Source organism: Thermoactinospora rubra (genome assembly GCF_002093975.1).
Taxonomy (GTDB): Bacteria; Actinomycetota; Actinomycetes; order Streptosporangiales; family Streptosporangiaceae; genus Nonomuraea; species Nonomuraea rubra_A.
In genome coordinates this window covers 54347-110895 of the sequence record NZ_KZ084331.1, presented here as the reverse complement: position 1 = coordinate 110895, position 56549 = coordinate 54347, and the positions used below count along the sequence as shown (strand labels likewise).

Annotated in this window: 53 protein-coding genes (2 of these 53 running past the window's edge); 27 read left to right on the top strand and 26 right to left on the bottom strand. The window is 72.7% G+C overall.

The features are described 5' to 3' along the window. The 6 genes from BSB02_RS11590 to BSB02_RS11565 form a co-directional block, all read left to right on the top strand. Nucleotides 1-324, top strand: partial view of a class I SAM-dependent methyltransferase gene (locus BSB02_RS11590; protein WP_084958749.1) — the 3' portion only. It extends 489 nt beyond the left edge of the window; the window shows 324 of its 813 coding nt (coding positions 490-813); its start codon lies beyond the left edge, outside the window; the stop codon is at nt 322-324. Further along, a complete protein-coding gene (locus tag BSB02_RS11585) occupies nt 321-911 on the top strand; it encodes a TetR/AcrR family transcriptional regulator (RefSeq protein ID WP_084958748.1) in 591 nt (196 codons plus the stop codon). The genes BSB02_RS11590 and BSB02_RS11585 overlap by 4 nt, the downstream gene beginning before the upstream one ends. 107 nt (nt 912-1018) lie before the next feature. Beyond that, nucleotides 1019-3112, top strand: coding sequence for a (Fe-S)-binding protein (locus BSB02_RS11580; RefSeq protein ID WP_084958747.1), 2094 nt, complete (start codon nt 1019-1021; stop codon nt 3110-3112). A 100-nt stretch (nt 3113-3212) separates the two neighbouring features. Continuing rightward, a complete protein-coding gene (locus tag BSB02_RS11575; protein WP_084958746.1) occupies nt 3213-3986 on the top strand; it encodes a hypothetical protein in 774 nt (257 codons plus the stop codon). Then, entirely contained in the window at nt 3983-5050 is a 1068-nt protein-coding gene (locus tag BSB02_RS11570; protein ID WP_084958745.1) for a glycosyltransferase, read from the top strand. The genes BSB02_RS11575 and BSB02_RS11570 overlap by 4 nt, the downstream gene beginning before the upstream one ends. A 28-nt stretch (nt 5051-5078) precedes the next feature. After that, a complete protein-coding gene (locus BSB02_RS11565) occupies nt 5079-5360 on the top strand; it encodes a metal-sensitive transcriptional regulator (protein WP_084958744.1) in 282 nt (93 codons plus the stop codon). A gap of 443 nt (nt 5361-5803) precedes the next feature. On the opposite strand, the gene BSB02_RS11560 is transcribed toward BSB02_RS11565, so the two are convergent. Together BSB02_RS11560 and BSB02_RS11555 are read right to left on the bottom strand one after the other, a co-directional pair. Beyond that, nucleotides 5804-7234, bottom strand: coding sequence for a hypothetical protein (locus BSB02_RS11560; RefSeq protein WP_143590504.1), 1431 nt, complete (start codon nt 7232-7234; stop codon nt 5804-5806). A 150-nt stretch (nt 7235-7384) separates the two neighbouring features. Next, on the bottom strand, nt 7385-7906 hold the full coding sequence (locus BSB02_RS11555; protein WP_420855844.1) for a gamma carbonic anhydrase family protein: 522 nt from the start codon (nt 7904-7906) through the stop codon (nt 7385-7387). A 169-nt stretch (nt 7907-8075) separates the two neighbouring features. Here BSB02_RS11555 and BSB02_RS11550 point away from each other — a divergent pair, with 169 nt between their 5' ends. Beyond that, nucleotides 8076-9122 carry an ATP synthase F0 subunit B gene (locus BSB02_RS11550; protein ID WP_143590502.1) on the top strand — a complete coding sequence of 349 codons (1047 nt, stop codon included), beginning with the start codon at nt 8076-8078 and terminating at the stop codon, nt 9120-9122. Nucleotides 9123-9530: 408 nt separating this feature from the next. Here the strand turns inward: BSB02_RS11550 and BSB02_RS11545 are convergent, their stop codons facing one another. The 3 genes from BSB02_RS11545 to BSB02_RS11535 form a co-directional block, all read right to left on the bottom strand. Next, the gene (locus BSB02_RS11545; protein WP_084958741.1) at nt 9531-9749 is read right to left on the bottom strand and encodes a hypothetical protein; all 219 of its coding nucleotides are present in this window, start codon (nt 9747-9749) and stop codon (nt 9531-9533) included. A 161-nt stretch (nt 9750-9910) separates the two neighbouring features. Continuing rightward, a complete protein-coding gene (locus BSB02_RS11540) occupies nt 9911-10663 on the bottom strand; it encodes a GntR family transcriptional regulator (protein WP_084958740.1) in 753 nt (250 codons plus the stop codon). Between the two features lie 173 nt (nt 10664-10836). Continuing rightward, nucleotides 10837-11355 carry a VanZ family protein gene (locus BSB02_RS11535; RefSeq protein ID WP_169729382.1) on the bottom strand — a complete coding sequence of 173 codons (519 nt, stop codon included), beginning with the start codon at nt 11353-11355 and terminating at the stop codon, nt 10837-10839. Between the two features lie 202 nt (nt 11356-11557). Here BSB02_RS11535 and BSB02_RS11530 point away from each other — a divergent pair, with 202 nt between their 5' ends. The 6 genes from BSB02_RS11530 to BSB02_RS11505 all read left to right on the top strand — a co-directional run bounded on the left by BSB02_RS11530 (nt 11558) and on the right by BSB02_RS11505 (nt 17327). Continuing rightward, nucleotides 11558-12949 (top strand): aldehyde dehydrogenase family protein, encoded by a 1392-nt coding sequence (locus BSB02_RS11530; protein WP_240506364.1) that lies wholly within the window; start codon nt 11558-11560, stop codon nt 12947-12949. Continuing rightward, entirely contained in the window at nt 12946-13362 is a 417-nt protein-coding gene (locus BSB02_RS11525) for a RidA family protein (RefSeq protein WP_084958739.1), read from the top strand. The genes BSB02_RS11530 and BSB02_RS11525 overlap by 4 nt, the downstream gene beginning before the upstream one ends. Further along, nucleotides 13359-13871, top strand: coding sequence for a 3-hydroxyanthranilate 3,4-dioxygenase (locus tag BSB02_RS11520; RefSeq protein WP_084958738.1), 513 nt, complete (start codon nt 13359-13361; stop codon nt 13869-13871). The genes BSB02_RS11525 and BSB02_RS11520 overlap by 4 nt, the downstream gene beginning before the upstream one ends. Then, a complete protein-coding gene (locus tag BSB02_RS11515) occupies nt 13872-14852 on the top strand; it encodes an amidohydrolase family protein (protein WP_084958737.1) in 981 nt (326 codons plus the stop codon). Then, nucleotides 14852-15985 (top strand): ABC transporter substrate-binding protein, encoded by a 1134-nt coding sequence (locus BSB02_RS11510; RefSeq protein WP_084958736.1) that lies wholly within the window; start codon nt 14852-14854, stop codon nt 15983-15985. Before BSB02_RS11515 ends, BSB02_RS11510 begins: the two co-directional genes overlap by 1 nt. 190 nt (nt 15986-16175) lie before the next feature. Continuing rightward, a complete protein-coding gene (locus BSB02_RS11505) occupies nt 16176-17327 on the top strand; it encodes a kynureninase (RefSeq protein WP_084958735.1) in 1152 nt (383 codons plus the stop codon). Between the two features lie 53 nt (nt 17328-17380). Here the strand turns inward: BSB02_RS11505 and BSB02_RS11500 are convergent, their stop codons facing one another. From BSB02_RS11500 to BSB02_RS11490, 3 genes are all read right to left on the bottom strand, one after another. Continuing rightward, nucleotides 17381-17746 carry an MmcQ/YjbR family DNA-binding protein gene (locus BSB02_RS11500; protein ID WP_084958734.1) on the bottom strand — a complete coding sequence of 122 codons (366 nt, stop codon included), beginning with the start codon at nt 17744-17746 and terminating at the stop codon, nt 17381-17383. Between the two features lie 9 nt (nt 17747-17755). After that, on the bottom strand, nt 17756-18784 hold the full coding sequence (locus tag BSB02_RS11495; RefSeq protein ID WP_420855843.1) for a DUF2293 domain-containing protein: 1029 nt from the start codon (nt 18782-18784) through the stop codon (nt 17756-17758). A gap of 143 nt (nt 18785-18927) precedes the next feature. Next, complete coding sequence (locus BSB02_RS11490) at nt 18928-19830, bottom strand: M23 family metallopeptidase (RefSeq protein WP_084958732.1); 903 nt, start codon at nt 19828-19830, stop codon at nt 18928-18930. A gap of 106 nt (nt 19831-19936) precedes the next feature. Between BSB02_RS11490 and BSB02_RS11485 the strand changes: the two genes are divergently transcribed. Then, on the top strand, nt 19937-22828 hold the full coding sequence (locus BSB02_RS11485; RefSeq protein ID WP_158088606.1) for an AfsR/SARP family transcriptional regulator: 2892 nt from the start codon (nt 19937-19939) through the stop codon (nt 22826-22828). Here BSB02_RS11485 and BSB02_RS11480 read toward each other — a convergent pair. Then, the gene (locus tag BSB02_RS11480) at nt 22758-23216 is read right to left on the bottom strand and encodes a gamma-glutamylcyclotransferase family protein (RefSeq protein ID WP_158088605.1); all 459 of its coding nucleotides are present in this window, start codon (nt 23214-23216) and stop codon (nt 22758-22760) included. The genes BSB02_RS11485 and BSB02_RS11480 overlap by 71 nt on opposite strands. A 166-nt stretch (nt 23217-23382) precedes the next feature. Then, nucleotides 23383-24675, bottom strand: a complete 1293-nt coding sequence (locus BSB02_RS11475) for an NERD domain-containing protein kinase family protein (RefSeq protein ID WP_084958729.1) — start codon at nt 24673-24675, stop codon at nt 23383-23385. A 60-nt stretch (nt 24676-24735) separates the two neighbouring features. Between BSB02_RS11475 and BSB02_RS11470 the strand changes: the two genes are divergently transcribed. Both BSB02_RS11470 and BSB02_RS11465 read left to right on the top strand, forming a co-directional pair. Then, nucleotides 24736-25356: a type 1 glutamine amidotransferase family protein gene (locus BSB02_RS11470; protein ID WP_084958728.1), complete on the top strand. Its 621-nt coding sequence runs from the start codon at nt 24736-24738 to the stop codon at nt 25354-25356. Further along, nucleotides 25353-25787, top strand: a complete 435-nt coding sequence (locus tag BSB02_RS11465; protein ID WP_084958727.1) for a MarR family winged helix-turn-helix transcriptional regulator — start codon at nt 25353-25355, stop codon at nt 25785-25787. Before BSB02_RS11470 ends, BSB02_RS11465 begins: the two co-directional genes overlap by 4 nt. Here BSB02_RS11465 and BSB02_RS11460 read toward each other — a convergent pair. After that, nucleotides 25747-26004 carry a PASTA domain-containing protein gene (locus BSB02_RS11460; RefSeq protein WP_084958726.1) on the bottom strand — a complete coding sequence of 86 codons (258 nt, stop codon included), beginning with the start codon at nt 26002-26004 and terminating at the stop codon, nt 25747-25749. The two genes, BSB02_RS11465 and BSB02_RS11460, sit on opposite strands and share 41 nt — an antisense overlap. Nucleotides 26005-26111: 107 nt before the next feature. Here BSB02_RS11460 and BSB02_RS11455 point away from each other — a divergent pair, with 107 nt between their 5' ends. Together BSB02_RS11455 and BSB02_RS11450 are read left to right on the top strand one after the other, a co-directional pair. After that, on the top strand, nt 26112-26723 hold the full coding sequence (locus tag BSB02_RS11455; RefSeq protein WP_206184631.1) for a TetR/AcrR family transcriptional regulator: 612 nt from the start codon (nt 26112-26114) through the stop codon (nt 26721-26723). Continuing rightward, nucleotides 26717-28384, top strand: a complete 1668-nt coding sequence (locus BSB02_RS11450; protein ID WP_206184643.1) for an FAD-binding dehydrogenase — start codon at nt 26717-26719, stop codon at nt 28382-28384. The genes BSB02_RS11455 and BSB02_RS11450 overlap by 7 nt, the downstream gene beginning before the upstream one ends. Before the next feature lie 15 nt (nt 28385-28399). Here BSB02_RS11450 and BSB02_RS11445 read toward each other — a convergent pair whose 3' ends face one another. Beyond that, the gene (locus BSB02_RS11445; RefSeq protein WP_158088604.1) at nt 28400-30010 is read right to left on the bottom strand and encodes a hypothetical protein; all 1611 of its coding nucleotides are present in this window, start codon (nt 30008-30010) and stop codon (nt 28400-28402) included. A 106-nt stretch (nt 30011-30116) separates the two neighbouring features. Here BSB02_RS11445 and BSB02_RS40540 point away from each other — a divergent pair, with 106 nt between their 5' ends. Beyond that, nucleotides 30117-30281: a hypothetical protein gene (locus BSB02_RS40540; protein WP_158088603.1), complete on the top strand. Its 165-nt coding sequence runs from the start codon at nt 30117-30119 to the stop codon at nt 30279-30281. Nucleotides 30282-30391: 110 nt separating this feature from the next. Here the strand turns inward: BSB02_RS40540 and BSB02_RS11440 are convergent, their stop codons facing one another. Further along, nucleotides 30392-30907 carry a DinB family protein gene (locus BSB02_RS11440; protein WP_084958850.1) on the bottom strand — a complete coding sequence of 172 codons (516 nt, stop codon included), beginning with the start codon at nt 30905-30907 and terminating at the stop codon, nt 30392-30394. A gap of 153 nt (nt 30908-31060) precedes the next feature. Here BSB02_RS11440 and BSB02_RS11435 point away from each other — a divergent pair, with 153 nt between their 5' ends. Continuing rightward, nucleotides 31061-31624, top strand: a complete 564-nt coding sequence (locus tag BSB02_RS11435) for a TIGR03086 family metal-binding protein (protein WP_084958722.1) — start codon at nt 31061-31063, stop codon at nt 31622-31624. A gap of 27 nt (nt 31625-31651) precedes the next feature. Here the strand turns inward: BSB02_RS11435 and BSB02_RS11430 are convergent, their stop codons facing one another. From BSB02_RS11430 to BSB02_RS11405, 6 genes are all read right to left on the bottom strand, one after another. Beyond that, complete coding sequence (locus BSB02_RS11430; RefSeq protein WP_084958721.1) at nt 31652-31900, bottom strand: SCO4226 family nickel-binding protein; 249 nt, start codon at nt 31898-31900, stop codon at nt 31652-31654. Between the two features lie 119 nt (nt 31901-32019). Next, nucleotides 32020-32814, bottom strand: coding sequence for a glycosyltransferase family 2 protein (locus tag BSB02_RS11425; RefSeq protein ID WP_158088602.1), 795 nt, complete (start codon nt 32812-32814; stop codon nt 32020-32022). Between the two features lie 9 nt (nt 32815-32823). Further along, nucleotides 32824-33672: an NAD-dependent protein deacetylase gene (locus BSB02_RS11420; RefSeq protein ID WP_084958719.1), complete on the bottom strand. Its 849-nt coding sequence runs from the start codon at nt 33670-33672 to the stop codon at nt 32824-32826. A gap of 38 nt (nt 33673-33710) precedes the next feature. Further along, complete coding sequence (locus BSB02_RS11415) at nt 33711-33911, bottom strand: CsbD family protein (RefSeq protein ID WP_084958718.1); 201 nt, start codon at nt 33909-33911, stop codon at nt 33711-33713. Between the two features lie 122 nt (nt 33912-34033). Next, nucleotides 34034-34360, bottom strand: coding sequence for a hypothetical protein (locus BSB02_RS11410; protein ID WP_084958717.1), 327 nt, complete (start codon nt 34358-34360; stop codon nt 34034-34036). 179 nt (nt 34361-34539) lie between these two features. Further along, nucleotides 34540-35934 (bottom strand): aminotransferase-like domain-containing protein, encoded by a 1395-nt coding sequence (locus BSB02_RS11405; protein ID WP_084958716.1) that lies wholly within the window; start codon nt 35932-35934, stop codon nt 34540-34542. Between BSB02_RS11405 and BSB02_RS11400 the strand changes: the two genes are divergently transcribed. Then, a complete protein-coding gene (locus tag BSB02_RS11400) occupies nt 35933-37162 on the top strand; it encodes an aminotransferase class V-fold PLP-dependent enzyme (RefSeq protein WP_084958715.1) in 1230 nt (409 codons plus the stop codon). The two genes, BSB02_RS11405 and BSB02_RS11400, sit on opposite strands and share 2 nt — an antisense overlap. A 30-nt stretch (nt 37163-37192) precedes the next feature. Continuing rightward, nucleotides 37193-38011 carry an SDR family oxidoreductase gene (locus BSB02_RS11395; RefSeq protein ID WP_084958714.1) on the top strand — a complete coding sequence of 273 codons (819 nt, stop codon included), beginning with the start codon at nt 37193-37195 and terminating at the stop codon, nt 38009-38011. On the opposite strand, the gene BSB02_RS11390 is transcribed toward BSB02_RS11395, so the two are convergent. Next, on the bottom strand, nt 38012-39178 hold the full coding sequence (locus BSB02_RS11390) for a PP2C family protein-serine/threonine phosphatase (RefSeq protein WP_084958713.1): 1167 nt from the start codon (nt 39176-39178) through the stop codon (nt 38012-38014). Between the two features lie 245 nt (nt 39179-39423). On the opposite strand from BSB02_RS11390, the gene BSB02_RS11385 reads away from it, so the two are divergent. Then, the gene (locus BSB02_RS11385) at nt 39424-41877 is read left to right on the top strand and encodes a glycoside hydrolase family 3 N-terminal domain-containing protein (RefSeq protein ID WP_143590494.1); all 2454 of its coding nucleotides are present in this window, start codon (nt 39424-39426) and stop codon (nt 41875-41877) included. A 985-nt stretch (nt 41878-42862) separates the two neighbouring features. Continuing rightward, the gene (locus tag BSB02_RS11375; protein ID WP_169729385.1) at nt 42863-45388 is read left to right on the top strand and encodes an ATP-dependent Clp protease ATP-binding subunit; all 2526 of its coding nucleotides are present in this window, start codon (nt 42863-42865) and stop codon (nt 45386-45388) included. Here the strand turns inward: BSB02_RS11375 and BSB02_RS11370 are convergent. Further along, the gene (locus BSB02_RS11370) at nt 45385-46206 is read right to left on the bottom strand and encodes an MOSC domain-containing protein (protein WP_084958711.1); all 822 of its coding nucleotides are present in this window, start codon (nt 46204-46206) and stop codon (nt 45385-45387) included. The two genes, BSB02_RS11375 and BSB02_RS11370, sit on opposite strands and share 4 nt — an antisense overlap. Nucleotides 46207-46312: 106 nt before the next feature. Beyond that, nucleotides 46313-46681 (bottom strand): hypothetical protein, encoded by a 369-nt coding sequence (locus BSB02_RS11365; RefSeq protein WP_084958710.1) that lies wholly within the window; start codon nt 46679-46681, stop codon nt 46313-46315. A 62-nt stretch (nt 46682-46743) separates the two neighbouring features. Between BSB02_RS11365 and BSB02_RS11360 the strand changes: the two genes are divergently transcribed. Then, nucleotides 46744-47148, top strand: a complete 405-nt coding sequence (locus tag BSB02_RS11360) for a helix-turn-helix transcriptional regulator (protein WP_240506363.1) — start codon at nt 46744-46746, stop codon at nt 47146-47148. A 14-nt stretch (nt 47149-47162) separates the two neighbouring features. On the opposite strand, the gene BSB02_RS11355 is transcribed toward BSB02_RS11360, so the two are convergent. Together BSB02_RS11355 and BSB02_RS11350 are read right to left on the bottom strand one after the other, a co-directional pair. Beyond that, nucleotides 47163-47735 carry a dienelactone hydrolase family protein gene (locus tag BSB02_RS11355; RefSeq protein WP_084958709.1) on the bottom strand — a complete coding sequence of 191 codons (573 nt, stop codon included), beginning with the start codon at nt 47733-47735 and terminating at the stop codon, nt 47163-47165. Nucleotides 47736-47785: 50 nt separating this feature from the next. Then, complete coding sequence (locus BSB02_RS11350) at nt 47786-48382, bottom strand: TetR/AcrR family transcriptional regulator (RefSeq protein ID WP_084958708.1); 597 nt, start codon at nt 48380-48382, stop codon at nt 47786-47788. A gap of 72 nt (nt 48383-48454) precedes the next feature. Between BSB02_RS11350 and abc-f the strand changes: the two genes are divergently transcribed. Together abc-f and BSB02_RS11340 are read left to right on the top strand one after the other, a co-directional pair. Continuing rightward, the gene (abc-f, locus tag BSB02_RS11345) at nt 48455-49975 is read left to right on the top strand and encodes a ribosomal protection-like ABC-F family protein (protein ID WP_084958707.1); all 1521 of its coding nucleotides are present in this window, start codon (nt 48455-48457) and stop codon (nt 49973-49975) included. Continuing rightward, a complete protein-coding gene (locus tag BSB02_RS11340; protein WP_084958846.1) occupies nt 49965-50789 on the top strand; it encodes a Vgb family protein in 825 nt (274 codons plus the stop codon). Before abc-f ends, BSB02_RS11340 begins: the two co-directional genes overlap by 11 nt. A gap of 43 nt (nt 50790-50832) precedes the next feature. Here BSB02_RS11340 and BSB02_RS11335 read toward each other — a convergent pair whose 3' ends face one another. Together BSB02_RS11335 and BSB02_RS11330 are read right to left on the bottom strand one after the other, a co-directional pair. Further along, entirely contained in the window at nt 50833-52491 is a 1659-nt protein-coding gene (locus tag BSB02_RS11335; RefSeq protein ID WP_084958706.1) for a catalase, read from the bottom strand. Nucleotides 52492-52606: 115 nt separating this feature from the next. After that, on the bottom strand, nt 52607-56549 hold the 3' portion of the coding sequence (locus tag BSB02_RS11330) for a cation-translocating P-type ATPase (RefSeq protein WP_084958705.1). 338 nt of this gene lie beyond the right edge of the window; only the last 3943 of its 4281 coding nucleotides appear in the window; its start codon lies beyond the right edge, outside the window; its stop codon occupies nt 52607-52609.

The window sequence follows — 56549 nt, the reverse complement described above, 5'->3', positions numbered from 1 at the left end:
GACACCGGGCGGGCGGAGTGGCTGGCGGCCTACGAGGCGCGGCTGGCCGAGCAGTGTCCCTCGTACTGGGGGCCGGGGCATCCGGCGTGGCGGGTGCCGGCCATCAACGCCGTGCTGGACGTGAGCGAGCGCTGGGTGCCGTGGACGCGGCTGGTGGGAATCGAGGAGTTCCTGCTGGGCCTGCGCTCGCACTCCTACATGGCGGCCCTGGATCCGGCGGCGGCCGACGAGCTGGTGGAGGGCCAGCGCGAGCTGCTGCGGCGGGAGTTCCCCGACGGGATGCTCAGCGTGCCCATGCGGGTGTACCTGGCGGTGGGCCGATGACCGAGCCCGTCAAGGCCAGGGGGCGCAGGCCGGGCACGTCGGACACGCGGGCGGAGATCCTCAGCGCCGCGCGCCGGGTCTTCGCGGAGAAGGGGTTCGACAAGGCGACCGTCCGCGGCATCGCGCGCGAGGCGTCGGTCGACCCCGCGCTCGTGCACCATTACTTCTCCTCCAAGGAGGGCATCTTCGCGGCGGCGATGCGGCTGCCGGTCGATCCGGGCACGCTGCTGCCGCAGGTCCTGGAGGGGCCGCGGGAGGAGATCGGGCAGCGGCTGGTCAGGACGCTGCTGACGGTCGTCGCCGATCCGCAGGCCAGGGAGCCGGTGATCGCGCTGCTGCGCTCGGCGGTGACGAACGACCAGGCCATGGCGATGCTCAGGGAGTTCTTCACCAACGCGATCCTCTACCGCGTGGCCGTCGCGCTGGACGTGCCGCGGCTGCGGGTGGAGGCGGCCTTCTCGCAGATGTTCGGCCTGATCATGGTCCGCTACGTCATCCGGATGGAGCCGCTGGCCTCGGCGGACGTCGAAGAGCTCGTGGAATTGGTGGCTCCGACGATCCAGCGCTACCTTGTCCCCCAACAGTAGAGCATTGTTCTGGGATGCTAATGTTACTGGCTAGTAGCGTCCTGGACGTCGAAGTGGATGACCAGCGGTCGTAGGCTGGCAGCCAACGCAGTCTGTGGGAGGACCCCGTGCTCTGGGTAGCGATCGTCGCCCTGGTGATGACCGTCACGGCGGTCGCCGTCGCGGCTCGCCGCGCGCTGTTCCTGTACAAGCTGGCCACCGTGGGACCGCCCGCGCCCGAGCGGATCGAGTACGCCAAGACCCATCTGCCCGAGGAGCTCAAGGCCCAGCTCGTCGAGGTCTTCGGCCAGCGCAAGCTGCTGAAGTGGACGCCCTCGGGCGTGGCCCACTTCTTCGTGATGTGGGCGTTCTTCATCCTGCTCACGGTCTACATCGAGGCCTACGGCGCGATCATCCAGGGCGCGATCACCGGCCGGCCGAACTTCCACATCCCGCTCATCGGCAGATGGCCGGTGCTGGGCTTCCTGCAGGACTTCATCGCGGTGGCGTGCGTGCTGGGCCTGGTCGCCTTCGCCGTCATCCGCGTCATGAACTCGCCCAAGACCCACGGGCGCAAGTCGCGCTTCTCGGGCTCCCACCTGGGCGGCGCGTGGCTCGTCCTGTTCATGATCTTCAACATCATCTGGACGCTGTTCCTGGCCCGGGGCGCCGCGGCGGCCAACGGCAACCTGCCGTACTCCTCGGGCGCGTTCGTCTCCATCGCGCTCGGCGACGTGCTGCCCGCCGGCTCGCTGCTGGAGGAGATCGCGCTCCTGCTGCACATCGGCTTCATGCTGGTGTTCCTCATCATCGTGGTGAACTCCAAGCACCTGCACATCTTCACCGCGCCGATGAACGTGCTGTTCTCCCGCCGCCCCGACGCCCTGGGCGCGGCTCCCCAGATGCGCGTGGACGGCAAGCCGGTGGACTTCGAGGACGAGGACCTCGACCCCGAGAAGCTGGGCCGCGGCAAGATCGCCGACACCACGTGGAAGGGCTTCCTCGACTTCTACTCCTGCACCGAGTGCGGCCGCTGCCAGTCGCAGTGCCCGGCGTGGAACACCGACAAGCCGCTGTCGCCCAAGATGCTCATCCTCGACCAGCGCGACCACGCCTTCAAGGTCGCGCCGTACCTGCTGGGCGGCGACACCGGCCACGCCGGGCAGGACGTGCTGGCGCTGCTGGAGAAGCCCCTGGTCGGCGAGGACGGCGTCATCCACCCGGACGTGCTGTGGTCGTGCACCAACTGCGGCGCCTGCGTGGAGCAGTGCCCGGTCGACATCGAGCACATCGACCACATCATCGACATGCGCCGCTACCAGGTCATGGTCGAGTCGTCGTTCCCGTCCGAGGCGGGAGTGATGATCAAGAATCTGGAGAACAAGGCCAACCCGTGGGGCATGTCGGAGATGAAGCGGGCCGACTGGATCGAGGAGCTCGACTTCGAGGTCCCGCTGGTCGACGACAAGCTGCCCGAGGACACCGAGTACCTGTTCTGGGTGGGCTGCGCCGGGGCTCTCGAAGACCGCGCCAAGAAGACCACCAAGGCCGTCGCCGAGCTGCTCCACATCGCGGGCGTGAAGTTCGCCGTGCTGGGCCCGATGGAGGCCTGCACCGGCGACCCGGCCCGGCGCCTGGGCATGGAGTTCATCTTCGACATGCTCGCCAAGCAGAACATCGAGACGCTCAACGAGGTCGGCGCCAAGAAGATCGTGGCCACCTGCCCGCACTGCTTCAACACGCTCGCCAACGAGTACCCCCAGCTGGGCGGCCGCTTCGAGGTCGTGCACCACACGCAGCTGCTGGCCAAGCTGGTCGACGAGGGCAGGCTGGTGCCGGTCACGCCGATCGAGGAGAAGATCACCTACCACGACCCGTGCTTCCTCGGCCGCCACAACAAGGTCTACAGCCAGCCGCGCGACATCATGTCCAAGGTGCCCGGCGTGCAGGCCCAGGAGATGCACCGCCACAAGGACCGCGGCTTCTGCTGCGGCGCGGGCGGCGCGCGCATGTGGATGGAGGAGCGCATCGGCAAGCGCATCAACACCGAGCGCGTGGACGAGGCGCTGCTCACCGAGCCCGACACCGTCTCCACCGCCTGCCCGTTCTGCCTGGTGATGCTCGGCGACGCCATCAACGAGAAGAAGAACAACGGCGAGGCCAAGCAGTCGCTGGAAGTGGTGGACGTGGCCCAGCTTCTCATCCGGTCTGTCAAATCCTGACACAAAAGGATGTCAAGGACGAAACCCGGCATCCACATAACGGGAAAATCACGGTAACCTCAACGTCGCATAGCTTCAGTCGACGGGGAGGGAGCGTGGGATGCGCGTCGTCGTCACGGACGCGGAAGTCACCCTCGCCGATGTGCTCTCCCTGAGACTCTCGATGGACCAGCCCCTCCCGCACGGGACGGGGCTGGTGCTGAGGCACCGCACCACGGGCGTCGAGCGCGAGGTCACGCTGGGCCCGGTCGACACCGGCACGCTGGCGGTGTCGCTGGCGCCGCTGGAGCTCAGCGCCGGGCGGTGGGACGCCTACCTGCACCACGACGGCCGCCGCGTCCGGCTCAGGAGCGTCGACCCCGGCTTCTCGCTGGACCACCTCGACGCCTACGCGCTGTGCAGGCGCACCATGGCCTACCGCTCCTACCGCACGCGCAACGGCTACCTGGCCCTGAAGATCGCCGACGCCAGGCCGGCCGCCGAGGTCAGGGCCGTGTGGTTCCGCGAGGGCCGGTTCGAGGTCACCGGCCTGCTGGCCTACACCGGCCTGGCCGACGACGACTGCCGCCACGAGGCCAGGCTGGCCCTGCGCCGCAGGCAGGACGGCGCCGCGACGATCCGCACGCCCGCCACCGTGCAGGGCGTGCGCTTCCACGCCGCGGTCTCGCTGGTCGACATGGTCACCGAGGCCGGCACGTGGGAGCCGGCGCTGGAGGTGGAGGGCGTGGCCGCGCCGCTGCCGCTCAGCTCGCGCCTCGACGACGTCGACGGCAAGCGCCGCCGGCTGCACTATCCGGCCACCGAGGTGGACGGGGTGCCCGTCCGGCCCCGCTACACCGCCGACGACGAGCTGAGGATCGAGGTGGGCGGGTGAGGATCTCCTTGCTCCTTCCTTCCGCGTACGGCATGCGCGGCGACGTACGGGCCACGCTCAACCTGGCCAGCGCGCTGGCCGAGCGGCACGAGGTGGAGGTCGTCAGCGTCCGGCGGCACAAGGACAAGCCGTTCTTTCCGGTCGGTCCCGACATTGCGATGCGGTCGCTCATCGACGCCCGGCCGGGGGTGCGGCACCTCCTGCCACGGGGACAGCTGCGCGCCGAGATGGCGCTGTGGCGCATGCTGCGTGGCACCAAGAGTGACATTTTGCTGGCCATGCGGCCGGCCATCGCTGTCCAGATGGCCAGGTACGCTCCCCGCGGCACGCTCAAGATCGCCCGGGAGTGGGGGCGCCCCGCCGTACCGGGACCGGTGCGCAAGCACTACCCGCGGCTGGACGCGGTGGTGACGGCGACGGAGTCGGCCGGGGCCGAGTGGGAGCGGCTGCTGCCGCGCGGGCCCGGCGTGCACGTGGTGACCGACGCCCTGCCGCCCGGGCCGTGGCCGCGCTCCCGCATGGACAACCGGATCGTCGCGGCGGGCGGCCGGTGGGTGCCCGCCAAGGCCTACGACCGGCTGATCAGGGCGTTCGCCATCGTCGCCGACAAGCGTCCCGACTGGCGGCTGCGGCTGTACGGCTCGGGCCCCGAGGAGAACCGCCTGCGCGCCCTGGTCGCCGAGCTGGACCTGCACAACCACGTCTACTTCATGGGCACCACGCCCGACCTGGCGGGGGAGTTCGCCAAGGCGTCCATCGTGGCCACCACCGCGCGCTCGGACGACCTGGGCATGACCGTGCTGGAGGCCATGGGCTGCGGGGTGCCGGTGGTCGCCTACGAGGACGCCCGCGGGCCGGCGGAGTTCGTCGCCACCGGCTACAACGGCGTGCTGGTGCCCTCGGGCGACGGCGAGCCGGAACGCTTCGCCATGGCCCTGCTGGCGCTCATCGACGACGACCGGCGGCGGCGCTCGCTCGCGGCCGGGGCGAGGGAGACGGCCATGCGCCACTCGGCCGCCGACGTGTGCGAACAGTGGGACAAGCTGATCTCTTCGCTGCGCTGACGATACGGGTTACGGGTACTTTGGAACCATGCATGGGTACACCGGGGACAAGCAGGCGTATCTGACGCGGCTCAGGCGGATCGAAGGCCAGATCAGGGGCCTGCAGCGCATGGTGGAGGAGGACTCCTACTGCATCGACGTCCTCACCCAGATCTCGGCGGCGACCAGGGCGCTCCAGGCGGTCGCGCTCGGACTGCTGGAGGATCACATCTCGCACTGCGTCGCCGACGCCGTCAACGTGGGCGGCCCGGAGGCCGAGGCCAAGGTGAAGGAGGCCTCGGCGGCCATCGCGCGTCTCGTGCGGTCCTAGGGCCATAGGACTAGTCATGTCGGGCAACCGCTGTCCCGGACCCATGGGAGTCCGGGACTAGACATGCCCGGCCGGTCAATGACTGGCCGAAGTCCGCAATCCGAGCGCGTCGTCGAGCTCGTCCAAGGTCAGCCGTCGCTCGCTGACAGCGACGGCGGAGAGCACCTCGGCGTAGAGCTTAATCTCGTCCAACGCGACACGGTCATGGACCCGAGAGTCCAAGTCGTCGTGCCCCACCGCGTCGTCCTTCCTTCCGCAGCCCACACCCTCTTCGAGGTTACGGCGGGGGACCTTGCGGCGACATGGCCCATCGGGGTCATTCCTTTCCGCGCCGCCCTACCCCCACATGGATCATTTCCCGTTTCCGAGATCACAATTCGGCCAATTACCCGTTGTTTAGCGTGCAACAACGATAGAGGGGGAGTTAGGGAGAAATATCGTGATTAGTGGTTGACGCGGGGATCGTCGCGCTCATGGGCGATCTTCTCAGCGATCGCCGCCGGCCCCGCGAACCCGTTACCCGGCGTGTCGCACCCGGTGAGCGCGCACCACGCCAGCGCCGCCGCGTAGGCGGCCCCCAGCACCGCTGCCGCCGTCTCCCTGTCGGGCGGGTGCAGGTCGTGCAGCGCCGGATGCGGCTGCCGTACGGCATGCGCGGCGGTGTGGTGCTCGCCCGTCGGGCGCTCCGCGGCCCGGGGCTCGTCGTCCAGCGTCCAGGCGCCGGTGGGCAGCTCCCAGGAGGCGGTGTGGGCCGCCGTGTGGGCCGCTCCGGGGAGGTCGAGGGTGGCGGTAGCCGTACCGGCCTGGGGAGCCGGGAGGTGCGGGCGCGCGGCGGCCACGGCGACGCGGAGGCGGTGGTCCAGCCACGCGGGCATCCGGTCGTCGGGGTCGGGCAGCTCGGACAGGAAGGCGGCGGCGAAACGCAGCCGCTCCGGGTGGAAGGACAGCGCCTCCACCAGGTCGTAGACGGCGTGGCGGAACGCCTCCCCCGGCAGGCGCTCGGCCATGACGGCACGGTCGTACCGCGCCGGGCACCGGGCCAGCCATGCGTGCCGTACGGCGTCGTCGCCGTGCAGGGCCGCGCGGTCGTCGAGGTCGGGCCGGCGCAGCAGCGGCTCCAGCATGGCGGTCAGGGCCTCCGCTCGGGGCGAGAAGCGCGGGTCGGCGGCCAGGACGTGCGCGGTGTCGGCCATCAACGCGACCAGGCGGAGGGCGGCGCGGTGCTGCTCGGCCCGCACGCGCTCGGCGAACAGCGTCACCAGCGAGGACAGCGGCGGCGAGGGCAGCCAGCGGACCCAGTCGTCGCCCGGGAGCGGCCGGCCCAGGAACTCCCCGAAGATCGTCAGCAGCCGTTCGTTGCCGTCGAAGGCGGGCGCGTAGGCGCACCACACGATGGCGCCCCAGACGGCGGCCACGGTGCCGGGCACGTCGGAGGCGAACACGTCGGCGAAGGCGGTGAGCGGGTAGGTCTCGACCGGGCGGCGGCAGTTGGCGCGCAGCAGCAGGCGGACCTGCTCGGTGAGCGAGTCGGCGACGTCCGGGCCGACGAACGCCTGCGTCGAGGAGGGGACGGCCACGCAGTCCTGGCCGGAGGGGATCAGCGGCGCCGGCACCACGGTCGAGGCGTGCGGGATGCGGGCCGCGGGACGGCCCCGCGGCGGGGCGGCCAGGTGCCAGCGGCCGTCGGAGGGGTCCTGGAGGTACCAGCGGCCGTGCGCGCCGAACAGCCACCGGTCGCCGTCGTCGGTGAGCAGGATCCTGGCGGCCAGCGCCCTCGCGCGGTCCGCGGGCGCGAGCCCGGCCCAGCGGGGATCCAGGATCATGGCCCTCGCCTCGGCCTCGGCCTCGGCGAAGGGGTCCCAGCGATCCGGCATGGCGGCCATGGTACTTGCCGCCGCCGGGCGAGTTCCGGGCGAACTCCTCACGACAGCGGATTCTCCGCATTCCTCGCGGAGGCGGCGGAGTCCTTCGCGGAGGCGGCAGAATCGAAAGGTGCCGATCAGAAAGGTCCAGAAAGGTGCCGATCAGAGTGCCGACGCCTGCCGATGCCGCCGCGCCTTGGCGATGTAGTTGTCCGGCGTGCGGGCGAAGATCGCCCGGTCCTCGTCGGTCAGCTCGCGCACGATCCGGCCCGGCGTCCCGGCCACCAGCACTCCGGCCGGGATCTTCTTCCCCGGCCCCACCAGGGCTCCGGCGGCCACGAGCGTCCCCGCACCGATTCTCGCGCCCCCCAGGACGATCGCCCCGATGCCGATGAGGGCGCCCGACTCCACATACGCGCCGTGGACCATGGCCTTGTGGCCGAGGCTCACGCGAGGCTCCAGGACGGCCGGCTCGCCGGGGTCGGCGTGCAGGCAGCACAGGTCCTGGACGTTGCACTCCTCGCCGACCTCGACCGCCTCGTCGTCCCCGCGGAGCACCGAGCCGTACCAGACGCTCGCGTCCCGGCCGATCCGGACCTTTCCCACGACGGTCGCCCCCGGCGCTATGTACGCCTCGGGGTGGATGTCTGGGACGGCTCCGTTGTCCAGCGCTGCGATGTACACCCGCGACATGGTATTTCCTGACTCAGGTTATGGCGTTCCGGTTGCGGACTCGGGCAGATGGCAGGAAAGTCGTTTCCTGACGTCACGCAGTGACAACCCGCAGTGATCCTCCCGCCTCACGCTTTTAGGTACCCCTATGACGAACCAGCACGACAGCCTTCCAGAACTCATGCAAGAAGACCTGTTCGAAGTGGCCATCCGCGGCTACAACCGGCGTCAGGTCCACGACTACATGGTGCGGACGCGCAACCAGATCAGGGATCTGGAGGAGCGCCTGGCGCGGGCACTCGACCAGGCCGAGCAGAGCCGGCTGGAGCTGGCCGAGGCCCGCCGGCGCATGGTCGAGACCCCGCAGAGCTACGACGACCTGAGCCCCAGGCTCGCCCAGATCCTCAAGCTGGGCGAGGAGGAGGCGGCCGCCAAGCGGGCGGACGCCGAGGCGGAGGCGAACCGGCGGCTGGAGGCCGCCTCGGCCGAGGCGGAGCGCCTGGTCGGGTCGGCGCGGGAGACCGCGGACAGGATCCTCACCTCCGCGCAGGCGGAGGCCGAGCGCCGCGTGGGCGAGGCGACCGAGGCGGCGGAGCGCATGCTGGCCCAGGCGGGCGCCGACGCCGAGGAGACCCTCACCACGGCGCGCGCCGAGGCAGAGGAGGGGCTGCGTGAGGCCAGGGCCGAGGCGGACAGGGTGCTGACGGCGGCCCGGCTGGAGGCCGAGCAGCTGGTCGAGCGCGCCCGCGCCGAGGCCGAGACGGCGCTGGGCAACGCGCGCGCGGAGGCGGAGGCGACGCTGTCGTCGGCCCAGCAGCGGGCCAGCGCCCTGGACGAGCACACGGGGCGCCGGGTGTCGTTCCTGACCGAGACGCACGGCGAGGTCGTGCGCAGGCTAGGCGAGATCAGCACGGTGCTGGCCGACCTGATGGACAAGGAGGCCATGGCGGGACCGCTCGTGCCCAACCAGCCGCCGCTCGTGCCCAACCAGCCGCCGGTCGCGCCCGTGTCCGTCGAGGCGCCGCCCGCGCCGGTGCCCGCCGCGCCGCCCGGGCCGGAGGACGTGCGGGTCATCGTCGAGGACACCGAGCAGGACCCGGACGCCGCCGAGACGACCGCGGTGGTGGAGCGGGAGCGGGCCGAGGGCGATCGGGAGCCGTCCCGGGAGTCCGGGGACAACGGGGACGACACGGACGTCCACCTGGGGCGCTTGTCGCACACGTCGTAGGGTCCGGGTGTCGCCGGGGGCTTCGCCGTACACGCCCCCGGTTTCCCGCCCTGTAACGGCGCCTCCCGGACCTCCCTCGTTCCGCACCCGTGCGGGACGAGGGCCACGACGGTCGGGACCTGGTCGCCGGAGACGCCTCGTTCCGCACCCGTGCGGGACGAGGGTTCCGTACGGCGGGGCGGGCTCGTCCTCCCCTCATTCCCGCATCAGTACGGCGGTGAGGGTCCCGCACGGCGGGGTAGACCTACGGCGGACCCGAAGACAGCGAAGACAGCACAGAAAGGGCGGAAGCCCCCGCCCCCGATAGGGTCGGAGACTTCCGCGTGGGAGCCCGGTGCCGGAGCCGCCGAGACACTGGACCCGGCACCGGGCGTCTGTGGGCGGGCGGTGGAGCGGTCCACCGCCCGCTCAGGGCTCCGGGGCGCGTGCCCGCCTCTCCTGGTCGACGAGCTGCTCCCGCAGCGCGTCGGGATCGTCCGCGTCGATGGTCATCGCGCACCCCGCCTCGCGTTGCGCGGCGCTGAGCGGGTGATGCCTGGTCGCCCACCAGCGCCCCGCGTCGCTCCGCCAGATGGTCCAATGCGGGAACTCCCGGGCGATCTCCGCAAGATGCCGATCGAAGGACATCTCTCACCCTTCCGGGACCCGCCTCATGTCTGTCCTGCTCCCAGGAGACGGCACATCTCTAGAGAATTCAATGATCGCAAGGGACAGGTCAACCTATCGCTTGACATCCGGCCTTGAAGTAGGCGAGACCAAATGCCACTTATAGGTGTCCCGATACGGGGTCAGGCGTCGAAGTCGTACTGGAGGACGTAGGCGGCGGCGTCGAGGATCATCTCGTTCAGCTCCACGGGGATGCCGCGCGCGGTGTAGGCGGTTCGCAGGACGACGATGACGGGGGTGCCGCCGGGGAGGGAAAGGTCGTGCGCCTCGCGGGGCCGGGGCATCCGCGCCCGCACCTCCTCCGTGAAGTGCGCCGGGGCCTGGCCGAGATCGCCGAGTCTGGCGTAGACGCCGCCGGGTCCGGTGTCCTCCAGGGTGATCGCGCTGCCCTCGACGAGCTCGGCCGGGAAATAGGACGTGGCCAGCTGGACGGGCCGGTCGTCGACGGAGTACCGGCGCCGCCTGACCCACACGTCATGGGTGTCGAGCACGACGGCCGCCTCCCGGGGGGCGCGCTCGCGTGCCACCTCCACCCGGTCCACGATGAAGGGGCGGCCCCTGGTGTCGGCCTCCCAGATGGATCGTCCCTGGCCCCACTGTTCGCGGGACAGGCGGCGCGAGCCGTGCCGCCGGATGGGTTTGAACAGTCGCACGTAGACCCCCGAGCCTCGTTTCGGTACGGCCAGCCCTTCGTTGATCAACACCGAGAGCGCCTGCCGGGCGGTGGCTCGGGCGATCCCGTACTCGGACATGAGCGAGTTCTCTCCCGGCAGCCTGTCCCCGTCCCGCAGTTCGCCGGAGAGGATCTTGTCTCGGAGTTGGTCGGCGATTTGGCGGTAGATGGGGGGCTCGTGAGGTACCGGGGATTCAGACACGTTCGATCACCCTCTGTCACCAACCGGGTTTGGCGTCTCCAGAGAACTTGCCCCGTCTTGTCCACGATCGCACAGATACGCAGGTTGGTCCCGTGCTTCTTTTGAGTGGATCGTGCCCGTGTGGCGAGCTCCGGGGGTTTTCGCGGGCCGTTACCGTGGAACGGTCCGGACCGCTATCGGGAGGCCCACCAGCGCCGAGTAATCATCGCCGCGAGTACGGCTCCCGCCGCGTTGACGATCACGTCGTCGATCGAGGCGTGCCGGCCCAGGCGCATGCCGTACTGCAGGGCCTCGACGGAGGCCGACGCGAGGGCGGCGGCGAGGGCGACGCGCGCCGGGGAGGCGAAGCGCGGGGAGCGCACGGGGAGGAGCGCGCCGAGCGCGGCGAAGACCAGGAGATTGCCTCCGACCTGGGTCGACACCGTGGGCCACGAGGCCGTGGCGACCTGGCTCAGGTCCTGGAGGGGGACGAGGTTGGCGCTCGTCGGGCCGCCGCGGGGCGTGAGGATCATCCAGATCCAGGGGACGGTGCCGGTCAGGATGCCGATGTCGGCGACGGCCGTACGCATCGGGGCGGGATGGGATAGGCGGGCGCGGGCTCGGGCGAGCAGAACGGTCGCGACGGCGGCCAGCGGAAGGGACAGCAAGGCCGCGATGACGACATGTCCCCATAGGTCGAAAGTCCGTCCCACGCGGACATCCTGGGGTACGGGAAGGTGGCCCGCCAGACAGGGTGTGGGGAGAGCGTGTGCGGCTTTTGTGCAGCGCCCGCCGCCGGGTTGTCCACAGGAGGTGCGGGGCCAGGACCGGTTTTCCACAGCCGGGCCTCCGGGTGGTGCATCGAGGCCGTGCAGGAGAGAGGATGCTGCCAGGCGCTGCGAAGGAGGAGCGACGGTGTTGGAGCGGGTGCCCCACTTCATCGAGGGCGAGCAGGTCTTTGAGGGACCCACGTTCCCGGCCTACGATCCCGCCACCGGGGCCGAGATCCGCCGGGTGCACGAGGCCGACGCGGCCGTCGTCGACCGGGCGGTGCGCGCGGCGCGGCGGGCGGCTCCGGCCTGGGCCGCGCTGCCGGTCGCCGAGCGCGCCCGGTGGATGCGGCGGCTGGCCGACCGGATCGAGGAGAGGTTCGACGACCTGGTGGCCGTCGAGATCGCCGACACCGGCAAGCCGCTGGAGCAGACCCGCACGCTCGACATCCCGCGCGGCGCGGCCAACTTCCGCTCCTTCGCCGAGATCGCCGCGCAGCGCCCGGCCGAGGCCTTCCACCTGCCGGGCGTGCTGAGCTACACGATCCGCCGTCCCCTGGGCGTGGTCGCGGTCATCGTCCCGTGGAACCTGCCGTTCCTGCTCATGACGTGGAAGCTCGGCCCCGCCCTGGTCGCGGGCAACACCGTGGTGGTCAAACCGTCGGAGAACACTCCGGGCTCGGCCGCCCTGTTCGGCGAGATCTGCGCCGAGGTCGGGCTGCCGCCGGGCGTGGTCAACATCGTCCACGGGTACGGCAGGACCGGCCAGCTCCTGGTCGAGCACAGGGGCGTCGACGGGGTCACCTTCACCGGCTCCACCAGGACCGGATCGACGATCATGAAGTCGGTGGCCGACCGGGTCAAGCCGATCTCCTTCGAGCTGGGCGGCAAGAACGCCGGGCTGGTCTTCGCCGACGCCGACCTCGACCGCGCGGTGGCCGGGTCGGTCCGCTCGGTGTTCACCAACGGCGGCCAGGTGTGCCTGTGTACCGAGCGGCTCTACGTCGAGCGGCCGGTCTTCGAGGAGTTCGCGGCACGGCTGGCCCAGCGCGCCGCCGAGGTGACGCCACAGCCGATGATCAGCGCGCAGCACCGGGAGAAGGTGCTGTCCTACTACCGGCTCGCCCGCAAGGAGGGCGCGAAGGTCCTCACCGGCGGCGACGCCCTGCCCGGGCCCGGCTACTTCGTCGAGCCCACCGTCGTCACCGGCCTGCCCGAGGACTCCCGCTTCAACACCGAGGAGATCTTCGGCCCGGTGTGCCACATCGCCCCGTTCGACACCGAGGAGGAGGCGCTGGAGCTGGCCAACTCCAGCGAGTACGGCCTGGCCGCGACCCTGTGGACCACCAACCTCGACCGCGCCCACCGGGTCGCCCAGCGCCTGGAAGCCGGCCTGGTGTGGGTCAACACCTGGTACCTTCGCGATCTACGCACCCCGTTCGGCGGCGTCAAGCTCTCCGGCATCGGCCGCGAGGGCGGGACGCAGTCGCTGGACTTCTACTCCGAGCCCACCACGATCACCATGGAGCTCACATGACCGAGGGGAGCCCGATGGCGGCGCTGGCCACCCCGCGGGGCCGCTTCCCGCACGTCAGGCAGGCGGGCGACTTCCTGTTCGTCTCCGGGACGAGCGCGCGCAGGCCGGACAACACCATCGCCGGGGCCGAGGCCGACGAGTTCGGCACGACCGTCCTCGACATCAGGGTCCAGACCAGGGCCGTGATCGAGAACATCGGCGAGATCCTCAAGACGGCCGGGGCGTCGCTTGACGACCTGGTCCAGGTGACGACGTTCCTGGTGAACATGAACGACTTCAAGGGCTACAACGAGGTCTGGGCCGAGTTCTTCGACGAGACGGGACCCGCCCGCACCACCGTCGCGGTGCACCAGCTCCCGCACCCCCACCTGCTCATCGAGATGCAAGCCATCGCCCACAAGGAGCAAAGATGATCCCACCCATCGACTTCACCAAGTGGATCGACGACAACGCCCACCTGCTCAAGCCGCCCGTGGCCAACAAGGTGGTCTTCGAGCAGGCGGAGAACTTCATCGTCATGGTGGTGGGCGGCCCCAACCAGCGCACCGACTACCACGTGGACCCCTATGAGGAGCTGTTCTACCAGATCAAGGGGAACATGCACCTCAACGTGATCACTCCGGAGGGCCCCGACACGGTCCACATCCGCGAGGGCCAGATGTGGCTGCTGCCGGCCAACATGCCGCACTCGCCGCAGCGCGAGGCCGACTCCGTCGGCCTGGTGATCGAGCGCATCAGGGAGGAGGGCACGCTGGAGAAGTTCCAGTGGTACTGCCCGCAGTGCGCCAACAAGGTCCACGAGGTCGAGCTCCAGGTGCGCGACATCGTCAAGGACCTGCCTCCGGTCTTCGAGGCGTTCTACACCGACGAGAAGGCGCGCACCTGCGACAACTGCGGCACGGTCCACCCGGGCAAGGGCTGAATGGTCATCGACGTCCACACGCACTACGTGCCCCGGGGCTGGCCCGACCTGGGCTGGCCCGGGGCGCCGCGGCTGCGCGTGGAGTCCGAGCGCGAGGCGATGATCGTGGTGGCCGACCGCGACTTCCGCCGGATCCAGGACGACTGCTGGGACGCCGAGTGCCGCATCCACGCGATGGACGCCGACGGCGTCGACGCGCAGGTGGTCTCCCCGACGCCGGTGTTCTTCTGCTACGACCGGCCGGCGGCGCAGGCCGTCCACGTCGCGAAGATCTTCAACGACCTCGCGCTGGAGATCTGCGCGGACAACGAGCGGCTGATCCCGTTCTGCCAGGTGCCCCTCCAGGATCCCGACCTGGCCTGCGAGGAGCTCGACCGGTGCCGCCGGCAGGGCCACCGCGGCGTGGAGATCGGCAACCACGTCGGCGACCTCGACCTCGACCACGAGGGGGTCGTGCAGTTCCTCCAGCACTGCGCGGAGACCGGCACCCCGGTGTTCGTGCACCCGTGGGACATGCCCGACGGCCCCCGGGTCGGGCGCTGGATGGCCCGGTGGCTGGTCGGCATGCCCGCCGAGACCCACCTGTCGATCCTCGCGATGATCCTCGGCGGCGTCTTCGACCGGGTGCCGCGCACGCTTCGCATCTGCTTCGCCCACGGCGGCGGCTCCTTCGCGTTCTGGCTCGGCCGCCTGGAGAACGCCTGGCACCGCAGGCACGACGTCGTCGGCACCTCGCAGCACCCGCCCTCCCACTACCTGGACCGTTTCATGGTGGACTCGGTGGTGTTCGACGAGCGGGCCCTGCGGCTGCTCGTCGACACCCTGGGCGAGGACCGCGTGCTGCTGGGCTCCGACTTCCCCTATCCGCTGGGGGAGTCGCCGGTGGGACGGCTGGTGCGCGAGGCCGGCTTCCTGTCCGGCACGGCACGCGCGAAGATCCTCGGCGGCAACGCCCGCGCCTTCCTCGGAGCGAGCCCGTGATGCGCGCGACGCCTGCCCTCGTGGTGGTCCTCGTGCTGGCGATCGGCGGATGCGGCGGGGCGGCGACCCAGTTCGCGGCCGACGACTCCACGATCAGGGTGGGCGCGATCATCTCGCAGACGGGGGTCTACTCGGCGCTCGGCGACGACATGGAGGCGGCGATGCGCCTCTACCTGGAGGAGCGTGGCGGCAAGCTGGGCGGCAAGGAGGCCGAGCTGATCGTGGCCGACGACGCGGGCACCCCGGAGGCGGGGCGGGGATGGGCCCGCCAGCTGGCCGTCGAGCGCAGGGTCGACGTGGTCACCGGGCTGATCGCATCCCCGGTCGCCGTGGCCGTGGTCGAGGAGGCGCGGGCGCACCGGACGCCGGTGGTGATCGCCAACGCGGGGGCCGACGCGCTGGGCGGGCCTGGGGTCTTCCGGGTGTCGTACACCAACCACATGCACGGGTATGCGGCTGGGCGGTACGCGGCGGAGAGGTTCGGCAAGGAGGGCGCGGTGCTCATGGGCGCCGACTACTCGGCCGGACGGGAGACGCTGGAGGGGTTCGTCGAGGGGTACACGGATGCGGGCGGGTCGGCGCCGCTCAAGCGGATCCTCACGCCCTTCGGCAAGACGCTCAGCTTCGAGCCGTACCTCAGCCAGATCCCGGGGGAGGCGAAGTTCCTGTATGCGTTCTACGCGGGGGGTGAGGCCATCACGTTCGCGAAGAACTTCAAGAAGCTCGGATACGACCGCAAGATCGAGCTGCTGACGTGCCAGAACGTCACCGACGAGGATGTCGCGCAGGCGATCGGCCCCGACGCCGAGGGCATCGTCAGCGTGGGGCTCTACTCCCCGGTTCTGGACAACGCGGAGAACACGGCCTTCGTGGCGAAGTGGCGGAGCAGGACGGGGAAGAATCCGTCGACGGTGGCGGTGCAGAGCTGGGACGCGATGCAGCTCATCGACAAGGCGGCGGCGCTGGGCGGCGACCTGGGGGAGGCGCTCGCGAAGGTGACGGAGATCGCGAGCCCACGCGGGACGTTCGTCCTGGACGCGCAGACTCACAATCCGGTGCAGCCTTGGTACGCGCGTGAGTTCCAGGGCGGCGTCAACCGGGTGATCGCCACCATCCCCCCGAACACCACATAACCCAATCGCACCAGCCCGCCGACCTGCACCTGCCTCCGGTCTCACCCCGTCTTCAGGGAGCGAACTTCGCATGAGACGCTGGCCATCTCAGGGAGTCCGGCCGGACCCGAGCCCTGCGGATCCGGCGGTCGCGTGAAAAGAACGTGGAAGAAGGGGTGCCTGGGTGGTGGATCGTGAGGCCTGTGTCGCGATGGACGCGGAGGATCCGCTGCGCGACTTCCGGCAGGAGTTCGTGCTTCCCGACGGGGTCGTCTACCTGGTCGGCAACTCCCTGGGCGCGCTGCCGCGCCGTACCTCTGCCAGAGTGGCCAGGGCGGTCGAGGAGGAGTGGGGTCGGCAGCTGGTCGGCGGGTGGAACAGCGCCGGGTGGTACGCCCAGCCGCTCACGACGGGCGACCGGCTGGCGCCGCTGATCGGAGCCGGGCCCGGGCAGGTCGTCGTGGGCAACACCACGTCCATCGCCGTCTACCAGGCGGTGGCGGCGGCGCTGCGGCTGCGGCCGGACCGGAACGTGATCGTGGTGGACCGCACCAATTTTCCCACCGACAACTACATCGTCCACGAGCTCGGCGAGCTGCGCGACGTGAGCGAAGGGCGGTTCGAGGACGCGGCGGCGGTGCTGCTGTCGGAGGTCGACTACCGGACCGGAGCCCGCTACGACGTGCCGGAGATCACCGCGAAGGTGCAGGAGGCCGGAGCGCTGATGATCTGGGACGTGTGCCACAGCGTGGGCGCGATGCGGGTGGACGTCTCCCAGGCGGACTTCGCGGTGGGATGCACCTACAAGTACCTCAACGCAGGCCCGGGAGCGCCCGCCTTCCTCTACGTCAACCCACGCCACCACGCCGAGGCCAGCAACGTGCTGCCCGGGTGGTACAGCCACGCCGAGCCGTTCGCGTTCGAGCCCGATTACCGCCCGGCGGAGGGCATCAGGCGCTTCACGGTCAGCACGCCGCACGTGCTGTCGTTCGCGGCGCTGGAGGCCGCGCTGGACATCTGGGAGCGGGTGGACCTGGACCAGGTGCGCGCCAAGAGCATGGCGCTGACGTCGCTGTTCGTCGACCTCGTCGGCGACGCGCTGGAGCTGGCCTCGCCCCGGGACGCCGAGCGCCGCGGCAGCCAGGTGAGCTTCTTCCACGAGGACGGGTACCCGGTGATGCGCGCGCTGATCGACCGCGGCGTGCACGGCGACTTCCGCGCCCCCGACATCCTCCGCTTCGGGTTCGCGCCGCTGTACACGCGGTTCGTCGACGTCTACGACGCCGCCGCGACCCTGCACGAGGTGCTGGACAAGGAGCTCTGGCGGGACGAGCGGTACGCCCGGAGGCTCGCCGTCACCTGAACGCCAAGACCGTCACCTGAACACCAAGACCGTCACCTGGGCGTCGGCAAGCCTCACCCGCGCTCGTCCAGCTGCTTGACGGCTCGCTTGGGCGCCACGTTGCGGTAGCTCTCCTCCACCCAGTCGGCCAGCACCTCGAAGTCCGGCAGCTCGCTGGTGAAGGGCACCGTCACCCACCCCGCGCGGCCCAGGCCGTACCCGGTGGGCGCGGCGCCCTCCACGGTGAGCGCGTGGCCGTGGGCCTCGGAGGTGAGCTTCACCGAGAAGGACGGCGTCCACCTCGGGTCGGGCTCGTCGGCGCCCAGGAACAGGAAGATCTTCTTGCCCGCCTTGACGACCCGGTCGCCCTCCCACGGGCTGTCCTCCCAGGCCTCGGGCAGGCCGAGCGCGAACTCGCGCAGCCGCTCTCGCATGTCCATGCCGAGACGCTACCGCCACGAGGCGAGCTTGGCCTCGACCGCGTCACGGATGAGGTCGCGCGCCTCCAACCGCGGCACGCCGTCCATGAGCAGCCGGTCGTAGTCCGTGTCGAGGTGGCGGACCGACGCCACGACCGCCAGCGTGATCGCGGTCTCGTCGAGCGCCTTGGCGGCAGCCGTACGGCCGACCCTGCCGCTGCCGCGTTGCCCGGCATGGGCGGCGATCTCCTCGGCGCGCTCGCGGGGGCAGCGCGGGAACAGCCGCAGGATCTCCTCGGTCATCCGCGCCTGGAACTCCAGGTCCTCACCGGCTCGGCGCTCGCGGTCGCGTTCGCGGCGGCGGCGCCGTACCTCCTCGTCGGCCAGGCACTGCTCCTCGGCCAGAGCCAGCGCGGTCTGCTCCACCAGCGTGCCGATCCGCTGGTACACCTTCCGCCGCCGGTTGAAGCGGACCACCACGGCCGACAGCGTGCTCTCCTTCTTGGCCCGCCGGGTCAGCGCCGCGTCGCCGCTCGGCAGGAAGACGAGGTGGTCCATGTCCGCGCAGGTCAGGCAGGACGGCTCGGCGCCCTCCATGATCAGGTAGGGCCCGGTGTCCCCGCATACGGCACACGTCCACGGCTTGTCGGGCGACACGACGACCAGGTCGGGCGCCTTGCTGTGCCGCTCGGTCAGCTGCCTGACGCGGGCCGGGGTCAGCTCGGGCGACATCCAGTGCACGCGGAACGGCTCCTGGTCGCCGCCGTCCGTGAACCGCAGCGGCCGCCGCTCCCTGCTGCTCGACAGGTACGGCACGGCCACCGGGGTGAGGCCCCTGGCCTCGGCCCACTCGCGCAGGATCGCGGCGGCGTCGAGGAGGCGGTCCTCGCGCACGTCGGCCAGCTCGGCGAGGGTGGCGACGCGGCCCTGCCGCCAGGTGTCGACGTGCCGCGAGTGCAGCCAGCGCAGGCCGGTGACCACGTCCAGGAAGGTGACGTACTTGTGGGCGGCGAGGGCGATCTCGGCCGCGTCCGCGACGCGCTTTCTGAGGCTGGACACAGGCATAGCCTGCCGGATCCGCCGCGCGGGCGACGGGCCGAACGGCATCGGGCGGTGTGCCGCGACCCGTCGCCCGCGCGGACCTTGGAGAGCCCGCGCGGGCCCTTGGCGAGTCCTTGGGCGAGTCCCTTGGCGAGGGGGAGTCAGCTGCCGCAGTGCTCGAACGGGCTGTCGTAGGCGTACGAGCCGGCCTTGCCGCCCCACCTGACGCACTTGCCCGGCGCGGAGGCCCGCACGGGGCCCGCGTAGTAGCCGTAGTTCCCGCTGTCGGTGATCCGCGTGCTGCCCTGGACCTCGAGGTAGGCGGTCGTCGCGGTCGGCGTGCCGAGCGAGGTCCTCTTCAGCGTGACCACGCAGTTGTAGCCGTTGGAGTTGTTGTACAGCAGGTAGACCGTCCCGGCCGTGCCGAGGGCGGCGGAGTCGACGACGCCGTAGCCGCTGCCGCAGACCTGCTGGGGCGTGTAGGGGTTGCCGCCCTGGCCGCAGTTGTTCGACGTCACCGTCTGGATGGGGTAGCCGAAGGTCACGCCGTTGAAGACGGCCTTCTGGATGTTGCTGGGGTAGTCGCTGCCGAGCCGTACCTCGTAGTGCAGGTGGGCGCTGATGTTGTTGCCGGGCTTGCTGGTCTTGCCGACCGTGCCGATCCGCTGGCCCTGGGTGACGGACTGGCCGACGCTGACGTTCCGCTCGTTCAGGTGGGCGTAGTAGGTGGCCCAGCCGCCGCCGTGGTCGATCTTGACGAGGTTGCCGAAGCCGTTGGCGGAGCCCTGGTGGGCGGAGATGACCACGGTGCCGGCGGCCGCCGCGACGACCGGGTCGCCGAGGTCGGCGTCGGGGGAGCTGCCGCGGTTGAAGTCGATCTCCCAGGACCGGTGCGCGCTGCTGGCGCTGGAGTTGCCGGTCCAGGTCTGGCCGCAGGGGAAGGGCAGCTGGAAGTTGGTGGCCAGGATCGCGGCCTCCTCCGACTCGGGGACGGGGTCGGCTGCGGCCGCGCCGGCGGTGCCGAGGGCGAGTAACACCGCCAGGCCGATGGCTCTGAACTTCATGGGGGGTTCCCTTCGCGGTGGGTGTTTCACCTCAAAGGTGAGGACAAGTCGCACACAGAACGTCCAAACTCGATACAGGCGGCTGTCAGGGCTCCGAGGAGGCGCGGTGCTCACCTTCCACGTGCTCGGACCTCTCGAGGTGCGCTCCGGCGGGCGGCCGGTGCGGATCTGCGGCGGGAAGCCGCGCATGCTGCTGGCGACGCTCCTGCTGGAGGCGGGGCACGTGGTTCCGGTCGACCGGCTGGTGGAGGTGCTGTGGCCGGAGCGCCCGCCGCCGTCCGCGCAGGCGAACATCAGGACGTACGTCAGCTCGCTGCGCTCCGACCTCGGCGCCGATCTGATCCGGGCGCGGGGCGCGGGCTACGTGATCGAGGTGGCCGACGACGCGCTCGACCTGCGGATGTTCGAGCGCCTGGCGGAGCGGGCGGAGGACCTGGCGGCGGCGCTGCGGCTGTGGCGCGGGGCTCCGCTGGCCGACCTGCCCGGCAGCCCGCTGTGGGAGCGCCGGCTCGGGCGGCTGCACGACTTACGGCTGAGCGCGGCGGAGCGGTTGACGGACGCGCTCATGGAGTGGGGCGACCACGCCGCGGCGGTCCGCGAGCTGCGGGCGCTGGTGGAGGAGCATCCCTTCCGCGAGGACCTGTGGCAGCGGCTCATGGTGGCGCTGCACCGCTGCGGCAGGAAGGCCGAGGCGCTGCGGGCCTACCGGGAGCTGCGCGAGCAGCTGGTCAGCGAGCTGGGGGTCGAGCCGGGGGCGGGGGTACGGCGAGCGCTGCAGGAGATCCTGGCGGACGAGCCGGGCGAGTCGGGGGAGCCGAGGCGGCCGGGCGAGTCGCGGGAACTGGAACAGCCGGGCGGCGCGAGGTCTCCGGCTCACCCGTCAGGCCCCGCCGCACCGCCCCGGCAGCCAGCCGTACGGCCAGGGCAGCTCGCCGTATCGCCAGGGCAGCCAGCCGTACCACCCGGGCACCTTGCCGTGCCGCGACCGCAGCCTGCCGTACTGCCTCGGCAGTTGCCGCCCGACATTCCCGACTTCACCGGACGGGACGCGGCGCTCGCCGCCCTCGTCCGCGGCTCACCGCTCACGGTGATCACCGGCCCACCCGGCGTAGGCAAGACCGCGCTCGCCGTGCACGGCGCCCACCTGCTCAAGGAGCGCCACCCCGGTGGCCAGATATACCTCGTGCTCGGCCGCCGCGACCCCTCCGACGTGCTGGCCGAGCTGCTCGTGAGCCTGGGCGTGCAGCCGCCGCCGAGCCGCCACGGGCGCGCGGGCCTGGCCAGGTCGCTGCTGGCCGAACGCCCGGCGCTGCTCGTCCTCGACGACGCCCGGGACGCCGAGCAGGTCCGCCGGCTGCTCCCGGGGAACGGCGACTGCACGGTGATCGTGACCAGCCGCCGCCGGATCACCGAGCTTCCCGGAGCCCTCCGGCTGCACCTCGACGCGCTCACCCCGGAGGAGGGCCTGGAGCTGCTGCGGGCGATCCTGGGCGAGGAGCGGGTCGCCCGCGAGCCGGAAGCCGCCCGCGCGATCGTGGATGCCTGCGCGGGGCTCCCGCTCGCGATCAGGGACGCGGGCGCCCGCCTGCTGGCCCGCCCCACGTGGCCGCTGGCCGTCCTGATGGAACGGCTGGCCGACGGCGGGTCCGCGGCGCTGGGGAAGGTCCGCGAACGCCTCGCCGACGCCCTGCGCCACGTGCCGCGTGAGGCGGCGAAGGCCCTGCCCACGCTGGGCGCCCTCGGCACCCGCACGTTGCCCGGCTGGCTGGTGGCGGCCGTGCTCGATCGCCCGAATGCGCTCGATCAGGCGGGCGCGCTCGACCTGCTGGACCGGCTCGTCGACGCCCACCTGCTCGACCCGGCCGAGACCGGGCCGGGCGGCCAGCCGCGGTACCGCATCCCCGAGCCCGTCCGGCACTTCGCGGTCACGGAGCAGCCCGACCGCGCGGCCCTGGCCAGGGTCCTGGCCGCCTGGACCGCCGCCACCGAGCACGTCACCACCCGGTTGCCCGCCAACGTCTTCACCTTCCCGTCCGCCGCCCCGCGACAGGGGGTGCCCGAATACACCCTGTCCCGCCTGGCCGCCGACCCGCTGGGCTGGTTCGAGGCCGAGCACGAGCTGCTGGTGGACTCGGTACGGCTGGCCGCCTCGCAGGGCCTGGCGGGCCCGGCCTGGGCGCTCGCGGCGGCCATGGTGCCGTACTGCGACCTGCGCTGCCACTTCGGCGCCTGGCGCGAGACGCACCGCGCCGCGCTGTCGGCCGCGCGGCGGGCGGGGGACGAGTACGGCCAGGCGGCGATGCTCCGCGGGCTCGGTCAGGTGTGCCTCTACCAGGACCGGTACGGCGAGGCCGCCACGCTCTTCGGCGACGCTCGCCGGATATTTCGGGATCTGGGGGATGTGCGGGGTGAGGCGGCGGCCGTCTGCGGTCTCGGCGCGGTCAGCCAGTTCCACGGCCGGCCCGCCGACGCGCTGCGGCACTTCCGCCGGGCGCTGGGCATGTTCCGCACGCTCGGCGACCGGGCCGGCGAGGCCTACGCGCGGCAGGCGATCGGGCGGGTGCTCCTCGGCACGGGCGACCTGGAGCGGGCCTCGACGTCGCTCACCAGGGCCATGCGGCTGGCCAGGGAGCTGGCGGACCCGCATCGCGAGGGCTGCGTGTCCGTCCAGGTGGGAAGGCTCCATCAGCTGCGTTCCGAGCCCGAGGAGGCGATGCGGTCGCAGGAGCGGGCCCTGGACCTCTTCGACGCGCTGGGCGACCGCCACTGCGGCGCGTACGCGATGCAGGGCCTGGCCCGCCTCCAGGCCGCACGCGGCGAGTGGACGCTCGCGTCCGCGCGGCTCGAACGCTCCTGCGCGATCTTCAAGCAGCTGGGCGACCGCAGCGGCGAGGCGTCGGCCACGCAGATGCTGGGCGAGCTGCTGCTCAGCGCCGGGCGTCCCGGCCAGGCGCGCGGCTACCTGGAGCGGGCGAGCGCCCTGCGCCGCCAGCTGTGAACTCCCCCGAGGCGACGACCAGGTCGTCGGTGTAGCGGAAGTGGCCGCGCCCGCCCCGGTAGACCCAGGCACGGGTGTCCTTCCAGCCGTCGCCGTCCCTGAACCGCACGAGGCAGGCGACCCGCTCGTAGAGTCCCGACGCGGTGCCTTCGAGCCGGTCGAGCCGCGCGAGCGCCGGGGTGTAGCCGGCCTCGTCGAGGATCATCAGCTCGCCGGTCACCTCGTCGCGAGGGTCGGGCGACGGGGCGACGTAGGGCAGGCCGCTGACGTAGAGGCGGTGCCCGGGGAGCCGGGCGTCGTACTCGGCGACGGTGTGGCGGCGCAGCAGCGGGTAGTTCGCACCGCCGCGCCGCAGCGTGCCGTACACGAAGACCCCGAGACGCTCCATGGCACCAGCCAACCACGGGATGAAGGGCATGCTCGCCGTACTCCGGTGGCTCGCCGACGGCCAGCCCTGGCTTCAGGGGTTGAGGATCAAGGGGGTGTTGGTGAGGTGAGGGTTGACGGCCAGGGAGGGGGGTGGGTGGGTTGGAGGACAAGGGAGGTAGGTGGGGTCAGCGGCGGAGGAGGCGGTGGAACCAGGATCTGCGGGGGATGGGGCGTGACTCCAGCGCCGCCAGGGCCTCGGCAGCCGTGGGGCGGCGCGATGGGGACTCCTCCAGCATCCGATCCACGATCGCGGGCGGGTCGGCGAGGTGGCGCCGGGCGATCACGCCGGCCGCGTAGACGTCGGACGCCGCCGTCATCAGGTCCGGCCGGTCGCGCGACTCCGGCGCCACGTATTGCGCGTCCAGCACGTTGCCCAGCTCGTTGGCCACCGTGTAGGCGCGCGGCCCCGGCTTGGCGTAGTCGAAGCCGGTCAGCATCGCCCGCCCGTCGTCGGTCACCAGCACGCTCGCGGGCGTCAGGGCCCGGTGGACCACCCCGTGGGCGTGCGCGTGCGCCAGCCCGGCCAGCATGTCGCGCACCACGCCGACGTGGACCCGCCGGCGCAGGTGCAGCGCCTCGCCGTGGACGTCGTCGAGCACCAGCACGAAGCGGCTCTCGTCGTCGATGGCGAAGAAGTCGCGGGGGCGCACCACGTTGGGGTGCGGCGGGATGCGGGCCAGCGACTGGTAGGCGTTGGCGATGCGCTGCAGCTCGGCGGCGCGCGAGGCGGCGTCGGCCAGCGGGTCGGCCTGGTAGACGCGCAGCAGGACGGTCTCGCTGCCGGGCAGCGTGGCGTTGAAGGCGCGGTATTCGGTCACCCTGGCGTCGCCGCCGAGCTGCTCCTCGACCTCCCAGTGCCCGTACCGCGGCGCCGCGTTGCTGCTCCGCACCATCGCGTTGAGCGCGTCGAGGATCCACCCGCGGTACGGCGAGGCGTCCCGGGTGCACCCGCGGCGGACGCGCGAGGGGTCCTGCAGCGCCGGGATCAGCGCGTCGAGGCCGACCACGTTGGCCCTGTCGCGCCCGTCGGGGTCGACCAGCTCGGCGTCGGGCGCGGTCAGCACCACCAGGCTGTCGACGTAGACCCGTTCGAGCTCCTTGTGCTTGTCGACGAGCAGCCCCTTGATGGCGCGGGCCGTGCCTCTGAGCTTCATGGCCGGGGAGCCGAAGGCCGGGCTGCGTGAGGGGAACCAGCGCATGCCGGAGACCTCGATGCGGCCGCGCGTGCCCTTGACGTCGATCACCACGAGCGAGTGGCCGGTCACGACCAGCAGGTCGACCTCGAAGACGTCGTCGCGGCGCGGCACCTCCACGTTGTGCAGCAGCAGCCAGTCGGCCGGCGCGTGGTCGCGCAGGTACGCGATGACCCGCCGTTCGGCGTCGTTGACCGGACGTCCACCGCCGACGATCTCTGCCATGGGGCCATCTTCCCATCGAATAGCATTGACAACATGCTGTCGATGTGACATCATACTGTCATGAGCGAGAAGATCTACCACGCGGTGTACGACACGATGGCCGACTGGGAGACGGGCCACGCCACGGCCCACATCCGCAACGGCCTCTACCAGAAGGACCCGGGGCGCTACGAGATCGTCACGGTGGGCCTCACCACCGAGCCGGTCGTCACGATGGGCGGCCTGCGCATCACCCCCGACGTCGCGCTCGACGACGTCCGCCCCGAGGACGCGCGGATGCTGATCCTCCCCGGCGCCTCGCTGTGGGACGCGGGCGAGGAGCTGGCCCCGTTCGCCCGCAAGGCGCGGGAGTTCCTGGAGGCGGGCGTGCCGGTGGCCGCGATCTGCGGGGCCACGGCCGGGCTGGCCAGGGAGGGCGTGTTCGACTCGCGCCGCCACACCAGCGCGGCGCTGCCGTACCTGCAGATGCAGCAGGGGTACGGCGGAGCCGGCAACTACGTCGAGGCGCCCGCGGTCGCGGACGGCCGGCTGATCACGGCGGGGCCTGTCGACCCGGTCGACTTCGCCCGTGAGATCTTCGCCGAGCTCGACCTCTACACCCCCGAGGTGCTCGACGCCTGGCACAGGCTGTTCAAGCACGGCGACGCCGGCGCGTTCGAGGTGCTGATGGCGGCGTCATGAGCGCGAGCCTGCTGTCGGAGGCCGCGCTCGCGGTCTTCCGGCTCAACGGCCAGTTCCTCGACGTGGCCGAGGGGCTGGCCAAGCCGGCCGGGATCACCGCCGCGTGGTGGCAGGTGCTCGGCGTCGTGCTGGCCGAGCCGCTGCCGGTGGCAGGCATCGCGCGCAGGATGGGCATGACGCGGCAGGGCGTGCAGCGCATCGCGGACCTGCTCGTCGACAAGGGCCTGTGCGAGTACCGGCCCAATCCGGCGCACCGCAGGGCCAAGCTGCTGCAGCCCACGCCGGAGGGACGCGCCGCGGTCGAGAAGATCGTGCCTGGTCACGCGGCGTTCGCCGCCCGCCTCGCGGAGGAGCTGGGCGAGGCGGAGTTCCGCGAGATCGTCGCCGCGCTCAAGCGCCTGTCGGCCGCGCTCGACCGGCTCGCAGAGTAGGGGGCACGGGGTCGCGGGGCTCGCGCACCCCGGCGTCCCCGCCGGGGTCGTGGCGTACCCACACGGTCACCGGGTCCCACCGTTTCACCAGCACGCCGGGCGCCGGGTGCTGCTCGACCACGATCCCGTGCATCACGGGCTCGGGGCTGTCGGGATCGGGCCCGACCAGGAGCACGCCGGCGTCGTGGCCGGCCAGCCAGGCGTTCAGCGCCTGCATGCCGCGGAAGTCGGGAACCTTGGGCAGTTCGTCGTCACCTCGATCGCAATGGTACCTCGAAGGGCGGAAATTCCCGATACACGGATGTATCCGATACATTCGTGTATGTGAGCCGAACGACCAGAAGGCGTGCCCAGACGCGCGAGCGGCTGCTCGACGCCGCGCTGGAGGTCTTCGCCGAGGTGGGCTTCGGCCGGTCCACCGTCGAGCAGGTCTGCGACCGCGCGGGCTACACCCGCGGCGCCTTCTACTCCAACTTCACCTCGCTCGACGAGCTGTTCCTGGCCATGTGGGAGCAGCGCTCGCGGGCCATGCTGGCCGGCGTGCGCGCGATGGCCGAGCAGGCGGCCCAGGCCGACGTGCGGAACGTGCGCGACGTGGTCGAGCACGTGCTGCGGGCGGTCCCGCTGGAGGACGCCTGGTACCGCGTGACGGCCGAGTTCACCGCCCACGCGCTGCGCAACCCGTCGCTGCGCCGCGTCATGGTGGCCCGCGAGGAGGCGATCCGGGCCGCGATCACGCCGGTCGTCGAGGGGCTGCTGCGCCGCGTCGGCCGCAGCGTCCCCGACCCCGTGGCGCTGGGCCAGGCGCTGGTCGCCGTGCACGACGGCACCGCCGTCCAGTGCCTCATGGAACCGGCCGACCCGGAGGTACGGCGGCGCCGGCTGGACTTGTTCGTGCAGGTCGTGATGGCTTACAGCGAGGAAGGACGATCGTGAGCGACACCCCGGACGTCATCGTCGTCGGCGCGGGCCTGGCCGGTCTCGTGGCCACCTACGAGCTGGCCAGGGCCGGGCGCAGGGTGCTGGTGGTCGAGCAGGAGAACCGTAACAACCTGGGCGGGCAGGCGTTCTGGTCGCTGGGCGGGCTCTTCCTCGTCGACACGCCCGAACAGCGCAGGCTCGGCGTCAAGGACTCCTACGAGCTGGCCCTGCAGGACTGGATGGGCTCGGCGGGCTTCGACCGCGACCGCGAGGACCACTGGGCCCGCCAGTGGGCGCGGGCCTACGTGCGGTTCGCGGCCACCGAGAAGCGCGGCTACCTGCACGCGCTGGGCCTGCGCCTCACCCCGCTGGTCGGCTGGGCCGAGCGCGGCGGCGGCGCCGCCGACGGCCACGGCAACTCGGTGCCGCGCTTCCACCTCACCTGGGGCACCGGCCCCGAGGTGGTCAGGGTGTTCGCCGGGCCGGTGCTGGCCGCCGAACGGCGCGGCCTGGTCGCCTTCCGCTTCCGCCACCAGGTCGACGAGCTGGTCGTCGAGGACGGCGCCGTGGTCGGGGTGCGCGGCAGCGTCCTGGAGCCCACCGACCTGCCGCGCGGCAAGGCGTCCCCGCGCGGCAAGGTGGGGGAGTTCGAGCTGCGGGCCAAGGCGGTGGTCGTCACCTCCGGCGGGGTCGGCCACAACCACGACCTCATCCGGCGCAACTGGCCGGTCGAACGGCTCGGGCCGTGCCCGCGCACGATGATCTCCGGCGTGCCCGCCCACGTCGACGGGCGCATGCTGGAGATCGCCGAGCGGGCCGGCGGCAACGTCGTCAACCGCGACCGGATGTGGCACTACACCGAGGGCCTGCACAACTGGGACCCGATCTGGCCGGACCACGCCATCCGCATCATCCCCGGCCCCTCGTCGATGTGGTTCGACGCGACCGGCAGGCGCCTGCCCCCGCCGAACTTCCCCGGCTTCGACACCAACGCCACCATGAGGGCCATCCTGGGCACCGGCTACGACTACTCCTGGTTCGTGCTCACCCAGACGATCATCGAGAAGGAGTTCGCGCTGTCCGGCTCCGAGCAGAACCCGGACATCACCGGCAAGAACCTCAGGCTGCTGCTGGAGAGCCGCCGCGCGAAGGGCGCCCCCGGACCCGTCGAGGCGTTCAAGCGGCACGGCGTCGACTTCGTCGTCGCCCGCACGCCGGCGGAGCTGGTGAAGGGCATGAACAAGCTCTCGCGCGGGCCCGAGCTGGACGCCGCCGAGCTTGAGCGCCAGATCGTCGCGCGGGACCGCGCGGTGGTCAACGGGTACGCCAAGGACGCCCAGGTCATGGCCATCCACAACGCCCGCCGGTTCCTCGGCGACCGGATCGTCCGGGTCGCCAAGCCGCACCGCATCCTCGACCCCGCGCACGGGCCGCTCATCGCCGTGCGGCTGAACGTCTTGACCCGCAAGACGCTCGGCGGCCTGCAGACCAACCTGGACTCGCAGGTGATGCGGCCCGACGGCACGCCGATGCCCGGCCTGTACGCCGCGGGCGAGGTGGCCGGCTTCGGCGGCGGCGGGGTCCACGGCTACAACGCGCTGGAGGGCACGTTCCTGGGCGGCTGCATCTTCTCCGGCCGGGCCGCGGGCCGGGCGCTGGCTCGCGCCCTGCGTTAGAGCCCGCCGGCTGCTTCAGAGCGCCCGCCGGGCGGCTTCCAGGGTGGCGCGGAACTGGCCCTCCAGCCGGGTGACACCCAGATCGGAGAGGGCCTCCAGCGCGGGTTCCATGAGCTCGACGGCTTCGCCGGGACGCCCGAGGGCCAGCAGGGCGGTGGCCTCGAAGGCGGCCGACAGGTGCTCCCCGCGCCGGTCGCCCAGCTTGACGAAGCGCTCGCGGGCGTCGCGGGCCAGCCGCACGGCGTCGGCGTGCCGGCCCTCCGCCACCGCGACCCGCGCCATCAGATTGGCCAGCCAGGCGCCGCCGTACGGATCCTCCCTGTCATCCACCAGCTCTCTCGCCCGCCGGTCCACGAGCGACAGGACGTCGGCGAGCTCGCGGATCGTCGACGCCTGGGCGGGCAGCGCTCCGCTCGCCACGGCGGCGCGGACGGCCGCCTCGGCCAGCGGCAGCGCGGCCTGCGCGGCTCCCCGGGTCGCGTAGCAGAAGGCGAGCGCGCCGAGGGTGTAGGCCAGCTCCATCGTGGCGCCGAGCCGCTCGAACGCCGCGGCGCACTCCTCCAGCCCCTCGGCGGCCTCCGCGAGCCGCCCCAGACCGATCAGACCGGCGGACCTGTTGTACTCCGACCGCCAGGCGAGCAGCTCCTCGCCGCCCTTCGACGCGGCGTCGCGGATCATCTCGTGGAGCGCGGCCACGCGCTCCCGGCCGATGAAGACGTCCAGGGTCGGTATGGCCCGCTGGGCCAGGGCGTACGCCTCGGCGAGCCAGCCGTGCTCGCAGGCGCGCTCGAGTGCGGCGACCAGATGGGCGCGTTCGGCGACGAACCAGGACACGGGGTCCCCGGACAGGGCGGCCAGCTCGTCGGCGGGAAGCCCGCAGGTGACGCCACCGGGGAGCGGCATGGGTGGCAGGTCGTCGATGGACCACGAGGAGCCGGCCCAGCACCGGTCGGCGATCACCAGCAGCGTGTCGAGGTGGGCGCGCAGCGCGGCGCGGATGTGGGCGGGGTCGTCCCTCCGCAGCAGCTCGCGGGCGTAGACGGCCAGCAGGTCGTGCAGCCGGTAGCGCGGCTCCCCGGTCACGTCCACGCCGGCCGGAAGCAGCAGGCTGGCCTCCAGCAGCCGCTCGACGAGCCGGTCGCCGTCGCCCCCGGCCAGGACGCCGGCCGTCCACGCCGCGAAGTCGCCCGCGCCCAGCAGGCCCAGCCGCCGGAAGGCCGTCTGCGCCTGCGGGTCCAGAGCGGCGTAGCTCAGCTCGAAGCTGGAGCGCACCGCCAGGTCGTCCACCGCCAGCTCGTCCAGCCGCCGCCGCTCGTCGCGCAGCCTGCGGGCGAACCGCGCCAGCGGCATGTGGGGGCGGGTGGCCAGCCGTACGCCGACGATCCGCAGCGCGAGCGGCAGGCCGCCCAGGCTCGCGCCGACGTCGTCGGCCGCGTCGGCCTCGTGGCTGACCCGCTCGTGCCCGACCAGCCGGCCCAGCAGCTCCACCGACTCCGCCGGGGTGAGGGGCGCGAGCCGTACCGAGGCGGCCCCGGCCAGGCCGCCGAGCGTCCGGCGGCCGGTGGCGAGCACCGCGCACCCGGGCCGGCCGGGCAGCAGCGGGCGGAGCTGGGCCGCGTCGCTCACGTCGTCGAACAGCAGCAGGACCCGCCGGTCGGCCAGGCGCCGCCCGCAGGGCGGCGGCGCGCTGCTCCAGGCCGTCGGGGATGGCCGAGCGGTCCATGCCGGAGGTGTGCAGCAGGTCGGCGAGCACGTCGGCGGGGTCGCGCGGGCCGGGGTCCGCGCCGCCGAGGCGCGCGTACCACTGCCCGTCGGGGAAGTGGTCCCGCAGCCGGTGGGCGACCTTGACGGCCCGCTGGGCATGGGCTGGGGCCCGGCGGTCAACTCCAACGAGTAGGCCGCGTACGGCCGAGCCGTACCCGTGAGGCGGCGGCCACGGATGGGATCGCGCGGGCGCCTCGGCTGCCCGTGGATGTCGGGGGGCTCATCCGCGGCCGCCGTCTCGCGTCAGTAGTAGCCGGTGCGGCCGTCGGCGAGCTCCCGGACGGCGTCGAGGTGACCGGCGTGCCGGGCCGTCTCCTCGATCATGTGGATGAGGATCCACCGCAGGCTCGCGGCGGCCGCTTTGAGGTCGGGATGGCGGCCGACGTCGTCGAGGGAGTGCGCCTCGACGATCTCGTTGGACCTCGCGCACTGCCGGTCGTAGTCCTCCAGCAGCCGGGCGAGCGGGACCCCGTCGACCCTCATGTCGGCGCCCTTGGGCTCCTCCCGGAACTGGGGGTTGGCCTCGGACGACCCGCCGAGGAAGACGACCTCGAACCAGCAGTGCTCGGTCCAGCGCATGTGGGACACGAGCCCCGCCGCGGTCATGAGCGGGGAGGAGGGCAGGACCGGGCGGTGGGCGTCCTCCTCGGACAGGCCCTCGCACTTCCAGTGGATGATCGAGCGCTGGAGGTCCAGCCAGCCGAGCAGCTGGGTGCGCTCGTCGGCCGTGAAGGGCGGGCGTACTCGCGAAGGGGGCATGGGTCTGGACATTAGGTGCGGGCCGGGAGGCGCCGCATCGGGTTTTCCTGCCGTGATCCTTTGCGAGCGGGGGATTGTCCCGTCGGTGACGGCGTGTACACGATGACGCGTATGACGTCCTCTGTCGAGATCCGGGCTGCTGGGGAGGTTCAGATGAACGCTCCTGACCTGCACAACCGCGCCATGCGGGAGTTCGCGGCCCGGGTCCACGCCGTCGGCCCCGAGCAGTGGACGCTGCCCACGCCCTGCCTGGACTGGAACGTGCGCACCCTGGTCAACCACATCGTCAGCGAGAACCTGTGGGCCCCGCCGCTGTTCGCCGGGCTCACCGTCGCGGACGTCGGCGACGCCCTCGACGGCGACCTGCTCGGCGACGACCCGGTCAAGGCCTTCGACGACTCCGCCGCCCGCGCCGTGGCCGCCGTCCAGGCGGAGGGGGCGATGGACCGCATCGTGCACCTGTCGTTCGGCGACGTGCCCGGCTCGGAGTACGCGATGCAGCTGTTCGCCGACCTGCTCGTGCACGCCTGGGACCTGGCCGAGGCCATCGGCGCCGACCGGCGGCTCGACCCCGAGCTCGTCGAGGCGTGCTCGGCCTGGTTCGCCGGGCAGGAGGAGGCCTACCGGTCGGCGGGCGCCATAGGGCCGCGCCTCGACGTGCCCCCGGACGCCGACTCGCAGGCCAAGCTGCTCGCGGCCTTCGGCCGCCGTGCCTGACCGCGCCGTGGCCGGCAGGGTCTCCGGTCAGACCGTCAGCGGCACCGGGTGGATCTCGTCGGCCGGGTGTCCCGCGCGCTGGTGGATCCGCTGGACGGCGTCCGCGTCCGGCGCCTCGGACAGGCAGAAGACCACACCCGCGTCCGGGTCCGCCCACGCATGCTCGAAGGTGACCCCCTCCTCCTGCTGGATCTCCAGGTCGGCGTCGTGCGCCTGACGGAGCTGCTCGTCGGTGATGCCCACCATGCCGCGATGGACGTCTATGAACTTGGCCATGGCTGCCTCCTCCGAGGGCTGAGCCGGACCATCTCAGCGTAGATCGACATATGGTGATAAACACCCAATTTCCTGTCAAAAGGGATATTTATCGGCAGGGATATTTGTCGGCGGAGGGCTCAGGTCGGCATCGGGCGGCGGACGGCGGCGAAGAGGCGGGCGAGGGTGGCCGAGCGGCCGCCCGAGGCGTCCTGCGGCGCGACGGCGGCGACGCCCTCGGCCAGCCAGTCGTCCCAGCGGGGGCGTTCCGCCGGGTCGAGGCGGCCGTGGGCCTGGGCCAGGTCCAGGATCGTCGTGCCGATCTCCCAGGCCATGGAGCCGCCGTTGGGCCGGAAGCGGCTGCCGATGACGCCGAGGTGGACCACCCGGGCGGTGGCGCCCGCGACGGCGAGGGAGATGTTGAGGTGGGCCTCCACGCCGAAGCCGGCGGGCAACGGCTCCCGCAGCAGGGACCGGCGGATCGCCCGGTAGCCGGTGAGCGAGTTGGCGCCCAGGTGCCCGGTCTCGGGGAAGAACCTGGCGGCCAGCGGCTCGTAGACGGTGAACGTGGAGCTCAGGATCGTCCCCGGGTAGTCGTACTCGAAGTCGCCGACCACGTGGTCCGCGTCGCCGGACACAGCGGCGGCGCGCAGCGCGGCGGGCACGTTGAGCTCGGAGGAGACCAGGTCGGCGTCGAGGAAGCACACCCACTCGGTGGAGGTCGCGCCGAGGGCCGCGTTCATCGCCGCGCCCTTGCCCTTGGGGCCGCGCAGCACCTCGGCCCCGGCCTGGGCGGCTCGCTCCGCCGTACGGTCGCCCGACGCGCTGTCGACCACCAGCACCCTGTCACCGGGCCCGGCGGCGGCGCGGGCCTGGGCGACGGCGGTGGCGACGGTGTCTTCCTCGTTGTGCGCTGGGATGACGAACGTGATCACCAAGCGATCTTAGGAGGGCAGCCGGGAGACGATCGCGGTGAGGGCCCGGCCCAGCGGGGCGTCGAACCTCACCAGCGCCTCGCCGTCGCCCCGCGTCGGCCCGCGGTTGACGATCGCGACCGGGACGCCGAGCGCGGCGGCGTGCCGGACGAACCGGTAGCCGGACATGACCGTCAGCGAGGAGCCCAGGACCAGCAGCAGGCCGGCCTTCTCGGTGAGCGCGTAGCATTCGTCCACCCGCTGCCGCGGCACGTTCTCACCGAAGAAGATCACGTCGGGCTTGAGGACGCCGTCGCAGTCGCGGCAGCTCACGACCCGGAAGGACGCGATCCAGCGGTCGTCGAGGACGGCGTCGCCGTCGGGGTTGACCTCGCTGTCGGGGTTCCAGCCGGGGTTGGCCTCGCGGAGCCGACGGTCCAGCTCCTCGCGGGAGCTGCGGCGTCCGCAGCCGAGGCAGCGGACCCGGTCGAGCGCGCCGTGCAACTCGATGACGTCGCGCGCGCCGGCCGCCTGGTGCAGGCCGTCGACGTTCTGCGTGATCACGCCGCTGAGGAGGCCGCGGGCCTGCAGGGCGGCCACGGCGTGGTGCCCGGCGTTGGGGACGGCCCGGGCGATGTGGCGCCAGCCGATGTGGCTGCGCGCCCAGTACCGCCTGCGGGCCGGGGCGCTGGAGACGAAGGTCTGGTACGTCATCGGCGTGGCCCGCCGCCTGCGCCCGGTCTCTCCCCGGTAATCGGGGATGCCGGACTCCGTCGACAGGCCAGCGCCGCTGAGGACCACCACGTCCCCGTCCGCCACCAGGTCGGCCAGCGTGTCCGCCAGCTCCTCGAACCCCGGCTCGTGAGCCGTCCTCGTCATGCCTCCATGGTGCAGGACGCCTCCTCGTCCTCGCGCGGCTACTTGTCCTTGCGCAGAGCCCTCTTGACGTCCTCGACGGCGTCCTTGACGTGCTCGCCGGCCTGCCGTACGGCGCCGCCGGCCCGCTCGGTGCGGCCCTCGGCCCTCAGGCTCTCGTCGTCGGAGGCGTCGCCGGCGCGCTCCTTGAGCTTGCCCTTGATCTCTTCCACTTTATTTCTGATCTTGTCGTCGGCACCCATGGCCCTCCTCCTTGCCTCGGCCTTCCTTCTGTCCTGGGGCGTCGGCGTCAAACGCCCCGGCAGGCCGCTTGCAAGAACGGCGATGCGCCGCCCGGAGCGGGCGGCGCATCGCGAGGTGCCTGCTACGCCCTGGGGTGGACCGGGGTCCTCCCGCCCGAGGCCTTGTCGAACGTGGCGGCCTCCGTGGGCTCCGGCGTCGTCCGCGGCGTGGTCTCCATCTCCATCTGCGCCTGCGGTGTCATCTCCTCCATGCGCAGGGCGACTCCCAGCGCGAACAGGGTCGGCGCCCACTCGCCCACGAAGATGCCCCACCGGTCGGCGCGGTCCATGCCCGCCTTCTCGAGGTTCTTCGAGGCGGCCCAGGACGCGATGGAGACGCCGATGGAGGCGAAGCCCGCGGCGTACATGTGGCTGGAACGGATGCCCATCCGCTGCAGTAGCTTGATCATTGTTTCCCCCTCTGTGGTTCGACGCCTGCCCTACCCATTTGCCGGACATGTGACTCGTTCGCGCAGCCCATGACACTGCCAAGGCCGTCAGCCGCTCCTTCGACGAGCGGCTGGCCGAGGCGATCGGCATCCGGGGCGCCACGCTCACCCACCACCTCAACGCCATGGAGGCGCAGGGGCTACTCCCCTCGCGCCGCCGCGCCCAGGCGGCGGGCGCCCTCGGCCAGCTCGGCCGGGTCCGCCGCCGCGGCGAAGCCGACGCGGAGGAAGGCGCCCGGCGCCTCGGCGGCGAAGAAGTCCTCGCCCGGGTCGACGGCCACGCCGTACCGCCGAGCCGTCTCTGCCGCGTCCTCGGCGCGGCCGGTCCGCACCCACAGGTGGAGGCCTCCGGAGGGGATCCGCTCCACCCGCCAGCCCGGCGCCTCCAGCGCGAGGGCGGCGGCCAGCGCGGCGCAGCGCTCCCGCAGGGCGGCGGCCAGGGCGCGCAGGTGGCGGTCCCACGCGGGGCTGCTGACCAGCTCGATCGCGGCCTCCTGCAAGGGGCGGGCGACGAAGAAGTCGTCGACCATCCGCATCGCGCGCAGCCGGGCCATGACCGGGCCCCGGGCGACGAGGGCGCCGATGCGCAGGCTCGGCGAGGCGGGCTTGGTGAGGGAGGTCAGGTAGACGACGGTGCCGTCGCGGTCGTCGGCCACGAGCGGGGGCGGCAGCGGCGCGCCGTGGCCGAGCAGGCGGGCGAAGTCGTCTTCCAGCACGAAGGCGCCGTTGGCCCTGGCGACCTCCACGACCTGGCGGCGGCGCTCGTGGGCGAGGGTCGCACCGGTGGGGTTGTGGCAGGTCGGCTGGCAGTACAGCAGCCGGGCGCCGGTCATGGCGAAGGCCTCGGCCAGCAGGTCGGGCCGGATGCCGTCGCCGTCCGCCGGGACCGGCACCGGCCGCAGCCCCGCCGCCCGCGCCGCGCTCAGCGCGCCGGGGTACGTCGGCGACTCCACCAGCACGGGGCTGCCCGGCGCGGCGATCGCGCGGAAGGCCATCGACAGCGCGCCCTGCCCGCCACCGGTGACGAGCACGTCGTCGGGGGCCACGCCGGGACCGGCCAGCCGGGCGAAGACGGCGCGCAGGGGAGCGAGGCCGGCCGCCGGCGCGCGGTCCCAGGCGTCTGGGCGGCGCGAGGCACGGGCCAGGGCGGCGGCCAGCGCCTTGGTCGGCTGGAGCGAGCGGTGCAGGTAGCCGCCGGACATGATGATCGCGCCGGGCGGCGGCGGGCCGAGCAGGTGGCTCACCCGCGCCGTGTCCACGCTGCGGTCGCCCAGCGTCACGGCCTGCCAGGAGGTGTCGGCCGGGGTGTCGCCGGGCCGCGCCCGGCGCGGCGCGACGAAGGTGCCGCTTCCGGGGCGCGTCACCACCGCGCCCTCCGCCGCGAGCAGCGCGAAGGCGCGCGTCACCGTCACCGGGCTGACGCCGTGCCGGCGCACGAGGTCGCGCACGCTGGGCAGGCGGTCGCCCGGGGCCATCCCCGCGATCTCGGCGCGCAGGCTCGTGACAAGCGCCTCGATAATGCTACTCTCATACATGAGAGGTCAGAGTAACGCTTTCGCCTTCACCGAGGAAACGCTTCGCGCGCTGCGCGCCGACGCCCCCGGCTGCGAGTCGGTGATCCACTTCAACAACGCCGGCTGCGGCATGATCCCCCGGCCCGCGCTGCGGGCCATGATCGAGCACCTGGAGCTGGAGGCCGCGATCGGCGGCTACGAGGCCGCCGCGGCCCGCGCCGACCGGGTCCGCGACTTCTACGCCGCGATCGCGGAGCTCATCGGCTGCGCGCCGCGCAACGTCGCGTTCGCCGCCAGCGCCACCCACGCCTACAGCAAGGCGCTGTCGGCCATCCCCTTCGAGCCGGGCGACGTCATCCTGACCACGCGCAACGACTTCGTCTCCAACCAGATCGCGTTCCTGTCCCTGCGCAGGCGGCACGGCGTGCGGATCGTCCACGCGCCCGACCACCCCGACGGCACGGGCGTCGACGTGGCGGCCATGGCCGGGCTCATGCGGTCCCTGCGGCCACGCCTGGTCGCCGCCACGCACGTGCCCACCAACTCCGGGCTCGTCCAGCCCGTCGCGGAGATCGGCCGCCACTGCCGCGAGCTGGACCTGCTCTACCTCGTGGACGCCTGCCAGTCGGCCGGGCAGTACCCGATCGACGTCGACGAGATCGGCTGCGACCTGCTCACCGCCACGTGCCGCAAGTTCCTGCGCGGGCCGCGCGCCTCGGGCTTCCTGTACGTCTCCGACCGCGTGCTGGGCGAGGGTTACGAGCCGCTGTTCATCGACATGTACGGCGCGCGCTGGGTGGGCCCCGGCCGCTACGCCCCCGCCGAGACCGCCGCGCGGTTCGAGGAGTGGGAGTTCCCCTACGCCACGCTCATCGGCTCCGCGCAGGCCGTCCGATACGCGCTGCGGGTCGGCCTGGAGCCCGTCTCCCGGCGCACCCCCGCCCTGGCCGCCCGCCTGCGCGAGCGGCTGGCCGCCGTCCCCGGGGTCCGCGTGCTGGACCGAGGCCGCGAGCTGGCGGCGCTGGTGACCTTCGACGTCGAGGGCTGGCAGGCCCAGCCGTTCAAGCAGGCCATGGACGCCCGCGGCGTCAACTCGGCGCTGAGCTTCCGCGAGTTCGCCGTCTACGACTTCGCCGACAAGGACGTGGAGTGGGCGCTGCGCCTGTCGCCGCACTACTACAACACCGAGCAGGAAGTCGACGAGGTCGCCGAGGCGGTCGCCGAGCTGGCCGAGCAGGTGCGCGTTTAGACGGCGCCGCTCCGGGGAGCGCGGACAACCATGAGCGACGCAGCGGTTTCCCGGCCCGGCTACGACCGCGTGGCCATCGTCACCGGCGCGGACTCCGGCATCGGCAAGGCCACCGCCGTGGAGCTGGCGGAGCGGGGCTTCGACGTAGGGATCACCTTCCATGCCGACCAGGCCGGGGCCGAGGACACCGCCCGGCTGGTCGGCGGGCGCGGGCGGCGGGCCGCCGTGCGCCGCCACGACCTGACCGACCCGGAGAAGGCCGCGGCCGTGATCGACGAGCTGGCCGAGGAGCTGGGCGGCGTCGGCGTCCTGGTCAACAACGCCGGCACCGGCAGCGGCGAGCCGCTGCTGGAGATGGACTTCCAGCGGTGGCGCTCGGTCCTGGCGGTGGACCTGGACGGCCCGTTCCTGTGCGCGCAGCGGGCGGCGCGGCGCATGGCAGCCGCCGGGCGGGGCGGCCGCATCGTCAACGTCACCAGCGTGCACGAGGAGTTCCCCCGGATCGGGGCCGGGCCGTACTGCGCCGCGAAGGGCGGGCTGCGCATGCTCAGCCGCGTGCTCGCGCTGGAGCTGGCCGAGCACGGCATCACGGTGAACACGATCGCCCCCGGGGAGATCGCCACGCCGATGACCGGGCAGGAGGACCGGCCGCCGGAGCCGGGCAGCCGGCCGGGCTACCCGATCGCCAGGCCCGGCGACGCCCGCGAGGTCGCCGCGGCGGTGGCCTTCCTCGCCGGGCCGTCGGCCTCCTACATCACGGGCGCGACGCTGTTCGTGGACGGCGGCCTGACGCTCATGGGCCCGCAGGCCGGGGGCGCGCTGACCGGCGGCGACTGGCGGCAGGGCTGATCACCCGGGACGCCAGCGCACCAGCACCACCGTGGCGTCGTCCTGCAGGTGGCCGCGCTGGTACTCGATGAGGGCGCGGATGAGCCGGCGCAGCATCTCCGAGACCGGCAGCGTGGTCGCCCAGCTGCGCAGCACCAGGTCCCACAGCCGCTCGACGCCGAACTGCTCGCCCTCCCGCGAGCGGGCCTCGGTGACGCCGTCGGTGTAGAAGAGCACCATGTCGCCCTCCTCCAGGCGCTCCTCGTACACGGGGGCGGGCACGTCGTCGCCGAGCCCGAGCGGCAGCCGGGGCGGCCGGCCCAGCTGCTTGATCGCCCTGCCGCCGCGGATCACGACGGGCGGCGGATGCCCGCAGTTGATCCACGTGAGCACCCCCGTGGACACGTCCAGGTCGGCCAGGACCGCGGTCATGAAGCGGCCGGTGCCGAACTGGTCCCTGATCGCCCGGTCGGCCTTGCGGGCGATGTCCCGCAGGGTGCCGCAGGCGCGGCGGGCGTTGCGGCAGCTGGCCATGCCGACGCTCGCGATGAGCCCGGCCTCCAGGTCGTGGCCCATGGCGTCGAAGACCGACACGTGCAGCCGGTCGTGGATCAGCGTGTAGTCGAAGGCGTCGCCGCCGACCTCGTAGGCCGGTTCCAGCACGGCGCTGACCGACACCTTGTCGGTGGCGAACGTCAGCGGCGGCATGAACGCCCACTCCATCTCCGCCGTCAGCGACATGGGCCGCCGTCTGCGGGTCTGGGGGTAGGTGTCGCTGTAGGTGCTCTTGCTCACCAGCAGGAGGGCGAGCAGGGAGGCCAGCGTCGCGCACCGCTCGCGGGTGTGCTCGTCGGCCCTGGCCAGCGCCAGCTCGAGCACCCCGAGGCGTTCGACGCCGTCCACGAGCGGCAGCCACAGCCACGTCCTGCCCTCGACGACCCGGTCGGTGACACGCAGGGTCCGGTAGCTGAGCCCGGCCAGGGTGCCGTCGATCGACAGCGGCTCGCCCTCGGCCCCGACCGGCACCAGCACCTCCTGCCGCAGGTCGGACAGGTAGATCCGCACGTGCTCGACGCCCCAGCCCGCGACGTGCCGGGCCGTGACGGCGGCGATCTCGTCCGGCGGCATCCGGTGGGAGGCGGCCAGCAGGCGGCTCAGCACTTCCTCACCCAGGCTCACGCTGTCCATGGCTCAGAGTCCTCACGTGGGGACTACCCGGCGTGCTCCAGGGCCACTCACGGAAGACGAGCCGGAGTCCCCGCACCACCACTCGCAGCAAGGAGTTCGCCGGCGCTGAAAGTTTCACCTTCCGCCGGGCGTTTGGGCTGGTCCGGCCGCCGCGGTGGCGCGCGGCCGTACTCCTTCGCCCGCGCAGTGCCTATGGTGACCGATGGGAGCGCTCCCAGTCGTTGCCCGCGCCCGAGGGGGTCACCGTGCGTCTCACCCTGTTGCCCGCGTTATCCGTGTTGTCCGCCTCCCTCCTGCTGGCCGGAGTCCTCGCGGCGCCCGCGTCCGCCGCCGGCGCGGCTCCGCCGTACCAGGACCCGGCCCTGCCCGTCGCCACCCGCGTGAGCGACCTGATGTCGCGCATGTCGCTCGACGAGAAGATCGGCCAGATGACCCAGGCCGAGCGCGGCTCCGTCTCGGCCTCCGACATCACGGCCTATCGCCTCGGCTCGGTCCTGTCCGGCGGCGGTTCGGCGCCCTCGCCCAACACCGCCGCGTCGTGGGCGGACATGTACGACACCTTCCAGCGGGCCGCGCTGGCCACGCCGCTCGGCATCCCGATGATCTACGGGGTCGACGCCGTCCACGGCCACAACAACGTGGTCGGCGCGACCGTCTTCCCCCACAACATCGGCCTGGGCGCCACCCGCGACCCGGCCCTGGTCCAGCGGATCGGCCGCGTCACCGCCGAGGAGGTCGCGGGCACCGGCGTCGACTGGACCTTCGCGCCCTGCCTGTGCGTGGCGCGCAACGACCGCTGGGGCCGCACCTACGAGTCCTTCGGCGAGACGCCCGAGATCCCCTCGGCGATGACCTCGATCATCACCGGCCTGCAGGAGGGATCCCCGTCGATCCTGGCCACCGCCAAGCACTACCTCGGCGACGGCGGCACGACCAACGGCGTCGATCAGGGCGACACCCGGCTGTCGGAGGCCGAGCTGCGGGCCATCCACCTGCCGCCGTTCAAGGCCGCGGTCGAGCGCGGCGTCGGCTCGGTGATGATCTCCTACAGCAGCTGGAACGGCGTCAAGCTGCACGGCCACCAGTACCTCATCAGCACCGTGCTGAAGGGCGAGCTGGGCTTCACCGGGTTCGTGGTGTCGGACTGGAACGGCATCGACCAGATCGACGGCGCCACCGGCATGTCGGCGACCGACGTGCGCACCGCCGTCAACGCCGGCATCGACATGGTGATGGCGCCGACCGCCTGGAAGCAGTTCATCGAGCTGCTGCGCGCCGAGGTCCAGGCCGGGCGCGTCCCCATGAGCAGGATCGACGACGCGGTCAGGCGCATCCTCACCAAGAAGTTCGAGCTGGGGCTGTTCGAGAAACCCCTGACCGACCGGACGCTCACCGGCACGGTCGGCAGCGCGGCACACCGGGCGCTGGCCCGCGAGGCGGTCGCCAAGTCGCAGGTGCTGCTCAAGAACGACGGCGGCCTCCTGCCGCTCAGCCCCGACGCGGGCAAGATCTTCGTGGCGGGCCGGCACGCCGACAACATCGGCTACCAGAGCGGCGGCTGGACCGTCACCTGGCAGGGCGGCTCGGGCCCGACCACCCCGGGCACGACGATCCTGCAGGGCATCAGGAACACCGTCGCCTCCGGCACCACGGTCACCTACAGCCAGAACGGCAGCGGCATCGACGGCAGCTACAAGGTCGCCGTCGCGGTCGTCGGCGAGACCCCCTACGCCGAGGGCCAGGGCGACCGTCCCGGGTCGATGAGCCTGGACCCGGCCGACGTCGCCACGATCGACACGCTGCGCGCCTCCGGCGTGCCGGTCGTGGTGGTGCTGGTCTCCGGCCGCCCCCTGGACATCGCCGGCCGGCTTCCCGGCTGGAACGCGCTGGTGGCCGCCTGGCTGCCGGGCACCGAGGGCCAGGGGGTCGCCGACGTGCTGTTCGGCAGGGTCCAGCCCACCGGCAAGCTGCCCATGACCTGGATGGCCGCCGCGTCCCAGCAGCCGATCAACGACGGCGACGGCAAGACCCCGCTGTTCCCGCTGGGGTACGGCCTGACCTACCAGCCCCGCGAGGACGACACCACCCCGCCGGGCACGCCCGGCACGCTCACCGCCACCGGCGTCACCGCCTCCAGCGTCTCGCTGTCGTGGGGTGCCTCCACCGACACCGGCGGCAGCGGCCTGGCCGGCTACGACGTCCTGCGCGCGCCCGGCTCGAGCGGCGGCGCCTTCGCGCAGGTCGGCACCGCCGCGGGCACGTCGTTCACCGACACCGGCCTGACCGCGGACACCACCTACCGCTACCAGGTGCGCGCCCGCGATGGCGCCGGCAACCTCTCCCCGGTGTCCAACACCGTCACCGTCACCACCCGCGGCGACGGAACCGGCGGCGGCTGCACGGCCACCGCCACCGTGCAGAGCCAGTGGGGCAACGGCTACGTCGTCCAGCCGGTCACCGTGAAGAACACCGGCGCGTCGGCGATCGGCGGCTGGACGGTGACGTTCACGCTCCCGGCCGGGCATGTCATCACCGGCTCCTGGAACGCCCAGCTGTCCGTCGACGGCCGGACCGTCACGGCGAGGAACCTCGGCTGGAACGGCGCCCTGGCGCCGAACGCGAGCACGACGTTCGGCTTCCAGGCCAGTCGCCCCGACGGGTCCTCCCTGCCCTCCGGCTACGCCTGCGCGGCTGGCTAGCACCGGCGGCGTCACCGCCGCCCGGCCGGTCAGAGCAGCTCGCCCAGGAGCGCTGCGGCGCTTGCCGCCCCGTCGGCGGGCAGGCCGGGGACGAACGAGCGCATCTCCAGGCCGGGCGGCACGTGCGGGTCCGCAGGGTCGATGCGGGCCCCCGTCCGGCATCGGCAGGCAGCCGACGAAGTCCGTCAGCCACGCGTAGGATAGGCGCTTGAGCTCGGATCCTCGTGCAGGAAGTGGTCCGCCTCCCTCACGGGCGCGCTTCGTCCACCGTGCCGAACGGACTCTCCGCCTCCAGACCAGGGGTCTGATCGCCTCCGGGTCACGGGGCGCGCCGGCGTCGCGAGGACCTCACAGCAGGAGACCTCGGCCACAGACATCCTCTGGCGGTAGTCGCGGAAGGTCTGGATCTCGCCGTCGGCGCGGCACGGCTCCCACTCGTCCGCTTCAAGCTCGGTGTAGGGCATGCCTCTGTGCTCGGTCTCGCCATGCCAGCCACCGCGACGGCCCAGCAGCGGAGGAGGCCGGCCGAGGCGCGCACGATGAGCAGCCTGCCCTGCCGCGCCACCCCGGTGCGCCGGTCGTCCTCCTCGGGCCGCCACCTCCGCCACCGGTCGCGGTCCTCCAGCCTGGCGCGCCGCTCGGCCATGGTCAGATCCAAGCCCCACGTGTGCCATCGGACGGTTCCGAACTCCCCTTGTGGTACGGCGAGCCACCGGCTCAATCGGCGGGCCGTGCGCGCGGGGAGGCGGGTCAGGTCCGCGGGCACCGGCGCGATGAGGTCGCCCGGTTCGGCGTCGAACGGATTGGGGTCGATGAAACGCCTGTCGATGACCACGACTGCCGGGCCTGAGCGTGATCACGCGGTAGTCCCGGCCGCCGGCTTGTCGATTAGTGGTAGGCGTCCCGGGAATGGGCCGGAAGAGAGGGACAAAAGATGACATAGCGGATTAATCAGTATGAAACGTAATATCGGAGGGAGTATGTGGTGGCAAGCGAACCTTTCGGCCACTTCGGGGCCAGCCCGTTCGACGACCTCATCAACCGGTTCTTCGGCGGCGATCCGTTCGCCGGGATGAGCCCGCGGCGGCCCGTGCAACGCGTGGACCTGTCCCGGCTGCTGTCGCAGCAGGCGCGCGAGCTCATCCAGCACGCCGCCGAGCAGGCGGCCCGGTGGGGGAGCCCCGACCTGGACACCGAGCACCTGCTGTGGGCGGCCACCCAGCTGCCGGCCACCCGCCGGCTGCTGGAGCGCCTGGGCGGCGACCCCGACCGGATCGCCGCGGACATGGAGCAGACCGGCGGCCACGGCGAGCCCGCCGAGGAGGCGCCGCCGCTCACGCCCGCGGCCAAGCGCGCGCTGCTGGAGGCCCACACCCAGGCACGGGCGGCGGGCGCCAGCTATATCGGCCCCGAGCACATCCTGCTGGGGCTGGCCGCCAACCCCGACACCGTGGCCGGGCAGGTCCTGCGCCAGCTGGCCGGCCAGGAGACGCTGGCCGGAGGCGGCGGCGAGCGGCCCGTTCGCACGGCCAGCGCCACCCCGACGCTCGACCAGTACGGGCGCGACCTGACCGCCGCGGCCCGCGAGGGCAAGCTCGACCCGGTGGTGGGCCGCGAGGAGGAGATCGACCAGACCATCGAGGTGCTGTCGCGGCGCACCAAGAACAACCCGGTTCTCATCGGTGATCCCGGCGTGGGCAAGACCGCCATCGTCGAGGGCATCGCCCAGCGCATCGTCAACAACGACGTCCCCGACACCCTGGCCGACCGGCGCGTGGTCGCCGTCGACCTGGCCGGCATGGTCGCCGGGTCCAAGTACCGGGGCGAGTTCGAGGAGCGGCTGAAGAACGTCATCGACGAGGTCCGCGGCGCCGAGGGCAAGGTGATCCTGTTCATCGACGAGCTGCACACCATCGTCGGCGCCGGCGCGGGCGGGGACTCCTCGATGGACGCCGGCAACATGCTCAAGCCGGCCCTGGCTCGCGGCGAGCTGAACGTCATCGGCGCCACCACGATCGACGAGTACCGCACCAACATCGAGAAGGACTCGGCGCTGGAGCGGCGCTTCCAGCCGATCCTGGTTCCCGAGCCGAGCGTCGAGGACACGGTGGCGATCCTGCGCGGCCTGCGCGATCGGTACGAGGCCCACCACCAGGTGCGCATCTCCGACGAGGCGCTGCTGGCCGCCGCCGAGCTGTCCGACCGCTACATCACCGCCCGTTTCCTGCCCGACAAGGCCATCGACCTCGTCGATCAGGCGTCGGCCCGGGTACGGCTGCGCGCCCGCACGCCGGCGCCGGACACCAGGGAGCTCGAGGAGCGGGTGGCCGCGCTGCGCAGAGAGAAGGACAGCGCCGTGGCCGCCGAGGACTACGACCGCGCCGCGCACCTCAAATCCCTGATCGAGGCGGCCGAGCGGGAGCTCGACGAGGCCCGGTCGGCGGCCGCCGTCGGCGGGGTGCCCCAGGTGACCGCGGCCGACGTCGCCGAGGTGGTCGCCCGAGCCACCGGCATCCCGGTCGCGCAGCTCACCGAGGAGGAGAAGGATCGCCTGCTGCGGCTGGAGGAGCATCTGCACCGGCGGATCGTCGGCCAGGATGAGGCGGTGGGCGCGGTGGCCCGGGCGGTGCGGCGGGCCCGCGCCGGCATGGCCGACCCCCGGCGCCCCGACGGCTCCTTCCTGTTCCTCGGCCCCACCGGGGTCGGCAAGACCGAGCTGGCCCGCGCACTCGCCGAGGCGCTGTTCGGCGACCAGGACCGCATGGTCCGCTTCGACATGAGCGAGTTCCAGGAGCGCCACACCGTCTCCCGGCTGGTCGGCGCCCCGCCCGGCTACGTCGGCTACGAGGAGGCCGGCCAGCTCACCGAGGCGGTACGGCGGACGCCGTACTGCGTGCTGCTCTTCGACGAGATCGAGAAGGCCCACCCGGACGTCTTCAACATGCTGCTGCAGCTGCTGGACGACGGCCGGCTCACCGACAGCCAGGGCCGCACCGTGGACTTCTCCAACACGGTCGTCATCATGACCAGCAACGTGGGCGCGGACCGCATCCTGGCGGCCACGGCGGCCGGCCGCGACGTCGAGGAGCTGCGCGAGGAGCTGATGGACCTGCTCGGGCAGCGCTTCCGGCCCGAGTTCCTCAACCGCATCGACGAGATCATCCTGTTCCAGGGCCTGGACCGGCGGCAGCTGCGGGAGATCACGGCTCTGCTGGTGGAGCGGACCCGCCGCCGGCTGCACGCCCAGGACGTCACGCTCGACATCGGCGACGAGGTCCTGGACTACCTGGCGAATCAGGGCTACCAGCCGCAGTTCGGCGCCCGCCCGCTGCGCCGCACGATCCAGCGCCTGCTCGACGACGAGCTGGCCGAGCTGCTGCTCGGCGGCGCCATCAAGCCCGGTGACACGATCCATGTGACGGTGGAGGACGGCGCCATCCGCATCACCGCGACGCGGCCCGGCGAGGGCACCGACCGCTCCGCCGTCCAGGAGCGGGCGCCGGCCGGTTAGCTCACGGCGGCCACCGGGTCGCCCACGCGGAGGCGGCCCGGCGCCCGGGGGACGAGGCGGATGCCGTACCACGTCTTGCCGTCCCACTTGCGGTGCCGGGCCAGCGTCCGCAGCGGCTCCTTGCCCTTGACCTGGGTGTCGGGGTCGATGGTGGTGACCGCGCAGCGGTCGCACAGCTCCGAGACGCGGAAGGGCACCGAGCCGATCCGCACCTCCCGCCAGCCGTCCTCCTCGAACGGCTCGGCGCCCTCGACGATGACGTTCGGGCGGAAGCGCAGGGGCGACAGCGGGCCGGGCGGGTCCTCGCCGTGCGAGGCGGCCTCCTCGGCGATCCACCCGTCCAGGACGCGCGCCGAGGACCGGGAGGTGAGCAGCAGCGGCGCGTCCCAGGCGAAGCTGACCACCTCGCCCGGCAGCCCGCCGTGCGCCGGGTCGATCGACCGGCGGCGCGGGTCGTCCAGCCACACGAGCCTGGCGGGCCGCCCCAGCAGGGCGGTGAACCATGCGTGCGCCGCGTCGGCGGCGAGCACCGCCCGGTCCAGGCCCGTGAAGCCCACCGGGGTGAGCTCGCCGGCGGCGGGCGGCACCGTCAGGTCGTCCATCCCGCGCGCGGACAGCAGCAGGCCGCCCTCGGGCGTCGGCCGGGCCGCGACCGAGGCCAGCCGGGGCAACTCGCCCAGCCAGAGGTTGCCGCCGTCCTCGCCGATCACCGCCCACCGCCGGTCGCCGTCCAGCCCCCAGGGGTGGAGGTCCGCCTCGGGTACGGCCAGCCCGGCGCCGGACTTGAGCGGGTAGACGATGATCTGGGCGATGTGCATGGCGGCACCTTATCCGGTTAAGTCTGGAAGCGCTCCCAAATTACCCGGGCGCCATGCGGCCGGGACCCGCCGACGCTTGGACGTCGCGCCGCGGGCCTTCCGGCCGTCACGGGATCGAGACGACCACGTGGATGAGGGGATCGTTGCCGGTCGCGCGGAGCGTGTAGCGGTAGCGGCTGCCCGACCGCGGCACGCCCTCGGCGTCCACGTAGTCCCACGACACCTCGGCGTCGACGATCCGGTCCGTCACCCGGGTCGTCGCGGTGACCGTCGGGCGGGCGGCGACCAGGCCCTGGGCGCGATAGCGCTCGGCGGCCCCCTCGAAGGCGGCCTTCACGTCGGCCTCGCCCGCCACCGCCACCGCGACGTCGTCGCCGAGGATGAAGGACGGGTAGCCGTAGCATCCGGCGATGCCGTCGAGGTCGCCCCGCGTGAGGGCTTCGCCGTACCTCGAGAAGAAGTCTTCGATCTCCATGGGCCCGACCCTAGGCTGGAGTCGCCGACAGGCCGGTGTCGCCGATCACGAGAGGTCTTCCGGTGCCGATCCGCTCCGCCGACTCCATGGACCAGCATCTCGTGCTGCGCCGCGTGGAGCGCCAGCACGCCCTCATCGAGGAGCTGCGGGCGCGCTCCCCGCGGCGCACCACGGGACGCCTGCTCGCCGACCGGCTCGGCGTCGCCGTGCGGACCGTGGAGCGCGACGTCGTACGGCTCCGCGAGGCGGGCGTGCCCATCACCGTGCGCTCCGGCCCGGGCGGCGGCTACCGCCTCGACGCGCCCGCCGGGCCCGTGCGGCTGTCGCTCACCCCCGGCGAGGCGGCCGCGCTGGTGGCCGCCCTGGTGGCGGTCGGCCCGTACTCCTCGGCCAGCGCCCGTTCCGCGATGGACAAGCTGCTGGCGGCGCTTCAGCGCGGCGAGGACGGCACCGGCAGCGGCACGTGACCCATGGCGGGAGATCAGAGCTCGGCGAGGAAGTCCAGGGCGATCCGCCAGGCGCGGTCGGCCGCCTCGGGGTCGTGGTCCGGCAGGTCGGGGTCGGTGAACAGGTGGCCGGCGCCCGGGTAGCGGAAGACCTCCACCTCGGCCCCGGCCCGGCGCATCCGCAGGTACCAGGCGTTCTGCCAGTCGACGGACTCGTGGGTGTCGGGGTCGGCGACGTGGAGCTGGACGGGCAGGCCGTCGGCGGAGGCGTCGTCGGCCAGGTCGGAGGTGCCGTGCAGGAGCAGCAGGCCGCGGGCGTTGTCGTCGGCGAGGGCCAGGTTCTGGGCGAGCGCGCCGCCGAGCGAGAAGCCGGCGTACACCAGGCCGGCGGCGGACAGGGGCGCGGCGGCGGCGACGGCGCGCTTCAGCAGCTCGTCCCGGCCGATCTCCTCCTTGATCTTGATGCCGTCCTCGAAGGTGCCGGCGACCCGGCCGTCGTACAGGTCGGGGACGTGCACCTCGTGCCCGGCTGCCCGTAGCCGGTCGGCGGCCTGGCGGACGGCCGGGCGCAGGCCGTACTGGGAGTGCAGGAGCAGGATGCGCGCCATGCGAAAAGCCTAGCCGCGGCCCGTCGTCACCCGAGGTGACGGGTGGCGCGTCAGCCGAGCACTCCGGCCAGCGCGGCGGCCAGGGCCGCGTCCGCCGCCCGGATCGCGTCCTCCCGCGTCACCGGCTCCCGGGTGACGAACAGCCGGGCGAACACCGGCGCGACCGCCAGCCGTACCAGCTCCTCCGCGTCCACCCCTGGCCCCACCTCGCCGCGGTCCACCGCCCGCCGCACGATCTGGGCCGCCTGGCGGTGCCGGGCCTCGTAGAAGGCCCGCAGCGCCCGCGCCGCCGCCTCGTTCTGCATCGCCGCGGCGACGAAGGCCGACGCGATCGCGTCCGGGAAGCTCGACTGCACCAGCACGGCCAGGGCGCGCAGGTCCCCCCGGAGCGAGCCCGTGTCGGGCACCGGCCAGGGTTCCTCCCGGGCGAGCTCCAGCGCGTCGGCGATGAGCCCTTCGACGCCGCCCCAGCGCCGGTACACCGTCGTCTTGTGCACGCCCGACCGGGCCGCCACGTTCTCCACCGTCAGCCCGCCGTACCCGTGCTCGGCCAGCTCGGCCAGCGTCGCCTGCCGTACCGCCTCCCGGACCCTGGCGCTGCGGCCGCCGGGCCGCTTCTGGCCGCTCAAAACCTTCTGGTCGCTCAAAGGCAACTCCAGTTGCGTTAGTGCCCTCCCTCATGCTAGCTTAAAGCTACACAAGTTGCGATTGGAGCACGTCTGAACACCCAGATCAGTCTCAAAGGCATCGTCAAGGCGTACGGCGAGCGCCTCGTCCTCGACCACGTGTCCCTGTCCGTCAAGCCCGGCGAGCGCGTCGGCGTCGTGGGCGAGAACGGCGCGGGCAAGTCCACCCTGCTGCGGATCCTCGCCGGGACCGAGAAGCCGGACGAGGGCGAGGTCACCGTGACGGCCCCGGGCGGCGTCGGCCATCTCGAGCAGTCCCTCCGGGGCGCGACGGTGCAGGACGTCGTCGACGCCGCCCTCACCGAGCTGCGCGAGCTCGAAGCCGGCATGCGGCAGGCCGCCGAGGCCGAGGACATGGCCGCCTACGGCGAGCTGCTCACCGCGTTCGAGGCCAGGGGCGGCTACGAGGCCGACGCCCGCGTGGACCGGTCGATGCACGGCCTCGGCCTGGCGCAGGTGGGCCGCGACCGCCCGCTGGCCACGCTGTCCGGCGGCGAGCGGGCCCGGCTGGCGCTGGCCTGCCTGCTGGCCGCCTCCCCCGAGGTGCTGCTGCTGGACGAGCCGACCAACCACCTGGACGAGGCCGCGCTGACCTGGCTGGAGGACCGCCTGCGCGGCCACCACGGCACGGCCGTCGTGGTCTCGCACGACCGGATGTTCCTGGACCGCGTGGCCACCTCGATCGTCGAGGTCGACGGCGGCGGCGTGACCCGCTTCGGCGGCGGCTACACCGGCTACCTCGCCGAGAAGGCCGCCGCCCGCCGCCGCTGGGAGCAGGCCTACGCCGAGTGGCGGCAGGAGGTCGAACGGCTGGCCGAGTTCGCCTCGACCACCGCGCACCGCGTGGCCGCCGGGCGCCCGATGCGCGACAACAACAAGATGGCCTACGACCGCAACGCCGGGCGGGTGCAGGCGTCGGTGTCCTCCCGGGTACGGCAGGCCGCCGAGCGGCTGCGCCGCCTGCAGGACGACCCGGTGCCCCGCCCGCCCGAGCCGCTGCGCTTCCGCGGCCGCTTCGGCGCGCGGCAGGCCCGGGGCCCGCTGGTGGAGCTGCCGCTGCCCGGCGGCGAGACGCTGACCGTCGAGCCCGGCGACCGCCTGCTGATCCACGGCCCCAACGGCGCGGGCAAGACGACCCTGCTCGACAAGATCGCCCGCCACGCCCGCGGCAGGGTCGGCTACCTGCGCCAGCACGTCGCCCTCGACCCCCGCAGGCGGGTCGTCGAGGCGTACGGCGAGGGCCTGCCCGGCTACCCCGACGACCACGTGGCCGCGCTGCTGGACACCGGGCTGTTCCGGCGGGAGGCGCTGCACCTGCGGGTGGGCGAGCTGTCGGAGGGGCAGCGGCGCAGGCTGGCGCTGGCCCGCCTGCTGGCCGTCGAGCACGACCTGATCCTGCTCGACGAGCCGACCAACCACCTGTCGCTGACGCTGGTGGAGGAGCTGGAAGAGGCGCTCGGGGAGTACGGCGGCGCGCTCGTCGTCGTGTCACACGACCGGGCGCTGCGCAGCCGCTTCCGTGGGCGGCAGATGGGGGTGGGGCATGCAGCTTGAGGTTTCCGGCTCGCCGTACGGCGTCGCGACGGGCGCGGACGGCGCGCTGTGGTTCACGATGGCCAAGGAGGGGCGCGTCGGCCGCTACCTGGCGGGCGAGCTGCAGTTCTTCGACCTCGAATCGGCCGACGGGCAGCCCACGGTGATCGTCGCCGGGCCCGACGGCGCGATGTGGGTGACCGAGTTCGCGGGCGACCGGATCACCCGCCTCACGCCGGAGGGGAAGGCCGGGTCGTTCCGCGTGGCCTCGCCGTACGGGATCACGGTGGGCCCGGACGGCGCGCTGTGGTTCACGCAGGTGCAAGCAGACCGGGTCGGGAGGATCACCCCCGACGGGGAGATCTCCGGCTTCTCCGTCCCCGGCATGCCGTCCGCGATCGTCACGGGACCCGACGGCGCCCTGTGGTGCACGCTCAACCAGGCCAACGCCGTCGCCCGCGTCACGGTGGACGGCGAGGTCACGGTGCACGGCCTCCCGACGCCGGGCGCGATGCCGGTCGGCATCACCGCCGGGCCGGACGGGGCGCTGTGGTTCGTCGAGATCGGCGCCGGGCAGGTCGGGCGGATCTCCGCCGACGGCGCTGTCAGGGAGCATCCGCTGCCGGACCGCACGGCCAGGCCGCACGCCATCGTCACCGGGCCCGACGGCGCGCTGTGGTTCACCGAGTGGGGCGCGGGACGCCTGGGCCGGATCACCGTGTCCGGCGAGATCGAGGAGCGCGACCTGCCGGGCCAGGAGCCGCACGGGCTGACGGTGGGGCCGGACGGCGCGATCTGGGTGGCGATGGAGTCGGGCCTGCTCGTCCGGGTCTGAAGCCGGGCTCCCGGCGAGGCGCCGGGAGCCCGGCGGGCGGACGTCAGCCCGTCTGGACGGCCCGCTCGTCCGGGACGCAGTGGGTCATCTTCAGCCCCGAGACGTCGCGCGGGCCGTTCTTGCCGAGGTTGCCCAGGCGCTCGCGATCCTCGTCGGTGAGGTCCTGGCCGGCCAGCGGCTCCAGGTGGGCGACGTCCTGCGGCGAGATGCCCAGGCCCTCGCCCACCCGCAGCCCGAGGTCGTCCTCGGCCAGCAGGAAGTGCCAGACCATCCGCTCCTGGATGGGCCGGTCGCACTCCGACAGCAGGGTCACGAGGTTGCGGACCAGGTCGTCGCGTTCCCACTCGTGCATGAGCAGGTAGCGCTGGCCCGCCTGCAGGTAGTCGTTGGCGCGCGGGATGCGCTTGCGGGTGAGCCTGCCGGTGATGACCGGGCCCTGCTCGTCATGGGTGGGGTACCGTGCCTCGCGCAGCCCGCCCGTGATCGACGGCTCGTAGTTCACGTGCGGGCTCTCCCCGGCCCCGTCGACGTGGTACGTCATCTGGCCGTCGCGCTGGTTGGTGCGGACGGCGGCGTTCTTCGCCTGGTTGACGGGCAGTTGCAGGTAGTTCGGCCCGACCCGGTAGCGCTGGGTGTCGCTGTAGGAGAAGGTACGGCCGACCAGCATCTTGTCGTCGGAGAAGTCCAGGCCGTCGACCAGCACGCCGGTGCCGAACGCGATCTGCTCGTTCTCGGCGAAGTTGTTGGCGACGTTGCCGGTGAGGACCATCCGGCCCACCGGCATGGCGGGGAACTGGTCCTCGGGCCAGACCTTGGTGTCGTCCAGCGGGTCGAACTCCAGCTCGGGGTGCTCGTGGTCGTCCATCATCTGCACGAGCAGCTCCCACTCGGGGTGGTCGCCGCGGTCGATCGCCTCGTGCAGGTCCCGCGTGGCGTGGCCCAGCTCGGTCGCCTGGATCGCGGCGGCGTCGGCCTGGGTCATGCTCCGGACGCCCTGCCTGGGCATCCAGTGGTACTTGACCAGCTTCGTCTCGCCCTGGGCGTTCACCCACTTGTAGGTGTTCACCCCGAAGCCCTGCATGTGCCGGTAGTCCGCCGGGATGCCGCGCGGGCTGAACAGGTTGACCAGCATGTGCATGGACTCCGGCGTCTGCGACATGAAGTCGAAGATCCGGTTGGGCTCCTGCCGGAACGTCACGGGGTCGGGCTTGAGCGCGTGGATGACGTCCGGGAACTTGATCGCGTCGCGGATGAAGAACACCGCGAGGTTGTTGCCGACCAGGTCCCAGTTGCCGTCCTCGGTGTAGAACTTCACGGCGAACCCCCGGGGGTCGCGCGCGGTCTCGGCGGAGTCGCGGCCGCCGATGACGGTGGAGAACCGCACGGCGACGTCGGTGCGCCTGCCGGCCTCCTGGAAGAGCTTGGCGCGGGTGAACCGTGAGATGGGCTCGTCTCCCCACGCTCCGTAGGCTTCGAAGTAGCCGTAGGCGGTGACCCCGCGGGCGTGGACGACCCGCTCGGGGATGCGCTCGCGGTCGAAGTGGCTGATCTTCTCCAGGAACTGGTAGTTCTCCAGCGTGGCGGGCCCTCGGGCGCCCACCGTGCGCTGGTTCTGGTTGTCGTAGACGGGATGGCCCTGCCGGTTGGTGAGCACTTCCCGGTGGTCGTCCGGCTGTGGTCCCATGCCCGAGACGTCGGTCATATCGGATCCCCTTCGCGGTTTTCGGCCGAATACGGCTCGTACCCCCCTGGCGCCGGATACACGGAATGGGACAAATCCGGCGCATGGCCCCATGTCGCGGGGCCGATCCGCCGGCTCAGTCCTTGAACCAGGGAACCGACTCCAGGCGCAGCCGCTCCAGCGGGACGAACCGTTCGGCGAGTACGGCTGCCGCGACGGCCGCCAGGGCCGTGCCCCAGGCCACCGGGCCCAGCGGCACGCAGCCGAAGAACTGGCTCACCCCCGGCACCTGCACCACCGCCGCCAGCACGGCCGCCGACCCCAGCGAGCTGAGCAGCACCGAGCGGCTGGACCCGCCGGTCGCCAGCGTCTGGGCGAGCTGGGTGCCCACCAGGGCGACCAGCCCGACGGTGCGGGCGCGCGCCTCGCGCCCGGTCAGCCGGGCGAGCGCCCAGCCCGTTCCGGCCCCGGCGGTGGTGAAGACCGCCCGCCGGACGATGTCGCGGGTGAGGGGCGTGCCGAGCGAGGACTCCGGCCCCTCGTCGAGCAGCGCCGCCGCGTGGTCCTGCGACGGTGCGCGCACGGCGATGGCCAGCGCGGGAGCCAGGTCGGTGAGCATGTTGACCAGCAGCAGCTGCCGGGCCGACAGCGGGGAGCGGCCGGTGGCCAGCGAGCCGAGCAGGGTGAAGCCGATCTCGCCGAGGTTGCCGCCCACGAGGATGCCCAGCGCCTGCCGTACCGACGCCCACATGGCCCGCCCCTCGACCAGCGTCGAGATGATCGTCTCCAGGCTCTCGTCGGCCACGACGAGGTCGGCCGCGGCCTGGGCGGCGGGCGTCGCGCCGGGACCCAGCGCGATGCCGATGTCGGCCAGCCGGATGCCGGCGGCGTCGTTGGAGCCGTCGCCGGCCATCGCGACGACCTTGCCGAGCCGCTGGAAGGACGAGACCACCCGCACCTTGTGGCTCGGCGTGCAGCGGGCGACCACGTCGACGCCGGGAAGCGCCTCGTCCAGCCGCGCGTCGTCCATGGCGTCGATGTCGGGGCCGGTGATGACGTGCAGGTCGGTCTCGTCGGTCACGTGCCTGGCGATGCTGCCGGCCGTACCGGGATGGTCGCCGGTGAGCATGACGATCTGCACGCCGGCGTTGCGCAGCGCGGCCACGGCGGACACCGCGGTGTCGCGCACCACGTCGGCGAGCCCGACCAGGCCGGTGAACTCCAGGTCGTGGACGTCCTCGTCGTCGAGCCGGTCGGTGTCGCCCATGGTCCGTTCGGCCACGGCGAGGACGCGATGGCCGGAGGAGGTCAGCCGGTCGATGCGGGCCTCGACGCGGGCCCTGCGGTCGCCGTCGAGCCCGGCGCAGCGCGGCAGGACGACCTCGGGGGCGCCCTTGACGCTGAGCAGCCGCTTCCCGCCGCAGCGGCCCAGCGTGGCGTGGTAGCCGCGGGAGGACTCGAACAGCAGCGAGGTGATCTCCTCCCAGGAATCGGCGTCGGTGGCGCGCGAGACGCCCAGGTCGGCCGCGCCCTTGCCGACCGCCTCGTCGGTGAGGTGGCTGTAGTCGCCGTTGACCGAGTGCGGCGTCGCGCGCAGGGCCGCGGCGAGCACGTGGCGCAGGTCGTCGTCGAGGTGGCCGGCGTCGCGGTCGTGCGCGGCGTCCGCCACCCTGGCGAGCTGGATGCGGCCCTCGGTCAGCGTCCCCGTCTTGTCGAAGCACAGCACGTCGACGCGGCCCAGCGTCTCGATGGTGCCCGGGTTGCGGGCGTGGACGCCGCGGGCCGCCAGCCGCCGGGTGGCCGCGAGCTGGGCGGCGCTGACCAGCAGCGGAAGCCCTTCGGGCACCGAGGCGACCGCGAGGTTGACGCCCTCGCCGAGGGTCTCGCGGAGCTGCCTGCCGCGCACCAGGCCGGACAGCGTGACGCCGAGCGCCGAGCCGATGGCGATCGGCGTGGTCGTGCGGGTGATGGCCGCGAGCCGTTCCTCCACGCCGCTCACGCGCTCCGCGCCGGCGGTGGCGGCCATCGCGCGTCCCGTCTCGGTGGCGTCGCCCACGGCGACCACGACAGCGGTGGCGTTGCCCGCCGCGACGGTGGTTCCCTCATACAGCATGGAGGCGCGCTCGGCGACGTGGTGGGCGAGCACCGGCCGGCCGGTCTTGCCGACCGGAAGCGACTCGCCGGTCAGCGACGACTCGTCCGCCTCCAGGTTCTCGGCCCGCAGGATGCGGCAGTCGGCGGGGACGACGTCGCCGGTGTCGAGCAGGATGACGTCGCCGGGCACCAGGTCCGCGGCCTCCAGCGGGCGTTCCTCGCCGTCGCGCAGCACGCGGACGCACACCTTCGTCTGGGCGGTCAGCTCCTCCAGCGTCGCGGCCGTGGCCGTCCGCTGCACGCCGCCCACCAGGGCCGACACGCCCATGACGCCGAGCACGAGGGTGGCGTCGACGGCCGAGCCGAGGATGGCCGAGCCCACCGCGCCCGCGGCCAGGATGGGCGTGAACGGGTTGGCCAGCTCGGCGCCCACCCCGCGGGCCAGCGTCGCCCAGGTGGAGGCCGTCCGCCGCCGTTCCCTGCGGCGCCGCTTCGCCTCCTCCGTCGTGAGCCCGCCCTCCTGCGACTCCAGGACGGCCAGCACCCGCTCTCCCGGCATCGCGTGCCAGGGCGTGACCGGCAACGGGGGAGCGGTCGGGCGCCGCAGGCACTGGTGGGCCTCCCAGGCGCCCTGCGCCAGCGACAGGGCGGCCACGCCGTTCACGGCGGACAGCACGTGGCCGGTGGCCCGGCTCATCCTGTCGGTCAGCCCGTAGATCACGGCCACGCCGGTGCCCGCCTTGGCCAGCGTCACGCCGCGCTCGCTGACGGCCTTGGCGGCGCGTACGGCCTGCACGATCAGGGCCGCCGTGGTCAGGTCATCGCCCACGAGCAGGTCGGCGCCCCAGGGCGGGGTGCCGTCGGCGCCGGTCACGCCGATCGAGCAGTCCGCCGCGGCGAGCGCCTCCCGGTCGCGCGACAGCAGGAGGACCACGGCTCCCTCGTGCTGCAGCCGGCGCACCTTCTCGGCCAGGTCGCCGTCGCCGTCGTGCATGACCGGCCGCAGCCGGGCCTGGCGGGCCGCGACGGTGAGGGCGTGCGCCTGCGGCGCCTGGTGCCGGACGACCGCGACGACGGCCTGCAGCTGCTCGCGGCGGGTCAAGGCCAGCACGTGGACGGCGGAGCCCTCCCGGAGGAAGCGGTCGCGGTGGCGTTTGCCCGCCCAGCCCTTGCGCGGGATCTCATCGTAGGGGCCGAGCGCCCAGTCGCCGTCCGTGTGCGCCTCCTCGGGCGCGGACCGCGTGAACAGCGCGTGGACCCGGATGGCGACCTGTTCCTGGTCGGCTTTGGGCGCGGCGGCCACCTCCCCGATCGCCAGGTCGCCGGACAGCAGCGCGTCGCGGTCCAGCACCAGGGTGTCGACCCTGTCCAGCACGCCCAGCACCCGGGGATCGGTGATGACCACGCCCCGCTGGGACAGCAGCGCTCCGAGCTCGGTGGCGAAGGCATCCCGTCCCACCGAGGCCGCCTTGGGCAGCCCGGCCAGGGCGACCTCCAGGCCGCGGTGCATGTCGCCGGTCAGCACGCTGCCCGCGAGCGAGCCGATCGCGCCGCCGGACAGCACGCTGTCGGCGTGCCGTTCGATCGGGCCGGCGGGCATGCGCCGCGGCCGGTCGGGCGGCTGCACCCTGGCTTCGGCGCGTTCCGGGGTGCCCGTCAGCTCCGGCTCCTTGCGCTCCCACACCTGGCCCTGCAGGTGCGCCTGGCGGACCTGCAGCACCCGCTGCACCATGTCGATGGCCAGGCCGGTGCCGCCGGGCGCCAGCGTCTGGATCGTGCTGTTGATCATGGGCATCCACGACCGGCACGCGGGGATCGCGTCGTCCAGCACCTTGCGCAGCTGCGGCACCCCGCTCAGATAGGCGGCCGTGGCCGCCGCCGCCGGGGGCAGGGGAGCCCGGCGGACGAGCCGCTCCACGCCGGTCACCGCGAGCCCGACGGCGTCGGCGGCCAGGACGAGCGCGGCCGGCGGCCCGCCCGGCGTG

Bases quoted from the DNA above. Each gene is read 5' to 3' on its own strand.
- BSB02_RS11585 (WP_084958748.1), top strand. From the start codon at position 321: ATGACCGAGCCCGTCAAGGCCAGGGGGCGCAGGCCGGGCACGTCGGAC.
- BSB02_RS11575 (WP_084958746.1), top strand. From the start codon at position 3,213: ATGCGCGTCGTCGTCACGGACGCGGAAGTCACCCTCGCCGATGTGCTC.
- BSB02_RS11565 (WP_084958744.1), top strand. From the start codon at position 5,079: ATGCATGGGTACACCGGGGACAAGCAGGCGTATCTGACGCGGCTCAGG.
- BSB02_RS11560 (WP_143590504.1), bottom strand. From the start codon at position 7,234: ATGCCGGATCGCTGGGACCCCTTCGCCGAGGCCGAGGCCGAGGCGAGG.
- BSB02_RS11550 (WP_143590502.1), top strand. From the start codon at position 8,076: ATGCAAGAAGACCTGTTCGAAGTGGCCATCCGCGGCTACAACCGGCGT.
- BSB02_RS11545 (WP_084958741.1), bottom strand. From the start codon at position 9,749: ATGTCCTTCGATCGGCATCTTGCGGAGATCGCCCGGGAGTTCCCGCAT.
- BSB02_RS11525 (WP_084958739.1), top strand. From the start codon at position 12,946: ATGACCGAGGGGAGCCCGATGGCGGCGCTGGCCACCCCGCGGGGCCGC.
- BSB02_RS11520 (WP_084958738.1), top strand. From the start codon at position 13,359: ATGATCCCACCCATCGACTTCACCAAGTGGATCGACGACAACGCCCAC.
- BSB02_RS11515 (WP_084958737.1), top strand. From the start codon at position 13,872: ATGGTCATCGACGTCCACACGCACTACGTGCCCCGGGGCTGGCCCGAC.
- BSB02_RS11510 (WP_084958736.1), top strand. From the start codon at position 14,852: ATGCGCGCGACGCCTGCCCTCGTGGTGGTCCTCGTGCTGGCGATCGGC.
- BSB02_RS11505 (WP_084958735.1), top strand. From the start codon at position 16,176: ATGGACGCGGAGGATCCGCTGCGCGACTTCCGGCAGGAGTTCGTGCTT.
- BSB02_RS11500 (WP_084958734.1), bottom strand. From the start codon at position 17,746: ATGGACATGCGAGAGCGGCTGCGCGAGTTCGCGCTCGGCCTGCCCGAG.
- BSB02_RS11490 (WP_084958732.1), bottom strand. From the start codon at position 19,830: ATGAAGTTCAGAGCCATCGGCCTGGCGGTGTTACTCGCCCTCGGCACC.
- BSB02_RS11480 (WP_158088605.1), bottom strand. From the start codon at position 23,216: ATGGAGCGTCTCGGGGTCTTCGTGTACGGCACGCTGCGGCGCGGCGGT.
- BSB02_RS11475 (WP_084958729.1), bottom strand. From the start codon at position 24,675: ATGGCAGAGATCGTCGGCGGTGGACGTCCGGTCAACGACGCCGAACGG.
- BSB02_RS11470 (WP_084958728.1), top strand. From the start codon at position 24,736: ATGAGCGAGAAGATCTACCACGCGGTGTACGACACGATGGCCGACTGG.
- BSB02_RS11465 (WP_084958727.1), top strand. From the start codon at position 25,353: ATGAGCGCGAGCCTGCTGTCGGAGGCCGCGCTCGCGGTCTTCCGGCTC.
- BSB02_RS11460 (WP_084958726.1), bottom strand. From the start codon at position 26,004: ATGCAGGCGCTGAACGCCTGGCTGGCCGGCCACGACGCCGGCGTGCTC.
- BSB02_RS11440 (WP_084958850.1), bottom strand. From the start codon at position 30,907: ATGCCCCCTTCGCGAGTACGCCCGCCCTTCACGGCCGACGAGCGCACC.
- BSB02_RS11435 (WP_084958722.1), top strand. From the start codon at position 31,061: ATGAACGCTCCTGACCTGCACAACCGCGCCATGCGGGAGTTCGCGGCC.
- BSB02_RS11430 (WP_084958721.1), bottom strand. From the start codon at position 31,900: ATGGCCAAGTTCATAGACGTCCATCGCGGCATGGTGGGCATCACCGAC.
- BSB02_RS11420 (WP_084958719.1), bottom strand. From the start codon at position 33,672: ATGACGAGGACGGCTCACGAGCCGGGGTTCGAGGAGCTGGCGGACACG.
- BSB02_RS11415 (WP_084958718.1), bottom strand. From the start codon at position 33,911: ATGGGTGCCGACGACAAGATCAGAAATAAAGTGGAAGAGATCAAGGGC.
- BSB02_RS11410 (WP_084958717.1), bottom strand. From the start codon at position 34,360: ATGATCAAGCTACTGCAGCGGATGGGCATCCGTTCCAGCCACATGTAC.
- BSB02_RS11400 (WP_084958715.1), top strand. From the start codon at position 35,933: ATGAGAGGTCAGAGTAACGCTTTCGCCTTCACCGAGGAAACGCTTCGC.
- BSB02_RS11405 (WP_084958716.1), bottom strand. From the start codon at position 35,934: ATGTATGAGAGTAGCATTATCGAGGCGCTTGTCACGAGCCTGCGCGCC.
- BSB02_RS11395 (WP_084958714.1), top strand. From the start codon at position 37,193: ATGAGCGACGCAGCGGTTTCCCGGCCCGGCTACGACCGCGTGGCCATC.
- BSB02_RS11390 (WP_084958713.1), bottom strand. From the start codon at position 39,178: ATGGACAGCGTGAGCCTGGGTGAGGAAGTGCTGAGCCGCCTGCTGGCC.
- BSB02_RS11370 (WP_084958711.1), bottom strand. From the start codon at position 46,206: ATGCACATCGCCCAGATCATCGTCTACCCGCTCAAGTCCGGCGCCGGG.
- BSB02_RS11365 (WP_084958710.1), bottom strand. From the start codon at position 46,681: ATGGAGATCGAAGACTTCTTCTCGAGGTACGGCGAAGCCCTCACGCGG.
- BSB02_RS11355 (WP_084958709.1), bottom strand. From the start codon at position 47,735: ATGGCGCGCATCCTGCTCCTGCACTCCCAGTACGGCCTGCGCCCGGCC.
- BSB02_RS11340 (WP_084958846.1), top strand. From the start codon at position 49,965: ATGCAGCTTGAGGTTTCCGGCTCGCCGTACGGCGTCGCGACGGGCGCG.
- BSB02_RS11335 (WP_084958706.1), bottom strand. From the start codon at position 52,491: ATGACCGACGTCTCGGGCATGGGACCACAGCCGGACGACCACCGGGAA.